The following is a 57,671-nucleotide window of genomic DNA, read 5'->3' as shown; positions in this document are numbered from 1 at the left end:
AACGCCATCGTCAGCATCACGCGCTACGAACCCTACGGCATGACCTGGGCCGGCAATGCGCCGACCATCGGCTTCACTGGCCACGTCAACGACGCGGATACGGGCTTGACCTATATGCAGCAGCGGTACTACGATCCGCTAGCGGGGAGGTTATTGAGCATTGATCCGGTGACCACGGATGCGAATACAGGTGGCAGTTTTAACCGCTATGCGTATGCGGCAAACAACCCGTACAAATACATTGATCCGGATGGCCGGCAGGAAAGAGCGGCTGAGGGATTCAGCGCTGCAATGGCAAAAGACCCGAGGTCAATGGAGGCTTTCGGACCTGCGGCGGCAGTAGTCACAGCAGTAATGGCAGCGCCATTGGCTTATGAATTGGGTATGGTGGCGTTAACTAATCCTGTTGCGGTGAATTCCGCGGTAGTCACACTTGGTGAAGGTGTGGTGTTACTGGGGCTGCAGGCAGGTGCAACAGCAGTTGCTGGAAAAGAGGCAGTAGCGGTTGCGGGAAGATAACCGGCTACACCAAACACGGCCTTAACCAAGCTATCTCACGAGATGGTGGTAGAGGCGTATCTCCCACGGCAATTCTATCGGCAGTCAAAGATCCAGTTAAAGTTACCGACAAGCAGGCGGAAAAGTTGCATACACTGGCAAGGACGCCAAGGTCGTTTTGAACGGTGACGGAAAAGTAGTCACCGTTATCCCAAGGAATAGTGGCGCTTTGCGCGATCCGAATGTGAAATGAAAATGAGAAAAATAGCACCGCATCTTCGTATACTTCTCAACGAGATCGTTGAAAAGAATAAACTTGATCTGCCGCTAGAAGCGGCGTTGACCGGAGAGCGAGGGCTTGATGAAAGCGAGCGCGAATTATTGATCGACGCGCTTGTTTTAGAGCTCTCTGAGACTGGTCTTCTCGCAGACGATGAGCCTAATGAGCGAGGCGGGGAAATCGAAGCGCTAATAGATTTTTTTGGTGCATCGCGACGCCCATAGGTCATGAGGGGCAAGCGCTAGCCAAGAACATTCAACGATTCACAAGTAAACTTCCTGCGAATGCAAAAGATAGCGTCACCGTTAAGCCTCTTCCAAACGGAGGTGTAGCGGCTCAGGGTGTATCGCCAGGAAAGGTTCCAGGCTCGTCTGCGCTATACGAAAAACAGATTGATTCAGCGGGAAAAACCATTCAATACACGAGGACAACCACTGCTCCAGACGGGGCAATTGTCCACGTGAAGGACAAAATTACAGGCAATGTGGTGACCCCATGAGCAATGACCGATCAACCGTTATCGAAACCGTACTCAATTTTTTGAGACCGCTAAACGAGTTGCAACGACAGCTCAGGGGTTTCGATTGGGATTTCGAAGGAGTCCCGATTGTGTTGCATCCCGATCACATCGTACGCGTACTTCGACGATATCTGAGCGGTGAACTGACTGCTTCTATTGTGGAGCAGTGGGCGAATTTGATTGAAGGGCGGGAGGATCTTCGCTTTGACAGTAAGCACGAAAAATGGATAACGGACACTGTTTACGAGCTCGCCAATCCCGTCCTAACTGCACCGCTTGAAATAACAAGGGCACGTGAATTAATTGCAGAGGGCGAGGGAGCCTGAATGGCGGAAGCGCTGGTGCACCGCCCAGCAGAGGTCCCAGTGCAGAAGCCACGGCAGCACCCACGGTAGAACCCACTGCGGAACCCACTCCTGACCTAGGAAAGCGCAGGTCAGGATGAGAAACGTACTGCCACGACGGGTGGTGGCAATACGGCGCGGCCCGGCGTTTGGTGGCGCAGCCCCCATCACGCCGCGCAGCTTTTCTTGAACTCAGGGCGAAGCCCCGAGACCCGCGCGCCGCCAAGGGCTGACATCAGTACCAGACAAGGCCGGTCCGAATCTGTCTTCTTTTAAAACAAAAAAGCCACTCCCTCCGGCGCCCCGGATACGAGTGGCTTCTTTTAGCAGCTGGTGGTTGGCGGCTAGGCGCGCTGTCGTTTGGTGCGTTGGCTGCCCGCAGCCCGGGTTCCTTCCTTCTCCTTCTCCACCGGCGGATTGGCCCGCGCCGGCGTGCCGGCAATGGCGCCGCTGACCTGGTTCTTGACGATCATCGCCTCGAGCACCGCCTTAGCCACTTGTTTCTCTTCCGGCGACATCGCCGCCAGTGCCTCGAACTGCAAGCGCAGATCCTCGTCCGGCCCGCGCTCGCCTTCGCCGAACACCAGGTCATCGAGGCTGACGCGCAGCACCTTGGCTAGCCGGATCAGGGCGGCTAAGGTCGGTTGCGCCGTCCCAGCCTCGTAGCGCCGGATCTGGTTGACGTGCAGCTCCGCGGCGTCGGGCAGCCTTGCTGGGTCAAGCCGGGGTTTCAAACACTCTTCGATACTGGCAAGAGCAACACCAAGTCTGCGATGCAATTGGCTCAGTATTTTCACCGCCTAACGCTGAGCAATTGATTACCGTTTCGGAGGGAGTTTTTGAGGGCGATGATGCGCAGGGCGTCCGTTATCGATCGCCGTCGCACATGTCCGAATGGTGGATTACCGCTGTCCGATACAACGGGGCGCTGTCGTCTTTAAAGAATGTCCATGCATACCAGTCGGCTACAGGTTCTATTCAGACAATGGTGAAGTCAAATTCGATCCGAAGACCATTGACGATGCTGGGATCTGAATGGCGGCTGGCTTACCCCAAAAGCGAGCCGGAGTCGGACCAAAAGGAATACTGGACTCACTGAAAAATCCCTTGAAGACCACTGAAACTAAAACTGATGAAATAGGGCGAGCGTCCCAGCGATTTGTTGGAAAAGATGCCACGACCGCGGTAAATCCCGAGACCGGTAAGATCGTGTCGGTCAACCCCACGTCAACAAAAACCCCTGAAAAACTAATAAGGGCAGTCGAGCAATAGGTGGAGGTTCAAAAATGTTAATTAAATTGACACCGGACGAGTGGCAAGTGCTCCAGGAAGTTTTAGCCAAAGCTGATTCCGGGCCTTGTCCAGCTTCGTCCGGAAATCAACCTGTTCCTGAGCTAACTGATGAGATTGCGGACGAGTATAGAAATTTGCTGCAAGACGAGTTCGAGGTCAGGGGCCTAGACGAAAGATATGAACCAACTGTGAGAGGACGAATTTTAGAGTCTCTGATCGATAAGTTTTTCACAGCGTGAGCGCAAAGTCGATCGAGCGGTGCCGTGACTCGTCCACTACAACGCCCACTGCAACGTACACGGCAACGTACATGTGTGCGCTGATTTACGTGCGGAATGTCATCGTCTAAATGGCGAAGTGGACAACTTGATCCCGCCCCCCATGGTGGCCGGGCAAGCCTAAACCTTTGCTGCCAAACCGTCACGTCCGCCACGGCCAGGCCAGCTGTCCTAAGTACGACATCGGCGCTGTCTCGTCGCGCAGGCCGACCTCGCCTGCGCGCACGCCCTGCCGGTCATGATGGAACGTCCCGAACAGATGATCCCAGATCAGCCAGAATTCGCCGAAATTGACCTGCGCATCTTCGTAGTCCCGTTTATGGTGCCAGCGATGAATTTCGGCCACGCACAATACCTGCCTGAATATCCCGACGCTGTAGTCCACGTTGGCATGCTGAAACGCCAGATGCACCGCAACGATCGCCAGCCAGCATCCGATAATCTCGGGCGGCGCGCCCGCGAAGACGGCGACGGCTATTCCTGGCGCACCGAGCACAAGGGCACTGAGCGGATGCCTGCGCTCGCCATTGAGCCAGTACAGCCGTTCGGCGCTGTGGTGTATGGCGTGCAGCTTCCAAAGCCTTACATTGCTGTGGCTGGCCCGATGCATGCTCCACAGGCCGAAATCGATGATCGCGCCGGCCAGCAGCACCTGCGCCCAAGTCGGCCAATGGGCCGGCCAAAGGCTGGCCACCGGCAAGAATTGAACAAGGAAACTGGCGCTTTCTGCCGTCAGGAAAATCAGCGTGAGGCTGACCAGGGCATGCAGGATATCGACACCCGTGTCACCGTGGTCGGACAACCAGGCAGGTTCATATGGCTGCACGTGCTCCAGCAGCGCGACACACGCCATCCCCAAGCCGGAAATAAGTGGAACCAATTGCCAGTACGGAAGATTGTTCGACGTCGCGGCAAGCAGGGCAATGGCACAGCCGCCAAAAATGATCGGATAGGCGCCCCAGCGCACAATGTATTTGATGACAGGTTTCAAGATGAACTCCAGGCAGTGAACGAGGCATCCATGCTGCCCCAGTTCTCTGCGCCGGAATTGAATGAAAGAGCTATCTGTACCGTGGCATCTTGCCCAGCTGCGCCAGTGCGCTTGAAGGGCTCAGGCCAAACATCTCCACGAACGTCCGCGTGAAGTGGGCTTGGTCGGAGAACCCCGCACCGTGCGCCGCATCCGTCAGCCGCTCGCCCGCAAGCACCTGTTCGATCCCACGTACCAGCCGCAACCACTTCTTGTAGCTGCGCACCGGCATGCCGGTCGCTTCGCGGAACCAGTGCGAAAACCGGCTGCCGGACATGCCCAAGGCGGCAGCCATGGCGGCACGGTCTGGGGAGTTCTCGTGGTCGAGGGACGAATGCAGGATCTGCAGCACCGCGTCGAGCCTGGCATTGCGGGCCGGCAGTGCACCGAGCTGCAAGCGTGCGCGCAAGGTATCAAAGCTGCGCTCGTGCGGCAAGTCGTCCCCGAACGACGCCAAGACGATCGCTGCCAGTCCTGCCGGAGCTTCGGCAACCCGGTCCGATGCTGGCATCATCGACACGACGGCGCGTGCCTCATCCGTCGTGGGGTCCATATACAGCGACATCATATGGCCTGGCATGAGCTGGTGCGCAGTATTTGCGGGGATAAACAGGGCACGGGCTTGCATCGTGCCGCAGTCCGCTGTCAGTTGCACCGGTGCGCCGATGCCAATGCTTAACTGGTGGGCCCAATGCTTGTGCCGGTGATTGTCGCCGGCCTTGCCGCGAAACAGGCCTATGCCCGGGCGTATCGCCATCTTCCCTATCCATTCCGTTTCCATCGCCGATACGGTTCCGGCGTCCGGCATGGCCGCTGCATTTTTCTTCATCGTGGAGCCGCTGTCTTCAACTTTCAGGATAATGTCATGGATTGGATAGGAGAAATTAAGTCAATGCGATTACCATAAGTTTTTAAATGAAGGATGGCATTCCCCCGATTCAACGGACACTTCGCTTAGGCGCATTTAAGTGTTTGGGCTTCGAATTGTACCGGGCTGACGTAGCCCAGTGTTGAGTGTCTGCGTCGAGAAAAAACTCTCCATCGCGGCATTGTCCCAACAATTTCCCCTTCGGCTCATGCTGCATACGATGCCGTGGGTTTCGAGCAGGTTCTGAAAATCCTCGCTCGTTGCTTCGTGGCTGATACGAATTGAGCGCAGTAGCCCTTGGTTTTCCACTTCACGTTTGCCAGGGTCACCTTCTCTGTTCCTGCGGCCTTGGAGCTGCCAATGCCTTCGGCGCCGCGGCACCATTGACCAAGCAAATTGGGGCCGACCAAGATCACGGGCGATACCTGTCTTGGTAGCACCGGGCTGGCTGACCAACCTGACCGCTTCTCGTTTAAACTCTTCTGTGAAATTCCTGCGTTCCCGCTTCATACAAAACCTCCGTAGGTGACATCACACCTTTCGGAAGTGTCCTTCTAAACGGGAATGCTAGTGTGTGGGGCAAGACGCGGTGCAGAAAGAGGGTCGAGCTGACAGCGCCAGCGGCCGGCAGGCGGGTTACGGGCTGCGCCCTAACCCGCCCTACGCATATCACGCATATCACGCATATCACGGGTATCACGGGTATCACGGATATCACGCGTATCACACGTAGGGCGGGTTAGCGAAGCGTAACCCGCCATGCCCGCGTCCCCGCAACTCAACGGAACGGCCGGCTCAGGAAGCGCGAGCCGGCCTCGCCGAAGCGCCACGGCAGCTCCACCGCCTTTGAGATGCCGATGCGCGGGCCCACGGCCAACGCCGGCGGCGCCGGGCGCGCCACCAGTTCGAACGGCGGCGCCGTCAACGTCAGTCCGTTGTGTGCGCGCGTGACCGCCATGGCCTGGCACAGCTTGCCCGGCCCGGAGCACAGCATGCGCACGTCCTCGCCGCCGCGCCGCACCCGCATCGCGTCCAGTCCCGCCAGCGGCTCGATGGCGCGGATCAGCACCCCGGCGCCATGTCCCGGCTCACGACACACGAAGTTCAAACACCAGTGTATGCCGTGCGAGAGGTACACATACGCATGCCCCGGCGGCCCGAACATCGACGCGTTGCGCGCGCTCGGCCCGCTGAAGGTGTGGGAGGCCGGCTCCGTCATGTCATAGGCCTCGGTTTCGACGATGCGCCCGCCTACCCCGTTCACCAGCACCGTCACCCCGATGAGCTGCGGCGCCACCTCGTGCGAAGGTGCGCTAAAATCTATCCCGGCGATGAAAGTAGTCATAAGCACAATAGTAGCGCGCCCGGGCCGCGTTTGCCCGGTGCACAACTGCCAATGTTTCGTTCCGCCCACGCCCCATTTACACTTTTTTCTCGGAATTTTGCGCTATAGCAATGCTTAACAAGCGATAATCAGCACTTCGTGCGGACCCGCCCCCAACCAATCATGAACTCAGTCGCTGCCCCAGCCCCGGTAATCGCTTCCACGGTAGAAGACGCCCTGCTGCGCTCGATCCGCATACCGCCGCGCCCCAGCCTGCTGGTCGACCTGCAAAGGGAGTTGGCCGAGTCCGACCCGTCGCCGCGCCGCATTGCCCGCATCATCGGCAACGACGTGGGCATGTCGGGCGCCCTGCTGAAGCTGGCCAATTCGCCCTTCTTCGGCGCCGCGCGCAAGGCCAAGTCGGTGGAACAAGCCATCAATTTCCTGGGTATCAACCAGTGCGCCGCGCTGCTGACCGGGCTGCTGGCGCGCCAGGCCATCGACGGCAAGGACGGCAACCTGGACAGCTTTTGGGAAACCTCGGCCCGCCGCGCCCAGGCGCTGGTGTTCACCTCGCGCCGGCTGCGCATCGCGCCGCCCGACATCGCCCACACTTTCGGCCTGTTCTGCGACATCGGCGTGCCGCTGCTGATGAGCCGTTTCCCCGACTATAAAGACACCTTCGCCATCGCCAGCCGCGACGCCGAGCACAAGTTCACATTAGTGGAAGACGCCCGCCACAGCACCAACCACGCCGCCATCGGCTGCCTGCTGGCGCGCAACTGGGGCTTGTCGCCGGACGTGTCGTGGGCCATCCTGCATCATCACGACTACGCCGTCATGGACGACGACGCCACCGACGACGCGGTGCGTTCGCTGGTAGCGCTCTCGGTGCTGGCCGACAAGGCCATCCAGCGCTTCCACGGCTACGGCCCCTCGCTGGAGTGGGAAAAAGGCGGCGAAACCGCCTGCGCCCACCTCGGCCTGTCCGAGGACGAAACCGCCGACCTGCTCGACGAACTGCACGAAACTTTCCATACCGAACACTAAATACGCCCTCTGCGCACACATGCCTAAAAATAAGCGCCCCGCTCCCCGCAAGAACAGCACCCCACCCGAAGAAAAAGAAGAATTCCTGGCCGAGGCGCTGTGCGCCGCCGCGCTAGAACTGGCCGAACAGGAAGACGGCGAACAGCTGAGCGCCGAGCTGCGCCAGAAAGCCGCCGAGTTCCCGCGCCAGGTGCGCAAATACGTGCAGCAGAAGAAGGACGAGCTGCTCTACAGCGCCATCGAACTGGCCCGCTTCGAGGACGTGGACGCCTACCGCCTGCTGCGCGAAACCGTGGAGGAGGCGGCCGGCACGGTGCTGATCCGCCGCGAAGGCCAGCCCGACATCGAGATCAATGCTTTCGCCATCCCCGTGTTCGTGCACAGCACGGGCGGCTTGGTGCAGGCGCAGGAATTCCAGGACGAGGCGGCCTTCGAAGCACTGCTGCACAGCTTCACCAAGGACGGCCTGGAAAGCCCCAAGGCCAAGGTGGTGCTGGTGCAGCACGCCTACGACCTGGACGAGATCGACCGCGTCAGCTACAGCCAGCTCAACGCCATGGTGCGCGAAGCGGCCACCTCCATGACGGAAAAGAAAATGCATGCCGCGCCGGCGCTGGAGCGCAGCATGGGCGGCTGGGCGCCGACCGCCTTCGGCGCGGACGACACGGCGGTGGAGCTGCGCTTCCTGCTGGGCTTCGCGCTCAAGCGCGCGGACGATGCCTTCTACCAGGCGCCGGAAGGCGAGCAAGAGCAGGACGATTACTACGCCGCGCGCATGGAGCGCTACCGCCAGTGGACGCTGAACGCCGCGCCGCTGGTGCAGCGCTGCCTGGCCGGCGCGCGCCCGCTGGAGCTGAACTTCCTGTACCAGGACTTGTTCTACGGCGCCAAGGAACAGGCGCAGGCCGAGTACGCCATGCTGGACATGATGGCCAAGCTGGGCCAGGCGCTGCAGGCACATCCGGGCGCCAGCGCCGTGATCGCCCCGGCCGACGTGCGCGGCGACATGGTGCTGCGCGTGAACCTGTACGGCGCCGGCAACAGCGTGCTGCTGTCCTGCGACAAGCCGATCGACCTCGGCTGCGACCTGCAGCTGGAAGTGGACGACATCGCCGACGCGCTGGCCACCATCGGCCTGCACGCGGTGTCCGTGGCGCAGCGCTTCGATGCCGCCGGCCAAGCGGTGGAGGCCAAGCCGCTGGCCTGACACGGCGGGTTACGGCCTGCGGCCTAACCCGCCCTACGGCCCCAGTCCGGGTTGAGATTCGTAGGGCGGGTTAGCACGCAGTGCGTAACCCGCCGTGCGGCAGCGCCGCATAATTGCCGTTTGACAGTGGCAAAGCAGCCGAGGATACTTGTTTCATGGAGGTGTACCATGAAACGCTTTGCTGCCCTGCTCTTTTCCCTGCTGGCATCCCAGCTGCTCGCCGGCTGCGCCTCCGTCGCCCCTCCTCCGCCACCGCCGCAGCTGTTCCAGGACCAGCTGTTCGGCCAGCCCGACGCCGACATCAACGCCGGCCAGATTTTCGCCCTCACGGACGAGATGAAAAAGTATGCGCACACGCTGAAGTACTCGCGCGCCCGGCGCGAGCCCCAGCTGATCCTGTTCGATGCGCTGTACAAGCGCGACCAGCTCCAGCTTGAATACGACGCCAGCATGACGCGCAACGCGGCCCAGACTTTCGAGGCGCGGCGCGGCAACTGCCTCTCGCTGGTGGTGATGACGGCAGCCATGGCGCGTGAAATGGATATGTCGGTGCAATATCAATCCATCACCACCGAGGAAACCTGGAGCCGCAGCGGCAATCTGTACTTCGCCAGCGGCCACGTGAACCTGGTGCTGGGCAAGCCGCGCATGAAGGACGTGCACAGCGTGGAGCCCAACCAGTACATGGTGGTGGACTTCGAACCGCCGGCCGAAACCAGCCGCATGGTGGCCACGGTCATCCCCGAAGAGCGCATCGTGGCCATGTTCATGAACAACCGCGCCGCCGAGTCGCTGGCGCGCAAGGAACTGAACCGCGCCTACTGGTGGGCGCGCAAAGCCACCCTGGCCGACCCCACCTTCTTCAGTTCCTACAACACGCTGGCCATCGTCTACCAGCACCACGGACAACTGCCGCAGGCCGAAGCGGCGCTGCGCTACGCCCAGCAGCTGCAGCCCAATAACACCATCGCCATGTTCAACCTGGTGCAGGTGCTGGACAACCTGGGCCGCACGCAGGAAGCCACGGCGCTGCGCGAGCATCTGGCGCGGCTGGAGCCGAATCCGCCCTTCCATTACTTCAGCCTGGGCCAGAAAGCCATGCAGGAAGGCGACTACCGCAAAGCGCGCAACCTGTTTGCGCGCGAAGTGGACCGCGCCCCCTACTACCACGAGTTCCACTTCTGGCTGGCGGTGGCGTCCTACTACCTGAACGACCTCAAGACCGCGGACAAGCACATGAAGCTGGCCATGGACAACAGCACCACGCGCAAAGACCACGACCTGTACGCGGCCAAGCTGGACCGGCTCAAGTTCCAGGAGCGCCAGCGCAACGCGTATTCAAACTAAGCAAACCAAGCGAACCAAGCAAATCGGCAAGATGCGCGCGGGGCGGGTTACACTGCCGGGCTCAGCCCCGACTTTGTGACCGCCCATGACTGCACTGCGCTCCCCTCTTTCCGCCCTGGCCATTGCCCTGCTGCTGGCCTTCCAGACCGCCCACGCCGCCGAGGCTGCGGCCCGTGCCACGCGCGAGGACGCTCCCGCTCCCGCCGCCGATACCTACTCGGTGCGCGAGCACTACACCAAGTACGAATACCGCATCCCCATGCGCGATGGCGTGCGCCTGTTCACCACGGTCTACGTGCCCAAGGATACGTCCAGACGCTATCCCTTCCTGATGCAGCGCACGCCCTACAGCGCGGGCGTGACGGTGGACGAGAAGCTGCGCTATGGCGTGGACTTCTACCCCAAGCACATCGGCCCCTCGCGCGAGTTTGAAACCAGCGGCTACATCTTCGTCAAGCAGGACGTGCGCGGACGCTTCATGTCGGAAGGCAAGTGGCAGGAAATGACGCCGCACGTCAACAGCCGGCGCCAGCCGGGCGAAGGCAACGAGAGCCAGGACATGTACGACACGGTGGAATGGCTGCTCAAGAACGTGCCCAACAATAACGGCAAGGTCGGCATCCACGGCATCTCCTATCCCGGCTTCTACACCTCGGCCAGCATCATCGATTCGCACCCGGCCATCAGGGCCGCCTCGCCGCAGGCGCCGGTCACCGACCTGTACATGGGAGACGATTCCTACCACGGCGGCGCCTTCATGCTGGCGGCGAACTTCGACTTCTATGCCGCCTTCACGGAAGAACAGAACCCCACGCCGCTGCCGGCCACCTGGAACGATTTCGACTACGGCGTAAGCGACGGCTATGACTTCTTCCTGAAGCACCGCACGCTGGAGAACATCGGCGCCACCATGACGGACAAGCAGCGCGCGCTGTTCTGGCCCAACGTGGCGCACAGCACCTACGACGCGTTCTGGCAGAGCCGCAACATCGCGCCGCACCTGAAGAACATCAAGGCTGCGGTGCTGACCGTGGGCGGCTGGTACGACGCGGAAGACCTGCAAGGCCCGTTCACCACCTACCAGTCCATCAAGCGCAACAACCCCGCCATCTACAACGGCCTGGTGATCGGCCCGTGGGTGCACGGCGGCTGGGCGGCCGACGAGGGCAAGCGCCTGGGCCACGTGCGCTTCGACGCGAAGACCTCGGACTACTTCCGCCAGCACATCCTGCTGCCCTTCTTCGAGCAGCACCTGAAGGATGCCAAGGATGCCAAGGCCGCGCCCAACGTGCGCGCCTTCGAGACCGGCAGCAACGTCTGGCGCAGCTACAGCACCTGGCCGCCGCAGCAGGCGAAGGCACGCACGCTGTACTTCGGCCCCAACGGCACCCTGAGCTGGCAGCAGCCGGCCGCCGCCGCGGCAAGCATCACCGGCGCGGGCTACGACGAATACGTGAGCGACCCGGCCAGGCCGGTGCCCTACATCGGCTACCCGGCCACCGGCGTGCCCAAGGAGTACATGGTGTCCGACCAGCGCTTCGCCGCCACGCGGCCGGACGTGCTGGTCTACCGCAGCGCGGTGCTGGAAGAGGACGTGACAGTGGCGGGCACCGTGTCGCCCCGGCTGTTCGTCTCCACCAGCGGCACCGACGCCGACTGGGTGGTCAAGCTGATCGACGTCTATCCGGACGACTATCCGAAACCGGAAGCCGCCAAGGACGAAGAACACGACGTCGGCGCGCCGCAGGTGAACATGGCGGGCTACCAGCAGCTGGTGCGCGGCAATCCCCTGCGCGGCAAATTCCGCCACAGCTTCGAGCAGGCCGAGCCTTTCGTGCCGGGCAAGGTGGAAGCGCTGAACTACAGCATCGGCGATGTCAACCACACCTTCCGGCGCGGCCACCGCATCATGGTGCAGGTGCAGAGCTCATGGTTCCCGCTGGTGGACCTGAACCCGCAGACGTTCATGGATATCCCGCGCGCCAAGCCGGAGGACTTCAAAAAAGCAACACAGCGGGTGTATCACGCGCCGGGCATGGCTTCCGGCATCGCGCTGCAAGTGCTACCCTGAACCACCGGCTGAACCACGGGCTGAACCACGCTGAGGAGGCAATGTGACCAGACTACTGAACAGCATGAAATTGTGGCAGCGCTTCGCACTGCTCGGCATGATGGGCATATTGCTGGTTCTCCCGCCTCTGGTTCTCTTCCTCGACAGCAGCAACAAAAACATCGACTACTCGGCCACCGAGCGCAGCGGGGTGGCGCCCAGCGAAGCCGCCATGCGCCTGCTGCAGCGGGTACAGCAGCACCGCGGCTTGTCGGCCGCGTTTGTCACCAGCGGCCAGCTGGCCGACCAGCGCAGCGCCAAGGCCGGCGAGGTGGACCGCACGCTGGCCGAAGTGGAAACCCTGCTCAAAGGCGACAGCCGCGCCACCGGCAAGCTGCTGGCGCAAGTGCGCAGCGACTGGCAGTCGCTGCAGGCGCGGGTGGCGTCACGCTCGCTGAGCACGGCGGACAGCTACCAGGCCCACACTGCGCTGTGCGAAGTGCTGCTGCTGTTGCTGGAGGGCGTGGCGGACCGCTACGGCCTGGCGCTGGACCCGGACGCCGACAGCTACTACCTGATGCGCGGCGTGCTGTTCGACCTGCCGCAGCTGGCCGAAAGCACCGGCCAGCTGCGCGCCAGGGGCGCCGGCATCCTGGCGGCGAAACAGATCGACATCGACGGCCGCGCCGCCATGTATGGCCTGCTGGCGCAGGAAAGGCTGGCCATCGACAGCGCCACCCGCTCCTTCCAGAAAAGCTACGACGCCAATGGCGCCGTCGAGCGCAAGCTGGGCGCCATGGTGGGCAAGGCCATGCAGATGGCGCAGGAAGCGTCGCAGCTGGCGCGCGAAAAAGTGGTGGCAGCCGCCGCCATCGAGTACCCGCCGCCCGACTACATCGCCTTCACCACGCGCGCCATCGATACCCAGTTCGAAGCGGTGTACGCCGGCCTGGGCCAGCTCGGTGCGCTGATCGACGACCGCATTGCGCAGCAGCGCCGGACCCGCAACCTGATGGGCGCCAGCGTGGCGGCCATTGCCCTGCTGGCCGGCCTGGTCGGCTGGGCCATCAGCCGCCACCTGATCCGCCAGCTGGGCGGCGAACCGGCCTACGTGAACGCGGTACTGCTGAAAGTGGCCGAGGGCGACCTGCAGCAGCGCATCGCGCTGGCGCCGCGCGATGCCGGCAGCATGGCGCGCTCGCTCAAGCTGATGGTGGAGCGCCTGGCCGACACGGTGAGCCGGGTACGCGAGGCGGCCGACGGCATCAGCGAGGCCGCCAACCAGACCAGCGCCACCGCCCAGTCGCTCAGCCAAAGCTCCAGCGAGCAGGCGGCCGGCGTGGAGCAGACCAGCGCCTCGGTGGAGCAGATGACGGCTTCGGTGCAGCAGAATTCGGCCAACGCCAGGGTGACGGCGGAGCTCGCGGGGGACGCCGCCAGCAAGGCACAGGCCGGCGGCGGCGCGGTGGCGGAAACGGCGGCGGCGATGCAGCAGATCGCCAAGCGCATCGCCATCATCGACGATATCGCCTACCAGACCAACCTGCTGGCGCTGAACGCAGCCATCGAGGCGGCGCGCGCGGGCGAGCATGGCAAGGGATTCGCGGTGGTGGCGGCGGAGGTGCGCAAGCTGGCCGAGCGCAGCCAGGTGGCGGCGCAGGAAATCGGCGAGACGGCGCACGCCAGCGTTGGCATGGCGGTGCAGGCGGGGGGATTGCTGGAGGAGATTGTGCCGGCCATCGGCAAGACGTCCAGCCTGGTGCAGGAAATCAGCGCCGCGTCGGACGAGCAGAGCACGGGCATCGGCCAGATCAACCAGGCCATGAGCCAGCTCGCCCAGTCGACGCAAACCAATGCCGCCTCGTCCGAGCAACTGGCGGCCACCGCCGAAGAGCTCAGCGCGCAGGCTGAAACGCTGCAGGAGCTGGTGGCCTTCTTCAAGGTGTGAAGCCGGGCGCGGCCTGAGGCCGGCCCGCAGGGCCGCCTAGCGGCGGCGCGGGAAGCCTTGCGCAGGCGCTGGGCCGCGTTTTTCGATGTGGCGGAAAATGATACGGCCCTTGCTCAGGTCGTACGGCGACAATTCCAGCGTCACCTTGTCACCCGCCAGGATGCGGATGTGGTTCTTCTGCATTTTGCCCGAGGTATAGGCGATCAGCTTGTGGCCGTTGTCCAGGTCTACGCGGAAACGCAGTTCCGGCAACGCTTCGGACACGACGCCACTCATTTCAATCAGTTCTTCTTTAGCCATGCATTTACTCCTGTGTGGGCGCTGCTGCGCCAATTCGGGGACCAACGGGGAGGACGGGAGGTGGGAAAAAAAAAGCCCGCTTGCTGCGGGCTTCGTTTCAATGTATTGCCAATAATGCTACAATCGCTGCTTGGCCCGTGCTATCTGCGCGGTGCCGGAGCTTCGGACGCCCATGCTATCTGCGTGGTGCCTCCAATGTGTAAACCGACTATCGTATCTTGAACTACAATCCCCATCCGACTTGAGTGCTTCGCAGCTTTACACACGCGGCATTGCTCGTCTCCCAGGGCTCGGCGGGGTTCAGAACTCCACCGAAGACGCAAGTGTAACACACATTTGTGCGCCGCACAAAACTATTTCGCAGAAAGAATTATGAGTACGAGCAGCGCAACGCCAGACCTGCCTTTCCGGGCCACCACCGCCGAAGCCTGCGCCTGGCTGGAACAGCAGACCGCCACGCCCTGGACACTGGCGCGGCTGATCGAGCAAGGGCTCACGCCCTATGTGTGGCTGGACTACGACGCGGCCTATCCCGAGCTGTTCGGCGACGCCAACGGCGGCTACGCGGCGCCCATCTTCTACGAGGGCGACACGCAGCGCCTGGCGGCCGGCAGCGAGGACGTGCTGATCACCATCACCAAGGACGCCTATAAGATCGTCACGCGCCTGCCAGAGCCGGGCTTCCGGCGCGCGCTGCACGAACTGCGCTTCCTGAAGAAGGAAGTGGAAAAGCTGGCCGGGCGCATCAAGCACGAAGCCGAAGAAGCGGCCAGGCCGCCCAAGGTGGACACTGCGCGCGAATCGCAGTCCGGCATCCCCAAGGCCGAGGTGCTGGCCGCGTTCGGGCGGCTGGCCAGGCTGGACCTGGACAAGGCGCTGGACGACGCCATCGGCATCTTCGGCGACGACGGCGCGCGCGTGAAAGCCAGCGCCAGGAAGTCCAAGCGCAACGCAGTGTGGAACCCGGTGACCCTGGCGCTCGGCCTGCACGACGTGTACGGCGTGCCGATCGGCTCCCTGAAACGCGCCTTCAAGTCGCACGATTTCCTGTACGACTGGAACGGCGACTGGGAGCGGTCGCTGGCCTTGCTGGGCAAATAGCAGGCGGGTCAGCGCGCCAGCAGGCGGCGCAGCTGGGCGGCCTGGTAGGCGCCGAAAGTGTCGCTGAACAGGCAGCGGATCAAGGGGTCGTCAACTACGTCGGCCTCGGCCAAATCACCTTCGGTGGCGGGGTCGAACACCGCGTCGTTGATGCGCATGTACATCGACGTCAGCGACTCGCCCAGCGCCAGCGCGCCGTACAGCTTGGCGGCGGGGATTTCCGTGGTCCAGCCCAGCGGCGCGTCGCTGCCGTCCGCAAGCGCGGCCGCGCCGCCCTCAAGCCGGTAGCGGAACTGCGTGCCCTGCCCCGCATGGTCATAGACCGTGAGCTGCCAGTAGCGCGGCTGATCGAAGTAGCCGGAGGACGCTTCCACATCGCCATACTTTGCCGGCAGGCCCGCGCGGCAGTAATCCAGCACGCGCGCGGTCTGTTCGGGCGTGAGCGGCGCGAAATGGCGCGCGATGTCGGCGGTGCGCGGCGGCGCGGCGTTGCCTTCATACTGGTAGTCCACCTCCTGCTCGCCCACCGGCACAATCCAGGGCAGCGGCGGCGCGGCGTGCAGGCCGTCCGCGTCCAGCCGCACCGACACCGAAGGATTTAGCCGCACCACCTGCGCCTGGGGCAGCGCCTCGCTTACCTCCCGCGTGAACTGGCTGTAGCTGATCGGGAAGAAGGCGCGGTTGTACCAGGACCAGGGCTCCTGCAGGAACTGGCAGGAACTCGGCACCACGTAGCGCGGATTGAGCACCTTGAGCTGCGCGACCCACTCCTCCGGCAGCGCCGGCGGCGCGGCGGCGGAGCGCGAAGGCTGCAGCACTTCGATCTCGCGCATGGTCTGGAAAGGCCACAGCACCATGTCCCACGGGCCTGCCTGCGCAAGCTGGGCCAGCGTGCCGTCGTCGATCCAGGAGTCGACCACGTTGAGCACATTCATGCCGGCCGCCTTCACCTGGAACATGGAATCCACATCCGCATCCATGGCCTCGCGCGGGATCACCTCGAACGGCCCCACCTGCACCGGCACGTTCAGCTGCAGCTGCCGCACATTGCTGAAGCCGAGCTGGCGCACCATGTCGAACAGCTCCTCGAAAATGCAGTAGATGTACAGCGGCGTGGCGCGGTCCAGCAGGTCCAGGCTCTCCAGCGAGCAGTGGTCGTCGTGGAAGTGCGAGATGAAGACGGCCGCGAACCGCTGGCGGCGGATCTGTTCGTGGTCGAAGCGCACGTCCGGGAAGGCGTGGCAATTGCGGCTGAAGGGATTCTCGAAGATCGTGTCGAAAGCGATCTGCGTCCCCTCGCACTCAAACACATAGCCCGCGTGCAGTATTCTCGAAATAGTCAGCATGCCCGCATTCTACAGCCCCACGCCAGGGCCGGCGCGGCGCTTGTCCTTGAAGAAGGACCAGGCCTCTTCCGCCCAGTCCACGTCGCGGTTGCTGTCGCCGAGCACCTTGCGCAGCAGCCACGGCAGCGGCTCCGCCCTGGAAGGCGGCGCGTGCCCGCCGCCGTCTATCCTGAGCAGTTCGACCTGCACACCCTGGGGGTCATTTCCCCACACGATGCGGGTGGCCGAAGTCGGATCGGACTGCTGCAGGTGCGGGAACTGGTAGCGCGACGGCGCGTCCGGCAGTTGCGCCAGCGCGCGCCATAGCTCGACCGAGGCGTCGACGCTGACGCCGGAGCCCCGCCCTTTCAAGCCCCAGCCGCCCACCTGGCCTCCGGCATACGGCGCGATCTGGTCTTGCGTGCCGTGCATGAGCAGGACCGGCAAGGGGTGCGCCGGCTGGCGGCAGCGGCTTTGCGCCGGCATCAAGGCGCTTTGCACGCCGATGGCGGCCAGCCTGGCGCCGCTTTCGATAGCCAGCCGGTAAGCCATGCCGCCGCCGTTGGAGCTGCCGAATACGTAGATGCGCTGCGGGTCCGCGCCCAGCTCCTTGACTGCCGCGTCCATCAGCGCCGAGATGAATCCCACGTCGTCCGATGTGGCATTGCTGGGGGCGTCGCCGCGGCAATCGTTCCACGCGTTCTTGCCGTCGCTGCCTTTCAGCCCGGCGGGCGCCAGCAGCAGGATATGCTCGCGTTCCGCCAACGCCATCCAGGACCGCGAGCGGTATCCCGCAAACATGTCGCGCCCCAGCATCCAGGCCGCAGAGGAGCCGTGCCCGTGCAGCAGGATGACCGTCGGCCGCAATTCCCTGCCCGCGCCGCCCGGCTGCGCGACGAGATACTGCCGTGGTCCTTCGGGACGCTCCAGCGTGCGGTCTTCCACCGTGGGGCCGCACACGGCGTCCCTGGCGAAAAGAGCGGGCAGGATCAATGCGATAGCACGTCGGAGCGTCATGGCGGTCTGCTGGTCTTATTGGAGCGCAAAGAATACCAGCAAAGCCGCTTCGCTAGCGGGGCGACGGCGCTTCGTCAAAGAGCCGCAATGCGAGCAGGCCGTGGCCGACAGCCGCGCCGGCGCGCAGGGCGGAGGCGATGAATACCACTTCGGCGATTTCCTCGCGCGTCGCCCCTGCCCTGGCGGCATTCTTCGCGTGCGCATCGATGCAGTAGGAGCACTGCGTGGTCAGCGCCACCGCGATGGAAATCAATTCGCGGTATTTCTCGGGGATGGCGCCATCGGCACGTTCGGCGGCCGCCTTCAGCCCGAGAAACGCCTTCGCCTCCACCGGCGCCAGGTGGATGAGCTCTTTCGCCATGGACAAGTCTTCTGGGCTCTGGTATCCGGACATATCTTTTCCTTTCGTTGACAGGGTCTGCCAACAAGAGGGCCCGGAGGCACGAAAGGATTCGCGCGTTTGAAAATATTTTTTTAAGCGGGATGTCTGCTATCCCTTGAGTACCAGAGACAAGTCCGGATACCTGGCGCACATGAAATCGACAAAGGCGCGCACCTTGGGCGCGGCAAGGCGCCTCGACGTGTGCAAGACCCAGAGCTCAGCCTCCGCATCCGATGCCGTGCCCCATTGGACCAGCTCACCGCGCGAGAGCTGGCTCCACGCAATGGACTGCGGGATGAGCGCTGCGCCGCCGCCGGCGATAGCGGCATCCCGTATCATCAGGAATGACGAGAACCACAGCCGGGGCACAGGTTCCAGGACCAGCTGCCCGCCGTCGAGGTTCCACTGGGTGGGCTGAAAAGCCGGCGACACGATGGCCGGAACCTGCCGGGTTGCGCCCGGCAATGGCTTGGGAATGCCGGGCGCCGCCACCACCACCAGCCGGTCCTTGGCGAAGCAGCGGCCGACCAGGCTGCTGTCCGGACTCGGGTTGATGCGGATGGCGGCATCGAACTGCTCCTCCGCGAGGTCCACCACCCTATCCTCCGCGACCACTTCGATGACGACTTCCGGGTAGGCCGCGCAGAATTCCGCGCCGATGCGCCCCATGGCCAGCTGCGAGAACAGGACGGGAGCCGCTACACGCAAGCGCCCGCGCGGCGTCGAGACGCCATCGCGGGCAGCCGTCATCGCCTCGGCCACCTCGCCCAGCGGCCCTTCGGTCCGCGCCAGCAGCATGCGGCCGGCCTCGGTGAGTACCAGGCCGCGCGCGCTGCGCTCGACCAGCCTCACGCCCATTTGCTCCTCCAGTTCGGAAACGTGGCGCGACAAGGTGGCTTTGGAGATGCCGCTCGCACGGCTTGCCTTTCCGAGCCCCTGGCTGGAGGCGACGAGTGTGAAGTCGAGCAAGGCGTTCAGGTTCATGGTGTTCCAGTTTTGAAACGAAGTGTCCGGATTCTGGCATCTTCCGCCAAACCCTGCAACAGCATATCTTGTCTTCATCGAAACCCAATACGGAGAAATGACATGAACACCACGCAACGCGCAGTACTGATCCGGGCATACGGCGGCGCCGCCGCGGCAGAATTGGCCGGGATCCATAAGCCGGAGCCAGGCCAGGGCCAGGTGCTGGTCCGGGTTCAAGCCGCCGGCGTGAACGGCATCGACTGGAAAGTGCGGGAAGGCATGGTGCGGGACGCCTTCCCGCTGCCGCTGCCCATCGTGCTGGGCGCCGAACTGGCCGGCGTGGTCGAAGCGGTCGGCCCCGGGGTTTCCCGCTTCCGCGCCGGCGACCGGGTGATGGGCACGGTGGGAGGCCTGGGCGCCTACGCTGACTTCGTGCTGGTCAGCGCCGCCATCCTGGCCCGCACGCCGGAAGGCCTGGACCATGTCCAGGCAGCGGCAATGCCCGTGGCGGCGGTGGCAGCCTGGAAAAGCCTGCACCATGCGGGACCGGTGCGTGCCGGCCAGCGCATCCTGATCCACGGCGCGGCGGGCGGCCTGGGAGGCTATGCAGTGCAGTATGCCAAGCGGGCAGGCGCCGAGGTCTACGCCACCGCAGCCACGGCGGACCTCGACTACGTGCGCAGCCTCGGCGCCGACCATGTCATCGACTATCAATCCCAGCGTTTTGAAGACCTGGTGCGGGACATCGACCTGGTGCTCGACTACGTGGGCGGGGAAGTACTGGACCGCTCGTGGCAAGTACTGGCGCGGGACGGCGCCATCGTCGGCACATCGTCGCCCGACATCCTGGCGCGCACGCCGGCGAATCGCCGTGGCCTCTGGTTTATCAACCAGCCCGACCCCGAACTGCTGGAAACGCTGGCAGCGGAAGTCGCCGCCGGCACGCTCCAGTCCAGGGTTAGCGAGGTAGTCGGTTTCCTCGATATCCCAGGGGCGATCGAACGCAATCGCACCGTGCCCCGGGCCGGAAAAGTGGTTGCGGATTTCGCCCGCTGATCACGCTGTTTTATCCGACGTTCTATCAACTTCAGGAGATTCAAATGAGCATACTCGTCACCGGCGCCACCGGCACCATTGGTTCACTCATCACCCAGCGCCTTGCCGACGCGGGCGCCGACGTTCAAGCCCTGGTGCGCCAGCGCGGCAAGCGGGACTTTCCGGCCGGCGTCACCGAAGTGGTCGCCGACCTCACCGATGTGCCGTCGATGCGCGCCGCGCTGGCGCCGGTGCGCACCCTGTTCCTGCTCAACGCCGTCACGCCCGACGAGGTGACCCAGGCCCTCGTCACGCTGAACCTTGCGCGCGAGGCCGGCATCGAGCGCATCGTCTACCTGTCGGTGATCCACGCCGACAAGTTCACCAATGTTCCGCACTTCACCGGCAAGCATACGGTGGAGCGCATGATCGACAGCCTGGACATGCCGGCGACCATCCTGCGCCCCGCCTACTTCATGCAAAACGACCTGATGGTCCAGCAGGCGATCGAAGGCTACGGGCTGTACCCGATGCCGATTGGATCGGCGGGCACCGCGATGATCGATGCGCGCGACATCGCCGATATCGCCGTCGCAGAACTGCTGCGGCGCGACCGGGCACCTTCGCCGCTGGCGCGCGTCACGCTGGACCTGGCCGGTCCGGAAGCGCTGACCGGCGCCGCCGTCGCAAAAATCTGGAGCGCCGCCCTGGACCGCGAGATTGCCTACGGCGGCGACGACGTAGCGGCGTTCGAGAAGAACCTGAGCACCTACGGCCCGGCCTGGCTGGCGTACGACATGCGCCTCATGATGACCGGCATCCAGCAATTCGGCATGCAGGCGGCTGCAGGAACGGTGGCGCGGCTGGAAGCCATCGCCGGGCACCCGCTGCGCACCTATGAAGCCTTCGTGCGCGAGGCGGTGGCCAGGCCCTGAACGGCGCCGATGCAGCGCACCGCCTCGGCCACACCGTTTTCCCGGCGCATGGCGGCGCCGGCTGTGCGCGCGCGCTCCGTCATGGCGGGATGGGCGAGCAGTTGCCGGATTCGCTGCGCGATGGCCTCCGAGGTGGCGCTGCGCCGCTTGACCGGCTTGCCGGCCAGGCCCATGCGCCGCAACTCGCTGCCCCAGTGCTCCTGCTCACTGATGTTGGCTACCACAATCGATGGCTTGCCAGCCAGCGTGGCCGATTGCGTCGTTCCCGCGCCGCCATGGTGCAGCACGGCGAAGCAATGCGGGAACACCAGATGATGCGGCGATGCGCCGATATACAGGATCTGGTCATTCGAGGCGAAGCCGCAGGCTTCCCAGGCATCGCACTGGATGATGGCGCGGCAGTTGGCCAGCTTGGCCGCCTCGGTAAGCAGGCGCAGTGCCGCCGCCTGGGCGGGCAAGTCCTTGGGCATCCAGCTGCCAAAGGTCATGAAAACGGGGGCTTCGCCGGCGGCCAGGAATGCCGGCAGCGCGGCGGGCAGCACGCCCTCGGATGCGCAGTTGGGGCGGTCGAGAAAGCCGCAGACCTGGATGGTATCCGGCCAGTCCGGCTGCCGCTCGCAGATCTGCGGACTCACGGCCACCAGGCTGAGACAGCGCGACAGCCACACCTCCGAGACCATGTCGCGCATGGGCTGCATGCCGAGTTGGCGCCGCAAGCGGTCGGGATAATGCCTGAGCGTGCGGTTCATCATGGCCCGCGTCAGCCACCAGAGGAAGCGGTTGCCCGGCTTGCCAAGCAGGGCCAGGCCGAGCGGATGCTGGTGCGCGCTGGGAATGGCGGCATGCGTCAGCAGCACGCTCACATAGGGCAGGCCAGCATGCTCGGCGGCGATCTGCAGCGGGTGCACGAAGTAGTGCCCTATCAGCAGGTCGGACTCGGCGCATAGGCGCTGGGCGGCTTCGAACATGGCGTCCTCGCAGGGGGCGAATGCCAGCCGGACCAGGGCAGCCATCTGCTTCATCGGATCGCGGATGCGGTAAGCGGTCTGCGCCACTTGCTCGGCTTGTGCGGCGCTGAAGTCCAGGGGACTGATCACGGTGATCTTCGCGCCCTGCGCGGAGCGCACGCCGGCAAAGGCATCCCTTTGTATACTGGTGATCACCAGATGCACCGCGTGCCCGGCTGCCTGCAAGCCATCGGCCAGGGCCAGAAACGGCCGGATGTCGCCGTGCGAGCCCCAAGTCAGCATGCCTATCTTCATGACGGCCTTTCCCCAAGATGTCAAAAGAGCAAGCGGATCATATCAGAACCCGCGCAGCGCCAGCCATAGCCGCGATTTTTCGGCATATGGCATGGTGTGCGCCGGACTGCTCGACGGTAGCTGGACGATGCGATAGCGGGCTGCGTGCGGGCCCAGCACTTTCAGGCCCAGCCTGGCTGCCGTGCCGCCATTGAAGGCAATGGTCGTCAGGTCCGGCAAGTTGGCGATCAGGGCGAGCAGATCGTTGTCGTTGCGGTCGCGGATGCTGCTGTCCAGGCTGCCAGGGCGATGCGCTTCGGCAACCACGTCCCACAACCCGACCCGCAGCGCCAGCAAGGCGTCAAGGCGCGCAGCGTAGTCGAGCGGCACCAGGTCGACACTTGTCACATCGGACATCAAGTACCAGAAGCGGTTTTGCCGGTTGCCGTAATACTCCTGCAGCGCCAGCGATTTTTCTCCCGGCAAGCTCCCAAGCACGAGCAAGCGCGTGCGCGCGTCCACCACCGGGTCGAAACAGCGCTTTCTCGCCAGGCGCATCTGCGCGCCGGCCGGGGCCAAGCCGGGCGGTGCCGGGGTTTCTTGTTTGTTCGTCATGGCTTCATGGCATGGCTGGCTTCCAGTGTAGAATCGGACGGTCGTACTGAACAATATCTATGCTGGAGATGCTAAGCATGAGTGAACCCCGTCCCATCGATGTGCTGCTGGCAAAGTATAGCGAAAGCCACTTGAACCACACCAACGAGATCATCCATTTCGTGTGCGTGCCCGCCATCGTGTTCTCCCTGCTGGGCCTGATCTGGAGCCTGCAGCCCATGGCGGCGCTGGGCGTGGTGCTGCTGTCGCTGGCCTATTACGTGCGCCTGTCGATCCCGTTCGCGGCCGGCATGCTGGTGATGTCGCTGCTGATGCTGGGCGTGCTGTCGGTGCTGCCGCCGCCGGTCATCCTGCCGCTGTCCATCGGCGTCTTCGTGCTGGCCTGGATCGGCCAGTTCATCGGCCATAAGATCGAGGGCAAGAAGCCGTCCTTCTTCGACGACGTGCGTTTTCTGCTGATCGGCCCCCTGTTCGTGCTCAGTTTCCTGTACCGCAAGCTCAAGCTGGCCTACTGACATAGCTCCCGAATAGCTCTCAAGCAAGCGGCGGGGAAAGTCCGTATACTGCCCGGATGTCCCCGCCTACCCTGTCCTCGCCCATCCTGTTCGCCATCGCCTGCCTGATCTGGGGCTCCACCTTCTGGGCGATCACCTTGCAGCTAGGCGATGTCGCCCCGGCCGTGTCCATCGTGTACCGTTTCGGCCTGGCCTCGGCCACCCTGTTCACCTGGTGCCTGCTGCGCGGCGACCGCCTGCGCATGCCGTGGAAGGTGCAGCGCTGGATGATGCTGCAGGGCGTGGCCACGTTCGCCATCAGCTACGTCTGCACCTACACGTCGGAACAGTACCTGGTGTCCGCGCTGGTGGCGGTGCTGTTCGTGCTGATGGTGTTCTGGACCCCGATCTGCAACCGCTTCATGTTCGGCACGCCGCTCACCTGGCGCATGTGGAGCGCGGCGGCGGTGTCGATCTGCGGCGTGATCCTGCTGTTCTACGAGCCCATCCACCACGCGTGGAAGGACATCCTGTCCGGCGGCAGCGGCCACTTCCTGTTTGGCCTGGGGCTCGCGCTGTGTGCCACCGTGGCCAGCACCATCGGCAACGTGGTGGTGGTGAAGGTGCGCGAGGAATCGTCCAATGTGTTCCTGACGATGGCCTGGGCCATGTTCTGGGGCACGCTCGCGGTGGCCTGCTGGGCCCTGCTCAACGGCCAGGAGTTCCGTCTGCCGTCACGCCCGAGCTACTGGGCCGGCCTGATCTACCTGTCCCTGTTCGGTTCCGTGATCGCCTTCGGCGCCTATTTCACCCTGATCCACCGCATCGGTTCGCAGAAGGCCGTGTACATCGGCGTGGTGACGCCGGTGATCTCGGTACTGCTGTCGATCCAGCTGGAACACTACCGGCCAGGTGCCATGGAGTGGCTGGGCATGGTATTGTGCCTGTCCAGCGTGGCCTGGGCGCTGAAGGCGCCGTCGCCCGCGAAGAACACCAACCCCATCCCGTTAGAAAGCAAACTCGAAGCGCCATGAATTCAAATAGCCTGTCCATCCGTCCCGCCCTTCCCGAAGACGTCAACGCCATTTTCGGCATGATTTTCGAACTGGCGGTGTTTGAAAAACTGGAGCACATGGTGGTGGCCAACGAGGCCAGACTGCACGAAAGCCTGTTCGGCGACCATCCGGCGGCCGAGGCCATCGTGGGCGTGGAAAACGGCGAGGTGGTGACGTTTGCGCTGTTCTTCCATAACTTCTCCACCTTCCTGTGCCAGAAGGGCTTGTACCTGGAAGACCTGTACGTGAAGCAGAACTGCCGTGGCAAGGGCTATGGCAAGCAGATGCTGGTGGCGCTGGCGCAGCTGGCGGTGGAGCGCAAGTGCGGCCGTTTCGAGTGGTCGGTGCTGGACTGGAACGAGAACGCGATCAATTTCTACAAGGGCATGGGCGCCACCGTGATGCCGGACTGGCGCATCTGCCGCGTGACGGGCGACGCCCTGTCGCAGCTGGCTACCGACTGACCCTTTCCCCCCGAGCCGCCAGGCGCTCCAGCAGCTCGAACAGGCCTTGCGTGAGCAGGGCCAGCGCGGCGGCAGGCAAAGCGCCTGCCAGCAGCATGTCGTTGTCGTTCAGGGCCAGGCCTATGGTGATGCGTTCGCCGTAGCCGCCGGCGCCGATGAAGGCCGCTATCGTGGCCGTACCCACGCTCATGACCGCAGCGGTCTTCACACCGGCCAGGATCACCGGCATGGCCAGCGGCAGCTCCACGTGCACCAGCGTGTGCCATCCCCTCAGTCCCAGCGCTTGCGCGGCCAGTTTCAGGCCGGGCTGCACCTGGCCGATGCCGGTGCAGGTGTTGCGCACGATGGGCAGCAGCGCGTACACGAACAGGGCCACCAGGGCGGGGCCGGTGCCGATGCTGCCCAGCAGCGGGATCATCATCGCCAGCAGGGCCAGCGAAGGGATGGTTTGCAGCACCCCGGTGAGAGCCAGCACGGTCTGCCGCAGGCGCGGGACGTAGGCGGCCAGCACGCCCAGCGGCACGCCCACCGCGCAGGCCAGCGCCACCGCCAGCAGCACCAGCGTGACGTGCTGGCGCGTGAGCGTCCACAGGCTGGCGTCGAAGATCTTGGCCAGCAGGCCGGGGCGCGCGGCTGCCGGCGTGGCGGCGGGCCCCGCAGCGGCGGCGGACGGCGTAGCCGGGGAGGCCGGTGGCGCAGCGGCGTTGATGGGCGGCGTAGCCGGAGGAGCTGATGGCCCGGCGCCGGCGGCGTGGGCGGCAAGCCAGGCGGCGGCGACCGATGCGAAGCTCTTGCCGTCCACTTCGGCGGCGGCGTTCATGGCGATCATGTCGGCGGCGGCGATGCGGCCTTCGAGGCGCTGGATGGCGCGCCAGGCGGCCGGGAAGCGCCGGGGGGCGTCCAGGCGGTAGAGCAGCACGGCGTCGTAGCGCGGGAAGTAGCCTTTGTCGTCCTCCAGCACGCGCAGGCCGTACTGGCTGATCTTGGCGTCGGTGGAGTAGATGTCGATCACGTCCACCTGCTTCTGCGCCAGCGCCTCGTAGGCGATGCCGTGGTCCAGGCCGACCGGCTTTTGCGGCAGGCCGTAGCGCTGCGCAAGGCCGGGCCAGCCGTCGGCGCGGCCGATGAATTCGTGCGACAGGCCGAACTTGTAGCCGCCCTGCCCTGCCAACCCGCTCAGCGTACGCGCGGCGCCGCTGCCGCCGTCGCCGCGCGTGGCCAGCGCATAGGTGTTGTTGAAGCCCAGCGGCACCGCCACGCCGAGGCCCAGCGGCGCCAGGTCGCGCCGCAGCTGCTCCAGCGGCGCGGACGCGCCGCGCTTGAGGATTTCCAGGGCGATGGTGCCGGTGTATTCGGGATAGACGTCGATCTTGCCGGCCTGCAGGGCGGCCAGCACGATGGCCGTATTGCCCAGCCCTTGCTTGTGCTCCGTCCTGGCGTGCGGCGCGGCGGTCTGCGCCAGCAGCTCGCCCAGGATGTAGGATTCGGTGAAACGCTTGGAGCCGATGCGCAGCACGCCGTCGCCGGCCGCAGAGGCCGAGGCCGATGCCGATGCCAAGACTGCAAGCAGGATGGCGCAAAGACCGGCGCCGGCCGCGCGCGCCACCGCGCTAAGGACAGCGCGCCAGGCCGGCGCGCTGTCCCAGGGTGGACGGCCTGCGCCGTGTCCGCCGCCGCTCAGGCGCCGCAAATCAGGCGCCCGTGCGCAGCATCGGCGCCTTCAGCGCCTGGCTCAGCGTTTCATAACTTTCCGCCAGGTGGGCCCGCGCCTCGTTGCTGATGGCGCCCGACATGGCACCGCGGATGTCGCGCTGCAGGACCAGCGCCTGCTGCCGCTGCAGGCTGCGCGCATCGGCACGCGCACCGGGCGCGGAGCGCAGCAGCGAGGTGGCCACGCGCTTCAGGTGCTCGCGCTGCAGGTTGCGCCGCATGCTGTTGATGTCCTTGCCGGTTTTCAGCTCGCTCCACACGGCCGACTGCACCGTGGTGTACAGCTCATCCAGCGCCAGCGCTTTTTTGGACTGGTCCACCTTCTCCTGCGAGTCGAGCAGGCGGCCCGCCACCGGGTCGGACATGAGCTGGTCAAGCGCCGCCGCCTGCAGCGCCAGCACGTGGCTGCCGATGGAAACGTCGGGCCGCAGGCGGTTCACCAGCTGGTCGCCGCCTAGGCGGCTCACCATGTCCGGCGTGAACTTGAAGCTGTCGGCGCGGAACAGGTTATTGGTCAGCAGCTTGAGCGCGGCGCGCTGGCGCTCCACCGGCACCGGCGTGAACGTGGCGCGGCCGGTGCCGGCGTGGTCGCGCAGGTGCGTCACGCCGCCGACGTACTTCACCACCACCGGCATTACCCGCGCGAACTGCGAGAAGCCGTATTCGAAACTGCGGCGCAGCGACTCGTAGCTCTCGCCCGGCTTCAGGCGGCGCGTCTGCACGCGGTCCCACAGCTCGCGCGACATGGTCAGGCGCTTCTGGAAATAGGCCAGCGGATCGTCGCCCAGGTCGAAGATGTTTACGCCGGGATCGGACACACCGCCGTATGCTTCCTGGTCGGTGCCGAAGGCCAGCAGCGGCTCATTGGAGCGGCTGGCGATGCGCGCCAGCTCGTCCTTTTCCTGCTCCGGCGCGATGGGCTTGTAGGCGTATTCGATGGCCCAATAGTCGTAGGGGCCGAGCGCGGAGGCCACGTATTCGCCCTGCTGCTCGCCTTTCACCGCCAGGTTGAACGGCGTGTAGTCCATGACCGAGCCGCTCATGCCGTTCTTGGTGGTGAACGCCGGGTCCTGCAGCTGTTTCAGGCTGTAGATGGTGGACGAGCGGAAGTTGTGGCGCAGGCCCAGCGTGTGCCCCACCTCGTGCATGATGACCGCGCGCACATAGGCTTGCGCCACCGCCTCGGCCTGCGGGCTGTCCATCTCCACGTCGCCGCGCACTTCCAGCAGGTCCAGCGCGAAGCCCATCTCCTGGGCCGATTCCATGCCGTAGTCGCAGCGGTTTTCCGCATGCCCGGCGTGCCCCGGATAGTAGGCCTGGGCCATGGCTTCCGGACTGAAGCGCGTGTCCTCGCTGGCCATGCGGCGCGCACCGCGCGCGAACACGTCGGACATGCCGATGTCCGCGTCGAGGATCTCGCCGCTGCGCGGGTCCACCTGGCGCGGGCCGATGGCAAAGCCGGCGTCCACGCCCACGTACCAGCGCACCGAGGCGTGGCGCGCGTCCATGGTGTCGAAGTTGTCCCTGGCTTCCTGCTGCCTGACCACGATGGCGTCCTTGAAGCCGATGCGCTCGAAAGCGGCGTTCCACGCCAGCACGCCCTGCTTCACCGACTCGCGGTACTTCTCCGGGATGTTCTTGTCCAGCCAGTACACGATGGGCTGCTTCGGCTCGGAGAGCGCCAGCGCCGGGTCCTTTTTCTCCAGGCGCCAGCGGTTCACCGCGTGGGTGGCCAGGCTGGGCTTGAGGTCGTCGCTGAAATCGAGGCTGGTGGTGACGAAGTGGCCGATGCGGTCGTCCGCCGCGCGCGCCGGCATGGGCTGCTCGGGCAGCGGCATGAAGCTGTAGTAGAAGCCGAGGAACATGCTGCGCGGGTCCGGCAGGGTGAACGGCGGCGGCATGTAGGGCATGGGCGTGGCCACCAGCGGGGCGGCGGCGATGCGCGGCACGAAGAAGTGCGCGTTCACATGCAGGCCGGTCATGCTGTCGTCGCTGCGGATGTTGCTGAAGCTGCTGTTGCGCGGGTCCAGCGCGTAGGGCAGGCGGAAGGCGTAATCCAGCCGCGTGGCGTAGCCGGGGATGTCGGAGAACAGCAGCGCGTTGGCCTCCACCAGGATGCCCTTGCCCTGCGGATTGGGCGCGCTTGCCACCGGCGCGGCGCTGAGCAGGCTGTCGGAGAAGCCCTGCGACACCGCCAACGCCTGGGGTGTACCCAGCTTGGCCCGGAAATCGGTGTTCAGCGCGATCAGCTGCACCAGGTTGCCGATCTTGCGGAAGATGACCACTTCGCTGCGCGTCATCTGGCCGCCGTACACGCCGCGCTCGCCGATGCCGTTGGGCGTGTTCACGGACATGAACATGGGCTTGTCGAACTGCTCAGGTTTCAGCTCCAGCCACACCTTCTCGTCCTTCTGGTACAGCGCGAAGAATCCCGGCAGGCGCTGCGCGCCCTTGATGACTTCATTGAAAGGCTTGGGCGCGGCGGCATTGACGGCAGGTGCCGCTGCGGGCGCGCCCGGCGCGGCCGGCTGGGCCGGCGTGGTGGCCACCAGCGGCACGTCCGGTGTTGGCGCGGGCGGCACCGGCGCGGGGGGAACCTGGGCAAAGGCCTGCGAGCCAAAGGCCAGCAATACAGCGAGACTGATAGGACGCATGGTGATCTGCAATAAAGGGCACGGTTGATCGTATTAATGTACACGATCGCCAGCGCCCCGGGCGGGAAAATCAGCGCCGGCGCAGCACCCCGCCGTAGACCACGCCCCGGCACGGATTAAACCCGATGGCATACGACAGCTCCGCCGGCCGGGCGATATCCCACAGCGCGAAGTCGGCGCGCTTGCCCACTTCCAGCGTGCCGATCTCGCCCTGCCGGCCGAGGGCGCGGGCGGCGTGCACGGTGCAGCCGGCCAGCGCTTCGAGCGGCGTCAGGCGCCACAGGGTGCACACCATATTCATCGCCAGCAGCAGCGACGTCATGGGCGAGGTGCCGGGGTTGTTGTCGGTGGAGACGGCCATCGGCACGCCGGCCTCGCGCAACGCGGCCACCGGCGGCGGCGTGGTGTCGCGCAGGAAGTAGTAGGCGCCCGGGAGCAGCACGGCCACCGTGCCCGCCTGCCGCATGGCGGCGATGCCGTCCGCGCCCAGGCGCTCCAGGTGGTCGGCGGACAAGCCCCGGTAGCGCGCCACCAGTTCGGCGCCGCGCTGGTCCGACAGCTGCTCCGCGTGCAGCTTGACCGGCAGCCCGAGCGCGGCGGCGGCCTGGAACACGCGCTCGGTCTGCGCGTAGCTGAACCCGATGCTTTCGCAGAAGGCGTCCACCGCATCGACCAGGCCCTGCCCGGCCAGCAGCGGCATCATGGCGCACACCTCGGCCACGTAGTCGTCCGCGCGGCCGGCGAATTCCGGCGGTACGGCGTGCGCGCCGAGGAAGGTGGTGGCCACGCTGACCGGCAGCCGCTCGCCCACCAGGCGCGCCACGCGCAGCATCCTGGCTTCGGACTCCAGGGTGAGCCCGTAGCCGGACTTGATCTCCAGCGTGGTGACGCCTTCGGCCAGCAGGCTGGCGATGCGCGGCAGGCTTTGCGCATACAGTTCCTCGTCCGATGCGGCGCGGGTGGCGCGCACGGTCGACATGATGCCGCCGCCGGCCCTGGCGATCTCCTCGTAGGTCGCGCCGTTCAGGCGCGCCTCGAATTCGCCGCTGCGGTTGCCGGCGTGGACGATGTGCGTGTGGCAGTCGACCAGGCCGGGGGTGAGCCAGCAGCCGGCGCCGTCGTGCACGGCGGCGGCCTGGTCCGGGCTGGCCCCGGACGCCTTGCCCAGCCAGGCAATGCGCCCGTCCTTCACGGCGATGGCGCCGTCCCGCAGTTCGCCATACCCGTCCACCATGGTGGCCAGGTGCACATTGGTATACAACACGTCCCACATCATTGTTCGTCTTCTTCCTCGTTGGGGATGATATCGACGATGAACACCGTGGCGCTGGCCGCCTCCAGGGTCCACACGTCCCCGGTGTAGAGCACCAGCGCGTCGTAGCGCACCATGGCCACGCGCTCGCTGGCGCTGATCATGGTCAGGCTTTCGCCTTCGGCCAGGAACACGACGGTGGTGGGGCTGCGCCGCTCCAGCGTGGAAAAGTCGCGCACCGTGCGCCGCTCCAGCTGGTGGGTGCAGCGCGAGCGCCGCGTCATCACGTTGAAATCGGTGGTGGGGCCGTCGCCCACGGTGGCCGATACAGCGATTTCGCCCGGGAAGGCGACCACCGGTTCGCGCTCGCTGAGCGCCACCTGGCGCTCGTTGCCCACGTCCAGCACCACGCACGGCCCGTTCACCAGCGTCAGCGTGCGGTCGATGCCGGGGAACAGCGAAAACGGCCCGCTCTGCGCGATCGTCGCCAGGCTGATGCGCCAGTCGAAATTGTCGAAGGTGGCGCCGGTGGGCGCGATGGCGATCTCGGTGGTGCTGCCGCCGCCGTTCTTCCACGGCGTGGCGTGCAGGCTTGCGTACTGTATCAGCTTGCTCATTACCGGAACTCCCGCAGTTCGGCCAGCGTCTGTTTGAAGCGCGCGGCGATGGCCTGTTGCGCCGCGTGCTTCTGCTCGCGCACCACCCACTGGCCGCCAGCCAATACATGCTTCACCAGATTATCGTTACCGCTGAATACCAGGGTGCCGAGGACTTCGTCCGCCGCCAGCCCGTACAGATTAGGATGGTCGTCATCGAGCACGATGAGGTCCGCCCGCTTGCCCGTCTCCAGCGCGCCCACCGCGCGTCCCGCAGCCTGCGCCCCGCCCTGCAGGGCGCCCTGCCACAAAAAGTCGCCCACGTTGCGCTGCGCGGGCGACACCGCGATGTTGCGGCGCTGGTGCATCAGCCGCTGGCCGTATTCAAGCCAGCGCAGTTCCTCGACCGCGCTTTGCGAGATGTGGCTGTCGCTGCCGATCCCGAAACGCCCCCCGTGCGCCAAAAAGGGCTCCAGCGGGAACAGGCCGTCGCCCAGGTTGGCTTCGGTGGTCGGGCACAGGCCCGCCACGGCGCCGCTCTGCGCGATGGACTGCACTTCGCCGTCCACCAGGTGGGTGGCGTGCACCAGGCACCAGCGGCTGTCCACCTGCACCTCATCATACAGGTATTGCACCGGACGCCGTGCGCTGAAATCGAGCGACTGGCGCACTTCGCCCTGCTGCTCGGCGATATGGATGTGCACCGGGCGATTGTGCGGCAGGCTGGCCAGCACCTCCTTGATCTGCGACACGGACGCGGCACGCAGCGAGTGCGGCGCCACCCCCACTTCCGTTTGCGCGTCGCGCAGCGCTTCGAGTTCACCGATAATCTTCAGCACGTCCTGCGCGTCGGTCCTGAAGCGCTGCTGCTCCGGCTTGAGGGGTTCCGCGCCGAAACCGGCGTAGCTGTACAGGACAGGCAGCATGGTCACGCCGATGCCGGCCAGTTTCGCGCCGGCGATCACGCGCTGCGCCGTTTCGGCGGCGTTGGCGTAGAAGGCGCCATCCGGCGCCCGCTGCACATAGTGGAATTCGCACACCGAGGTGTAGCCGTGGCGCAGGCATTCGCTGAACAGCTGCGCCGCGATGGCTTCCATGTGCGCCGGCGTGATGTTGCGGGCAAAGCGGTACATCAGGTCGCGCCAGGTCCAGAACGAATCGACCACGTTGCCGGCCACGTTGCCGGCCGCGTCGCCGGCCTTCTCGGTCAGCCCGCCCAGGGCGCGCTGGAAGCTGTGCGAATGCAGGTTCACCATGCCGGGGATGGCATATTCGGCCTGCTCCACGCCGGCCGGGTGCAAGGCGCCGGACGTAACGCCGGTCAGGTCGCCGGCCGCGTCCCACTGCAGCAGCACGTCCCTGGCCCAGCCGGCGGGCAGCAGCGCGTTCTTCGCGTACAGCGCGCTCACGCCGGCTCCCCCTTGGCGGCCCAGTCGGCGGCGGCCTGCGTCAGCTGGCGCAGCAGCGGCTGCACCTGCGCGGCCAGGTCGGCACGGTAGCCATAGGGCGCCGTTTCGTCCATATAGGTGGACTGGCACATCTCCAGCTGGATCGCGTGCACGTTCTGCGCCGGCTTGCCGTAATGGCGCGTGATGTGGCCGCCCTTGAAGCGGCCGTTCACGGCCACCGTGTAGCCGCCGTGCGCCCACGCCAGCGAGGCGATGGCGTCCGTCATGCCGGGCGCGCAGGAGGCGCCGTCGGCGGTGCCGAAGTTCAGGTCCGGCAGCTTGCCCTCGAAGAAGCGCGGCACCACGGACGCGATGGAGTGCGCGTCCCACAGCACCACGCGGCCGTGGATGGCCAGCAGGCGGTCCAGCTCGGCGCGCAGCTGCGCGTGGTAGGGCTGCCAATACAGGCGCAGGCGGCGCTGCACCTCGGCCTCGTCCGGCGCGCCGCCGGGCAGGTACAGCGGCTCGCGGCCAAAGGTGTCGAGCGGGCACAGGCCGGTGGTGTCCTGGCCGGGATACAGGTTGGTGTTCTCGGGCGGCCGGTTCAGGTCGATCACGTAGCGCGACCAGCGCGCCGCCAGCGTGGAGGCGCCCATCTCCTTCAGAAAACCGTACAGCTGCGCCAGGTGCCAGTCGGTATCGGTCTTGACCGCGGCGGCCGGCGCGAAGGCGGCCGCGATATCGTCCGGGATGTCGGTGCCCACGTGGGGCATCGACACCAGCAAGGGCAGGCGGCCTGCCGTGAATTGAAAGTCCATCTGATCGTCCCCCGGAACGGCTGGTTGCAAGTTACGGATGCAGCGGCGTGAACAGGTTCTTGCAAGTAGCGCTCAGCTCACCCTTCAGCACCATCTGCTTGGCGGCCTCGATATCCGGCGCGAAGAAGCGGTCGGCGTCGAAGAACGGCACTTGCGCGCGCAGCTGCGCGTGCACGTGCTCCAGCTGCGGCGACGTCTTCAGCGGGCGGTGGAAATCGATGCCCTGCGCCGCCGCCAGCAGCTCGATGCCGAGGATGACAGCCGTATTGTGCGCCATGTCGTCCAGGCGGCGCGCCGCGTAGGTGGCCATGGAGACGTGGTCTTCCTGGTTGGCCGAGGTGGGGATGGTGTCCACGCTGCCCGGATGGGCCAGCGACTTGTTCTCGGACGCCAGCGCGGCAGCCGTGACGTGGGCGATCATGAAGCCGGAGTTCACGCCGGGATCGCGCACCAGGAAGGGCGGCAGGCCGGACAGGGTGGCGTCGATCAGCAGCGCGATGCGGCGCTCGGCGATGCTGCCGATTTCCGCGATGGCCAGCGCCAGCGTGTCGGCCGCGAAGGCCACCGGCTCGGCGTGGAAATTGCCGCCCGAGACCACCACGGCGCTGTCGCCTTCCTGGAACAGCAGCGGATTGTCGGTGACGGCGTTCGCTTCGATCAGCAAGGTGCGGCTGACGTTGCCGATGATGTCCATGCACGCGCCCATCACCTGCGGCTGGCAGCGCAGGCAGTACGGGTCCTGCACGCGCTCGTCGCCCACCAGGTGCGAGGCGCGGATGGCGCTGTTGCTCACCAGTTCGCGGTAGATGGCGGCGGCGGCGATCTGGCCCGGCTGGCCGCGCACTTCGTGCACGCGCGCGTCGAACGGCGAATCGCTGCCCTTGGCCGCGTCCAGCGACAGCGAACCGGTGACCATGCCCGCCTCCAGCAGGCGCTCGGCCATGAACAGGCCGTGCAGCGCCAGCGCGTTGGACACCTGGGTGCCGTTGATCAGCGCCAGGCCTTCCTTCGCGGCAAGCACCACCGGCGCGATGCCGGCGGCCTTGAGCGCGTCCATGGCCTGCACCCGTTCGCCCTTGAAGCGCACCTCGCCCACGCCCATGATGGCCAGGGTCATGTGCGACAGCGGCGCCAGGTCGCCGGAGGCGCCGACCGAGCCCTTGGCCGGGATGGCGGGCACGATGCCGGCGTTGTACAGCGCCAGCAGGGTGTCGATGATGAGCGGACGCACGCCGGAATAGCCGCGCGCTAGGCTGCCGATCTTCATCAGCATGACCAGGCGCACCACCGCGTCCGACAGCAGCTCGCCCGTGCCCACCGAGTGCGACAGGATCAGGTTGCGCTGCAGCTGTTCCAGCTTCTCGTCCGGGATGCGGGTCTTGGCCAGCAGGCCGAAACCGGTGTTGATGCCGTAGGCTGCGTCGCCCTTGGCCACGATGGCGCGCACGGCGGCGGCCGAGGCTTCAATCACCGGGTAGGCTTCGGCGGCCAGCGTCACGGGCGCGTAGTCGTTCCAGGCGGCGCGCAGTTCGCACAGGGTCATCTTGCCCGGGTTCAGGGTCCAGGCTTTGCTTTGGGATTGCGTCATATTCGTTCCTTGCTTGACTTACTTGATCATGGGCAGATTGAGGCCGTTGCGCTTGGCGCAGGCCACTGCGGTTTCATAGCCGGCGTCGGCGTGGCGCATCACGCCCGAGCCGCTGTCGTTCACCAGCACGCGCGCCAGGCGCCTGGCGGCGGCGTCGGTGCCGTCGGCCACGATCACCACGCCGGAATGCTGCGAATAGCCCATGCCCACGCCGCCGCCATGGTGCAGCGAGACCCAGGTGGCGCCGCCGGCGGTGTTGAGCAGCGCGTTCAGCAGCGGCCAGTCGGAGACCGCGTCGGTGCCGTCCTTCATGCTTTCGGTTTCGCGGTTCGGGCTGGCCACCGAGCCGGTGTCCAGGTGGTCGCGGCCGATCACGATGGGCGCTTTCAGCTCGCCGTTGCGCACCATCTCGTTGAACGCCAGGCCGGCGATGTGGCGCTCGCCCAGGCCCAGCCAGCAGATGCGCGCCGGCAGGCCCTGGAAGGCGATGCGCTCGCGCGCCATGTCCAGCCAGCGGTGCACCTGCGCGTGGTGCGGGAACAGCTCCTTGATCTTGGCGTCGGTCTTGTAGATGTCCTCCGGATCGCCCGACAGCGCCACCCAGCGGAACGGGCCGCGCCCTTCGCAGAACTGCGGGCGGATGTAGGCCGGCACGAAGCCGGGGAAGTCGAAAGCGTTTTCCACGCCCTGGTCGAAGGCCACCTGGCGGATGTTGTTGCCGTAGTCGACCACCTTCGCGCCCAGCTGCTGGAACTCCAGCATGGCCTGCACGTGGGCGGCGCAGGAATCGGCGGCGGCGGCCACCAGGCGCGCGTGGCGCTCGGGATCCTGCTGGGCGGCCTTCCAGTCCGCCACGCTCCAGCCGCGCGGCAGGTAGCCATTCACCAGGTCGTGGGCCGAGGTCTGGTCGGTGACCAGGTCCGGCACCAAGCCGCCTTCCCTGGCGCGCTTGACCAGCTCCGGCAGGATCTCGGCGGCATTGCCCAGCAGGCCGATGGAAACGGCCTCCCTGCGTTCAGTATGGTGTTTGACCAGCGCCAGCGCCTCGTCGATGGACGCGGCCTGCTTGTCCAGGTACTTGGTGCGCAGGCGGAAATCGATGCTGCTCTGCTGGCATTCGATGTTCAGGGAGACGGCGCCGGCGAAGGTGGCCGCCAGCGGCTGCGCGCCGCCCATGCCGCCCAGGCCGGCGGTGAGGATCCAGCGGCCGGCCATGTCGCCGCCGAAGTGCTGGCGGCCGGCTTCGGCGAAGGTCTCGTAGGTGCCCTGCACGATGCCCTGGGTGCCGATGTAGATCCAGGAGCCGGCCGTCATCTGGCCGTACATGAACAGGCCGGCGCGGTCCAGTTCATTGAAGTGTTCCCAGTTGGCCCACTTCGGCACCAGGTTGGAGTTCGCCAGCAGCACGCGCGGCGCGTCCTCGTGGGTCTGGAACACGCCGACCGGCTTGCCGGACTGGATCAGCAGGGTCTGGTCGGCTTCCAGCTCCTTCAACGAGGCCAGGATCTGGTCATAGCATGCCCAGTTGCGGGCGGCGCGGCCGATGCCGCCGTACACCACCAGGTGCTGCGGATTCTCGGCCACTTCATTGTCGAGGTTGTTCTGCAGCATGCGATAGGCCGCTTCCGCGCCCCAGGTCTTGCAGACACGCTCGGGGCCGCGCGGGGCGCGGATGTTGCGGGTGGCGTCGAAACGTGGATCGTTGGCGAGGGAAGTGCTCATGTCGTCTCCTTGGTAGCAGGTGATACGGACGGGCATGGGATCGCCACGCGCCCTCCGCGCATCTTCCCAGCATAAGTTGTCTATACAACCAAGTCAACCCATTTCTGCTGCCAAGGGGTCCGGGACTTAACGTTTGTACACCTGCTTGCCTGCGACCCAGGTTTGCAGCACGGTGATCTTGCCGATGCTGGCGGCGGGAACCTTGAACAGGTCGGCGTCGGTGACGATGAAGTCGGCCCACTTGCCCGCTTCCAGCGAGCCGATGTCTTTTTCCTGGCGCGCGGCGTAGGCGGCGTCCAGGGTGAAGCAGCGGAAGGCCTGGAGCAGGTTCATGGCTTCGTTCTTGTACCAGCCGCCGGCCGGCATGCCGCTGCCGTCCTGGCGCGTGACGGCGGCGTGGATGCCGGCCAGCGGGTTGGGCGACTCGATCGGGAAGTCCGAGCCGCAGGCGATCTTCGAGCCTTGCTTGAGGAAGGTCTGCCAGGCGTACGCGCCCTTGATGCGCTGCGGGCCCACGCGCTGCTCGGCCATGTTCTGGTCGGAGGTGGCGTGGGTCGGCTGCATGGACGGGATGATGCCCAGCGTCTTGAAGCGCGGGATGTCGGCCGGCGCCACCACCTGGGCGTGCTCGATGCGGTGGCGCTGCGCGGCCGCCTCCGGGTATTTCTTCAGCAGCTCGGCGTAGGCGTCCAGGATCTGGTGGTTGCCAGCGTCGCCGATGGCGTGCACGTTGACCTGGTAGCCGGCCTTCATGGCCTTGTCCATCTTGGCCAGCATTTCCTCGTTCTTGTAGAACAGCAGGCCTTTGGTGTTCGGCGCGTCGCTGTAGGGCGCGATCAGGGCGGCGCCGCGGCTGCCCAGCGCGCCGTCCGAGTACAGCTTCACCGCCGACAGCGCGTACAGGCCGTTGGCGTAGCTTTGCAGCGGGCCGTCCTTGGACAGCTGGTCGAAGTCGGCGGTGGTGTCGCCTATCATGGCGTAGATGCGGGCGGTGAGCTTGCCGTTGTCGGCGTAAGCGCGGAACAGGCGGTCCTCGCCCACGCCGATGCCGGCGTCGTGCGCGCTGGTCAGGCCCACCTTGGCCAGGTGCGCCAGCGCGCCGTCCAGCGCGGCGCGCGATTCGGCTTCGGTTGGCGCGGGCACCACCTTGTTCACCAGGTCCATGGCGGCGTCGACCAGGATGCCGGTCGGGCGGCCGATTTCATCGCGCTCTATCTTGCCGCCGGCCGGGTCGGGCGTCTCGTGGGTGATGCCGGCCAGCGCCAGCGCCTTGCTGTTGACCCATACCGCGTGGCCGTCCACCCGGTGCATCAGGGCAGGACGGTCGGCCACCGCACCGTCCAGTTCCAGCGCCGTGGGGAAGCGGCCCAGCTTCCAGATCTCCTGGTTCCAGCCGTTGCCCGCCACCCAGGCACGCTGCGGGTTGGCCCTGGCGAAGTCGCCCACGGCTTGCAGCGCGCCGGGCAGCGAAGTGGCGCTGTACAGCTCCGCGCCGGTGGCGATGGCGCCCAGGCCGAACACATGGCCGTGCGCGTCGATCAGGCCGGGCAGCACGGTCTTGCCTTGCATGTCCACGCGGGTGGCGCCGGCCGGCGCCTTGGCGGCCACCGCCTTGCTGCTGCCCACCGCAATGATGCGGCCCGCGTCGTCGACCGCCAGTGCGGCGAACTTCACCAGCTTGCCGGCCGCGTTGAGCGTGTAGCCGTTGGCGTTGTCGACGATGGTGGCGGCGTGGGCTGCGGCGGGCAGCGCGGCGGCGAGGGCGAGCATCAGGGTGGTCAGGCGCATCAGAACAATCTCCAGAGTGAATTCAATAGCAAGAAGGAGAGTGTAGCGAAGTTTGCACGCTGGTCCAATACGGTTTTGCCGTGTGCCATAGGAGAAAACCATGCTGACCCTGTTCGATTACCTGCCTTCCCAGAATGCCTGGAAGGTGCGCCTGCTGCTCAAGCACCTGCAGCTGCCCTACCGCTCCGAGTACATCAGTATTTTCGAGGGCGAGGGCCAGCGTCCGGCGTTCCTAGCGGTGAACCCCACCGGGGCGGTGCCGGCCCTGCGGCTGGAGGACGGCCGGGTGCTGGCGGAGTCGAACGCCATCCTGTCCTATCTTGCACAAGGCACGCGCTACCTGCCGCAGGATGCGTTCGGGCAAGCCAGGGTGATGCAATGGATGTCGTTCGAGCAGGACTATGTAGGCGCCATCGCCACCCTGCGCCACTGGACCATGACGGGCAAGCTGGAACGCCGCCCCGCCGAGCTGGTGGCGATGAAGCGCTCAGGCTCGCTCAGGGCGCTGCGCATGCTGGACCGGGAACTGGCCACGCGGGCCTTCATTGCGGGCGATGCGTACACCATCGCGGACATGTCGGTGTACGCGTACACGCACCGCGCCGAGGAGGCCAACCTGCCGCTGGCGGAGTTCGTGCACGTGACGGCCTGGCTGGAGCGGGTGGCGGCGCAGGAAGGCTTCCTGCATGAATGCCACCCCTACTCCATCGACCCGTTCTCCGGCGGCGAGCTGCCCTGACGAAGCCATCGGGTACAAGGCTGGGAGCGATACCCCATGCCACCCCCCTTCCGTCCAGGGCCGGCGCTCAAGCCGCGTCGTGGAAGATGATGCCGAGGGTGTGGCGCGCGCCGCTGCGCAGGCGGGACACGCCGTGCCGCATGTTGACGCGGTAGACGCCGCGCGTGCCGCCCACGGGGCGGTGGAACACGGGGAAGATGACCATGCCGCCCTGCTCCAGCGGCACCACTTCGGCGCGCGACTGCATGCGCGGACGCTGCTCGGTGAGCACGAACTCGCCGCCGTCGAAGTCGGCGCCGGGCCGGGACAGCAGCACCGCCGCCTGCAGCGGGAAGACGTGCTCGCCGTACAGGTCCTGGTGCAGGCAGTTGTAGTCGCCGGCGCGGTACTGCAGCAGCAGGGGCGTGGGGCGGACCTGGCCGGCGGCGTGGCAGCGGGCAATGAATGCGTCATGCTCTGCCGGGAAGCGCGGTTCGAGCTGCATGGCCGCGTACCAGCGGTTGGCGATGTGCGCCAGCGGCCCGTACAAGGCCGTGCGCAGATCGGCGATGGGGCCCGGCAGCGGGTAGGCGAAGTATTGGTATTCGCCTTTGCCGAAGCCGTGCCGCTCCATCACCACGCGGCTGCGGAACAGCTCGGGCTTGGCGTAGGCACCGGCCAGGCGGATGCACTCCTCGGGCGTCAGCAGGCCGGGAACGATGGCGCAGCCGTGGGCATCCAGGTCGGCCGCGATGCGCGGCCAGTCGAGCGCCCCGCAGCGCCCGGGCAGGCCGGCGAAGGCGCGCGGGTCCGGCCCGCCGGCATGGCGGGGCAGCGGGCCCGCCATGCGGGAGCCAGGCGGCGCCTCGGCGGCAAGGGACGGCACGGCGGACTGCGGCTGGCCGGCGCTCATTTCGACCCCTCGCGTTCCAGCAGGGCGGCCTTGCGCTCAACGCCCCAGCGGTAGCCGGAAATCGAACCGTCGTTGCGCACCACGCGGTGGCAGGGGATGGCCACCGCGATGGCGTTGGCGGCGCATGCCCCGGCCACGGCGCGCGCGCCGCTGGGCAGCCCTACCCGCTCGGCCAGCTCGGCATAGCTGACAGTCTGCCCGGCGGGAATCTCGCGCAAGGCCTGCCATACGCGCTGCTGGAAGGCGGTGCCGCGCACGTCCAGCGGCAGCGCCAGGCCGATCTCGGGCGCTTCCACCAGCCCGATCACGGCGGCCACCACCTGCTCGTAGTCCTGCTCGGCGCCGATCAGCTCCGCTTTCGGGAAGCGGTCCTGCAGGTCGCGCGCCAGCTCGTCCGGGTCGTCGCCGATCAGGATGGCGCAAATGCCCTTGTCCGTGCTGGCCACCAGGATGGCGCCCAGCGAGCATTCGGCCACGGCAAAGCGGATCGCCGCGCCGCTGCCGCCGGCCTGGTAGGCTTTCGGCGTCATGCCCAGCGCGCCGGACGACTGGGCGTAGAAGCGCCCGCTGGAGTTGAAGCCGGCCGCATAGATGGCGTCCGTGACGCTGGCCTGCTTGCCGGGACCGGCCAGGCCGGCCTGCATGCGGCGCTGCTTCACGCCGGCAGCGTAAGCCTTGGGCGTGAGCCCGGTCTGGGCCTTGAAGATGCGGTGGAAGTGAAAGCGGCTCATGCCGCTGGCCTCGGCCAGGCTGGCCAGGTCCGGCTCGCTCTCGGCCGCGTCGATCAGGCGGCACATCTGCGCCACCATGGCGGCGTGGCGCTCGGCCAGCGGCGGCTGGTCCGGCTTGCAGCGCAGGCAAGGGCGGAAGCCGGCCGCCTCGGCCTCGGCCGTGCTGGCGTGGAAGCCCACGTTGCGGCGCAGCGCCGGGCGCGCCCCGCAGGACGGGCGGCAGTACACGCCGGTGGTGCGCACGGAATAGTAAAACTGGCCGTCGGCCTCGCCGTCGCGCCGCTGCACGGCGGCCCAGCGTTCGTCGTCGTTCTTGAAGGTGGTGTTCATGGCCTGCTCCGAAGTGGTTTCATTATGGGGCCATGGTAGCCAGCCGCCAAGATCGCCACACCCCGGCTCTTGCTTTTGAATTAAAATCTGGACATGAACCAAGCACAGGCAGCCGACCCCACCCCCATTTTCCAGCGCATCAAGGACCATTTGCTGGCGCAGATCGCCGCCGGCGTGTGGAAGGAAGGCGATGTGATCCCGTCCGAGCAGGCGCTGGTCAAGCAGTTCGGCGTCTCGCGCATGACGGTCAACCGCGCCGTGCGCGAGCTCACCGCCGAGCAGGTGCTGACGCGCCGCCAGGGCTCCGGCACCTATGTGGCGCAGCAAAAATACCAGGCCACGCTGCTGGAAATCAAGAGCATCGCCGACGAGGTGCGCGCGCGCGGCCACGCCCACCGCAGCAGCCTGCAGCTGCTGGAGCAAAGCAAGGCCGGCGACCTGCTGGCCAAGCAGTTCGAGCTGGCGCCGGCCTCGGTGCTGTTCCATTCCGTGATCGTGCACTTCGAGAACGGCGTGCCGATCCAGGTGGAGGACCGCTGGGTCAACCCGGCCTGCGCGCCGCTCTACATGAGCCAGGACTTCGCCGCCATCACGCCCAACGAGTACCTGATGGCCGCCGCGCCCCTGCAAGGGGCGACCTACAGCATCGAAGCGCTCAGCCCGCCGCGCGACATCGCCGACATGCTGGCCATCGACACCCGCCAGCCCTGCCTGGTGCTCAAACGCCAGACCCGCTCGGCCGGCCAGGTGGCCTCCATCGCCACCATGTGGCACCCCGGCCACCGCTACCAGTTCGCCGGCAGCTTCGCCTAGGCCGGGGCGGCCATGGCCGCACGGTGGCGGCCGGCGAAAAACCGATGCCCAGCGGCCACAAAGTAAACCCTACAGGCAAATTTTCGATGCTATAGTTGACTGGAAAAGAAGGGGCAGCGCCCCGTTAGCATTTGCGAAAGGGAAGCTCTTGCTGCATCGCCGTCCTCAGTCCAGATTGCCCCCCGGCCAGCCCAGCCTGCCCGGCCTGCGCCGGGCCGCCGCACTGGCCTGCGCACTGGCGTGCAGTCTGCTGGCTGCGCGCGCCGGCGCGGCCGAACCCATCACGGTGCAGCTGAAATGGCTGCACCAGTTCCAGTTCGCCGGCTATTACGCGGCGCAGGACAAGGGCTATTACCGCGAAGCGGGGCTGGACGTGACCCTGCGCGAGGCCCAGCCCGGCGCCGACCCGGCGCAGGCTGTGCTGGAAGGCAAGGCGCAGTACGGCGTGGGCAACAGCGCCCTGCTGCTCAAGCGCGCCGCCGGCGAGCCGGTGGTGGTATTGGCGTCCGTGTTCCAGCATTCGGCCTCGGCCCTGTTCCTGCGGCGCACCGAGAGCGGCCAGGCGCCGGACTGGCGCGGCAAGCGCGTCATGCTGGCCCCCGGCAATGAAGAACTGCTGGCCTACCTCAAGCACCAAGGCGTGGACCTGGACCGGCTGCACAGCCTGCCGCACAGCTACAACCTGGACGACCTGGTCAACGGCAGGGTGGACGCCATGTCGGCCTACACCTCGGAGGCGTCCTATGTGCTCGACCGCAGCAATGTGCGCTACGAGGTGCTGTCCCCGCGCGCGGCCGGCATCGATTTCTACGGCGACAACCTGTACACCACGGAAAGCGAACTGCGCGAACATCCCAGACGCGCCGCCGCCATGCGCGCGGCCACCCTGCGCGGCTGGCAATACGCCATGGCCCACCCGGGCGAGATCGCCGACCTGATCCGCGCGCGCTACCCCAACAGCCACAGCCGCGAGCACCTGATGTCCGAGGCGCAGCAGACCATCCCGCTGCTGGAGCAGCGCCTGATCGAGCTGGGCTACAGCAACCCGGCGCGCTGGCGCGCCATCGCCGACACCTACGCCGGCCTGGGCATGATGCCGGCCAACTTCCCGCTGGACGGTTTCCTGTACCAGCCGCCCACCGACAGCATGGCCTGGCAGTACGGCGCCGGCGCAGCCATCCTGGCGCTGCTGCTGGCGGCGGCCGGCGCGCTGCGCGTGCGCCGCCTGAAGGCCGGCCTGGCGGCGGCCGAGGACCGCGCCCGCAAGGCCGAGCGCCTGACCAGCTTCGCGCTGGAAGGCACCGGCGACGGCGTGTGGGACTGGCTGCCGCAGGAGGACGCGCTGACCCTGTCGCCGCGCTACTGCGACATCCTGGGCTACGACCCGGCCCAGTTCAAGCCCACCGCGCAGGAAGTGATGGCGCTGGTGCATCCGGACGACCAGGCCCGCGTCAGCGACGAATTCATGGCGCCGGCGGCACCGGGCGCCGGCCCGTCCCCGGCCGCGAGCGCACCCGGCGCCGCCGAGCGCACCGCGCTATCCTGCGAATTCCGCATCCGCTGCCGCGACGGCAGCTGGAAATGGGTGCTGGGACGCGGCATGGTGGTGGCGCGCGACAGCACCGGGCGCGCGCTGCGCATGACCGGCACCCTGGGCGACATCAGCGAGCGCACCGCCGCCGAGGAGGCGCGCGTGGCGGCCATCCTGGAAGCGACGCCGGCGGCCATGATGCTGGCCGACCGCCACGGCCACGTGCGCCAGGCCAACGCCGCCTGCGCCCAGTGCTTCGGCTACGCCGCGCCGGAGCAGATGGCCGGCCTGTCGATGGAGCTGCTGGTGCCCGACACCATGCGCAGCACGCCGGGCCGCCCGCGCGAACTGTTCACCCGCCCCGGCCTGCCCGGGCGGGTGCTCACCGCGCGCCGCCAGGACGGCAGCCACTTCCCGGCCATGGTGCACCTGGCGCCGATCCAGATGGCCGGCCAGGGCCTGTCGGTGCTGTCGCTGCGCGACATGACGCAGCGACAGCGCGCCGAGGAAGCGCTGCAGGCCAATTCGGAGCGCTACCGCCTGATCGTGCAGACCGCCGCCGAAGGCATCTGGATGACCGGCGCCGACGACAAGACCACCTACGTCAACCCCACCATGGCGCGCATGCTGGGCTATGAGACGGAAGAGATGCTGGGCCGGCCGATGAGCGAATTCATGGACGAGGAAGGCCAGGCGCTGCTGCTGCGCCACCAGCGCCGGCGCAGCTCCGGCCAGGCCGAGCAGGGCGACGTGCGCTTCTTCCGCAAGGACCACACGCCGATGTGGGGACTGCTCTCGACCACCCTGGTCAACGCCGACAGCGGCGCCTACGCCGGCACCCTGGCCATGATCACCGACATCAACGACCGCCGCCTGGCCGACCAGGCGCTGCGCAACTCCAGCCGCCGCATGGCCTCGGTGTTCAACGCGGTCACCAACGGCCTGGTGGTGCTCAACGGCGACGGCCTTATCCTGGAGAGCAACGCGGCCGCCGCGCGCATGCTGGGCGCGGCGGCCCACCCCGGCGCCGGCCTGTGGCCCGGCGTGCACGAGGACGGCCTGCCGTTCGCGCGCGACGAGCACCCGGTCTACCTGGCCCTGGTGTCCGGCCAGTCGGTGCGCGGGGTGGTGATGGGGGTGCGCCAGGCCGACGGCAGCCAGTGCTGGCTGTCAGTGAACGCCGAACCCATGCGCGACGAGCTGGGCGCCACGCCGATGGCGGTGGCCAGCCTGACCGACATCAGCTACCGCAAGCGCAGCGAGGACGCGCTGCGCCAGGGCGAGCAGCGCCTGCAGGAGATCATCAAGATGATGCCCACCGGCCTGTTCATCAAGGCGCCGGACGGCCGCTTCCTGCTGATGAACCCGGCCTGCGAGGCGCAGTTCGGCTACCGCTTCGACGAGCTGATGGGCGGCGACGACAGCGCCTTCCACTCGCCCGACGAGCTGGCCGCCTTCCGCGCGCGCGACGCGGCCGCCTTCGCCGGCGGCGTCATGCTGGACTACGAAGAAACCGTGTGGAACCCCACGCTGCGCGACCTGCGCCACCTGCGCACGTTCAAGAACCCGGTGTTCGACGAGCGCGGCAAGCCGGCCTACCTGATCTGCATGTCGATCGACATCACCGACAGCAAGCACGCCGAGCAGGCGCTGCGCGAACTGAACGAGCACCTGGAGGAGCGCGTGGCCCAGCGCACCGAGCAGCTCGACCAGGCCAAGCAGGTGGCCGAGGAAGCCAGCCTGGCCAAGGGCCAGTTCCTGGCCAATATGAGCCACGAGATCCGCACCCCGATGAACGGCGTGATCGGCATGGCCTACCTGGCCCTGAAGACCGACCTCGACCCGCGCCAGCGCGACTACCTGGAGAAGATCCGCTTCGCCGGCGAGCACCTGCTGGGCATCATCGACGACATCCTCGACATCTCCAAGATCGAGGCCGGCAAGCTGGAGATCGAGCAGGTCGATTTCGCGCTCGACCATGTGATCCAGACCCTGACCACGGTGGTGGCGCCCAAGGCGGCCGGCAAGGGCTTGAACCTGATGTTCGAGATCGACCCCAGCCTGCCGCCGGTGCTGCGCGGCGACCCGCTGCGCCTGGGCCAGGTGCTGATCAACTACACCAACAACGCCATCAAGTTCAGCGAGCAGGGCCACATCGTGGTGAAGGTGGTCAACGCCGTCAGCGACGCCTCGCACTGCCTGGTGCGCTTCGAGGTGCGCGACCACGGCATCGGCCTGTCGGACGAGGAAATGGGCAAGCTGTTCCAGTCCTTCCAGCAGGCCGACACCTCCACCACGCGCGAATACGGCGGCACCGGCCTGGGCCTGGCGATCTGCAAGCAGCTGGCCCAGCTCATGGGCGGCGAGGTGGGCGTGCGCAGCACGCCCGGCCAGGGCAGCACCTTCTGGTTCACGGCGCGCCTGGGCGTGTCGCCGCGCGCGGTGCCGGAGCTGATCAGCAGCGTGAGCGACGCGGCCGCCGAGCTGCTGGCCAGCGCGCGCACCGCCGCCGTCATGGCCTCGCTCAAGGATGCCCGCATCCTGCTGGTGGAGGACAACACCTTCAACCAGCAGATCGCGCTGGAAATGCTGGAGGAAGCCGGCAGCTCGGTATGCCTGGCCAACAACGGCCAGGAGGCGCTGGCCCTGCTGCACCAGGCCAGCTTCGACTGCGTGCTGATGGACGTGCAGATGCCGCTGATGGACGGCCTGGAGGCGACCCGCCGCATCCGCGCCGACCCCGAACTGGCCGCGCTGCGGGTGCTGGCCATGACCGCCACCGCCACCAGCGAAGACCGGGTGCGCTGCCTGGACGCCGGCATGGACGATTTCATCTCCAAGCCGATCCAGCCGGCGCTGATGTACCAGACCATCGCCAACTGGCTGCCGGCCCAGCGCGCCGGGCATGGCGGCCCGCAGCCGCCGCCCGGCACCGTGGCGCCGCCGCCGCGCCCGCGCGTGCCGGCCTTCAAGCCCACCCTGGCGGGCGACCCGGCGGTGATCGATTTGTCCATCCTGGCGCAGCTGCTCGGCTACAATCCGCAGAAGATCCGCAAGTTCGCCTTCAAGTTCCTGCAGACCACGCAGGACGGGTTCGACGAGATCGACAGCGCGCTGGCGCGCGGCGACGTGGCCCGGGTGCGCGAGCTGGGGCACCGCATCAAGTCCTCGGCGCGCACCGTGGGCGCGCTCGGCCTGGCCGAGATCTGCCTGGCGCTGGAGCAGCTGCCGCAGGACGGGCTGGCGCCGGAACAGCAGCTGGCGCAGGCGCGCGCGCTCGCGGCCGGCCTGTGGCCGCTGCTGGAGCGGGTCACCGAAGTCATCATGAACAACACCACTTTCGCCAACGATAATTAACTATGAGTACTCAAGAACCAGGCGCTGCGGCCGCATCGCCGCTGCGCGTGCTGCTGCTGGACGACGACCCCTTCATGCTGGCCTTGCTGGAAGACATGCTGGACGACCTGAGCGAGCGGCTCGGCAGCGTCGACGTGGCCAGCGCCACCTCGGCCAAGGCGGCGCTGGCCCTGGTGGGCCAGGCGCCGCGCGACCTGCTGGTGTGCGACCTGTCCATGCCGGACATGGACGGCATCGAATTCCTGCGCCTGGTGGCCGAGGGCCACTACCAGGGCGCCGTGGTGCTGCTGTCGGGCATGGACGCCGGCGTGCTGCGCGCGGCCGAGCGCCTGGCCATGGCGCAGGGCCTGGCCATCCTGGGCGCCTGCCGGAAGCCGGTGGCGCCGGCCGCGCTGGGCGAACTGGTGGCGCAGGCCCTGGCGCGCCGCGGCCCGTGACGGCGCCGCTGAGTGTTGCCTGCGAGCCACAACAGCATTTTCCGCACAGGCGGCAAAAATGCGTTATTATTTGATTCATCTCCCGCCTGTTATCCTCTTGCCATCATTTAGGGCATCTGTTGAATTCATGGAAAGCGTCTCCATCTGCGGCCTGTAACCCGGCAGCGTCAAGACGATATCCATCTACAGTGGCATAATCATCCAGGCGTAACTAACCCATACCCCCACCGAGGGAAAAACATGAGCGAAAATATCAAACACATCTCCGACGCATCCTTCGAAGCCGAAGTGCTGAAATCCGACCGTCCCGTGCTGGTCGACTTCTGGGCTGAGTGGTGCGGTCCCTGCAAGAGCATCGCCCCCATCCTGGAAGAAGTGGCCAAGGAATACGACGGCAAGCTGACCATCGCCAAGCTGGACGTGGACGCCAACCAGGCGGTGCCGGCCAAGTTCGGCATCCGCGGCATCCCGACCCTGATCCTGTTCAAGAACGGCGTGCCGGCAGCACAAAAAGTCGGCGCGATGGCAAAAGGCCAGCTGACCTCTTTCATCGACAGCAATATTTAAGTAAGATAGGCGGCGCTGCGCCCGCAGCACCGCCTGCTTGGCCGGTAACGGACCCATCGCGGGCCATGCCGTTACCGTTTTGATCAACCCCACGCAGTTCCCTCCCCTACCTTTTTCTTCCCGTCACGGGACACTCACACATATGCATCTATCTGAACTGAAGGCCTTACACGTCTCCGCCCTGCTGGAGATGGCAATCGGCCTGGACATCGACAACGCGGCCCGCCTGCGCAAGCAGGAACTGATGTTCGCCATCCTGAAGAAGCGCGCCAAGTCCGGCGAGCAGATCTTCGGCGACGGCGCACTGGAAGTGCTGCCGGACGGCTTCGGCTTCCTGCGCTCCCCGGACGCGTCCTACATGGCGTCGACCGACGACATCTATATCTCGCCTTCGCAAATCCGCCGCTTCAATCTGCACACCGGCGACTCCATCGAAGGCGAAGTGCGCACGCCGAAAGACGGCGAGCGCTATTTCGCGCTGGTCAAGGTAGACAAGGTGAACGGCGAATCGCCGGAAGCCTCGAAGCACCGCATACTGTTTGAGAACCTGACGCCGCTGCACCCGAACGAGCCGCTGCGCCTGGAGCGCGAGATGAACGGCGCCGAGAACATCACCGGCCGCATCGTCGACCTGATCTCGCCGATCGGCAAGGGCCAGCGCGGCCTGCTGGTGGCCTCGCCGAAGTCCGGCAAATCGGTCATGCTGCAGCACATCGCGCACGCCATCACCGCCAACCACCCGGACGTGACCCTGATCGTGCTGCTGATCGACGAGCGTCCGGAGGAAGTAACGGAGATGCAGCGCTCGGTGCGCGGCGAAGTGGTGGCTTCCACCTTCGACGAACCGGCCACCCGCCACGTGCAGGTCGCCGAGATGGTGCTGGAAAAAGCCAAGCGCCTGGTCGAGATGAAAAAAGACGTGGTGATCCTGCTGGACTCCATCACCCGCCTGGCGCGCGCCTACAACACCGTGATCCCTGCCTCCGGCAAGGTGCTGACCGGCGGTGTGGACGCCAACGCGCTGCAGCGTCCGAAGCGTTTCTTCGGTGCCGCGCGCAACATCGAAGAAGGCGGCTCGCTGACCATCATCGCCACCGCGCTGATCGAAACCGGCTCGCGCATGGACGACGTGATCTACGAGGAATTCAAGGGCACCGGCAATATGGAGGTGCACCTGGAGCGCCGCCTGGCCGAAAAGCGCGTCTACCCGGCCATCAACCTGAACAAGTCCGGCACCCGCCGCGAGGAACTGCTGATCAAGGCCGACCAGCTGCAGAAGATCTGGATCCTGCGCAAGCTGCTGTACTCGATGGACGAGATCGAGGCGATGGAGTTCATCCTCGACAAGATGAAGGCCACGAAGACCAATATGGAATTCTTCGACATGATGCGGCGCGGGGGATAAATCCCCTGGCCCGCGCAAGGAGCTTGGCCCTGCAGGGCCAAGCCGTTCCGCAGGCGCGCGGCTGTGCCACGCGAAACCCCTGCTTCACCGCGGCGGCTAAGCATCGGCCACATGCACGTTCGCGGCACCGTAGGGCGGGTTAGGCGCATAGCGCCGTAACCCGCCAACGCGCACATGCCAAAGCGGCAAGCCCCTCCGGCTTGCCGCTTTTTTTTATCCGCTGTATAATCGACGGTTGTTTTTAACCACTGGCAAGTGAGCGGCAATCGGGTCAAGAAGCTGGACGACCGACGAAGTGCTGTTTGGCTACCTACCCATTCGAAAGAAGCACATGAAACCAGAAATCCATCCAGACTACCGCGAAGTAGTGTTCCACGACCTGTCGTGCGACTTCAAGTTCATCACCCGTTCGACCATCCAGACCCGCGAAAAGATCGAGCACGAAGGTAAAGAATACCCTCTGGTCAAGATCGAGGTGTCGGCTGAATCGCACCCGTTCTTCACCGGCAAGCACAAGATCGTCGACACCGCTGGCCGCGTTGAGAAATTCCGCCAGAAATTCGGTACCGTCGGTTCCAAGACTTCCGTCGCTGCAGGCTAATCTGCCCCAGTGCACGAAAAAAGGCAGCTACGGCTGCCTTTTTTTCATTCATACTCACTCCTTTTTGCGCCACTGCCGATGAAGCCTGTCCGTCTGCCCGCCGCCGCCACGCTCGCCCTGCCCCGCTGGGCCATCTACGCCCTGGGCCTGCTGTACATCCTGCCGGGCCTGATCGGCCGGGAGCCCTGGAAGGCCGACGACGCCGCCAGCTTCGGCATCATGTGGACCATGGCGCAAGGCAGCATGCAGGACTGGCTGTGGCCCAATATCGCCGGCCTGCCCATGCCCGACGAGGGCCCGCTGGCGTTCTGGCTGGGCGCGGCCTGCATCAAGCTGTTCGGCTGGCTGCTGGGCGACGTGCTGGCCGCGCGCGTGTCCACCGTGATCGTGTTCCTGCTGGGCGTACTCTCGCTGTGGTACGTCACCTTTGCGCTGGGCCGCCGCCAGGACGCCCAGCCCCTGAAACTGGCCTTCGGCGGCCAGCCCGAACCGGACGACTTCGGCCGCACCCTGGCCGACGCGGCCAGCCTGATCTACCTCGGCTGCCTGGGCCTGCTGGTGCACAGCCACGTCACCACCGCCGAGCCGCTGCAGGTGGCGCTGCTGTCGCTGCTGCTGTACCGCTCGGTGCGCTACATGGAACTGCCCTCGGTGCGCAACGCCGCCCTGATCGGCCTGGCGCTCGGCCTGATGGTGCTGGCCCGCGGCTGGCTGGCGCCGGCATTCCTGGTGCTGGCCCTGTTCCTGTGCTCGCAATTCCTGGCCATGCCGGCCGGCCGCACCCTGGGCCACCTGGCCGTGTCGGCCGGCGTGGGCGCGCTGGCCACCATGCCGTGGCTGCTGCCGGCCGTGCTGACCCACGGCGACGCCCAGCTGTCGGCCTGGATGCAGTGGAACTACGCGCAGATCGCCCTGCCCACGCCGCAGTCGCTGGGCTACTTCCTGCGCGTGGGCGTGTGGTTCTTCTGGCCGGCCTGGCCCTTTGCCGCCTGGGCCGTGTACGCCTGGCGCCGCCAGCGCCGCGTGCTGCACATCGTGGTGCCGGTCACCTTCACCGGCATGGCCACCCTGCTGGCCCTGTGCCATCCGGCGCCCGAGCAGGGCCAGCTGTTGCTGCTGCTGCCGCCGCTGGCCATCATGGCGGCCTTCGGCCTCTTGACCATGAAGCGCGGCGCCATCAACGCCATCGACTGGTTCTCGGTCATGGTGCTGACCCTGTGCGCGGCCACCCTGTGGCTGTTCTGGAGCGCCATGCTGACCGGCTGGCCCGCCAAGGCGGCGCACAACGCGCTCAAGCTGGTGCCCGGCTTCCATCCCGAATTCCGCGCCCCGGCCGTGCTGGTGGCCTTCTGCGCCACCGTGGGCTGGTTCATGCTGGTGCACTGGCGTTTGTCGCGCCAGCCGGCGGTGCTGTGGCGCGCCGTGGTGCTGTCGTCCGGCGGCCTGATCCTGGTGTGGATCCTGGCCATGACCCTGTTCCTGCCGGCCGCCAACTACAGCAAGAGCTACGCCACCGTGGCGCGCCAGGCCGCCGCCGCGCTGCCGGCCGGGGCGGGCTGCGTGGAAACCAATGTGGCGCCGGCGCAACGTGCTTCCTTTGTCTATTTCGGCAAGCTGCCCTTCGGCAAATCGGATCAGCGCTGCGCCGTGCTGCTGCTGCAAGATAACATCCGCGTCGAGGACAGCGTGGAACTGGCGCCGCAATACCGGGCGCCGCACTGGGAGCAGCTGTGGGAAGGCCGCCGCGCCTCGGACCGCCAGGAACGCTTCAGGCTGTACCGCCGCCTGCCCTAGCCCCATCCGCCGTGCTATGCTAGCTCCATCAAGAGAGTAGCTATGGCAACAGGACTTACCTTCTCGGCAATATTTATAGCCTGCGCGCTGGCGCCCGCGCCCGCGCTGGCCGGTCCCGCCGCCGCCCCGCCCGGCGCGCTGTTCATTGCCGGCGAGCACGTGCCGCCGGCCAGCTGGAAGGAAGGCAGCGAAGTGACGGGGCGCGAAACGGAGAAGATCCGCGACATGCTGGCGCGCGCCGGCATCCCCTACCGCATCGACATCCTGCCGTGGAAGCGCGGCTACATGCTGGCGCAGCGCCAGCCCGACACCTGCATCTATTCCACCTCGCGCACGCCGGAGCGCGAGCGCGAATTCAAATGGGTCGGCCCCACCGACGAGGCGGAGTGGGTGTTTATCGGCCGCCCCGGCCACACCTTCCCGCTGCGCACCCTGGAAGACGCGCGCCCGCTGCGCATCGGCACCTACCATGGCGATGCGCGCGATGAATTCCTGCGCGCCCGGGGCTTCAAGGTCGAGCCGGTGCAGAACGACGCGTCCAATCCCAAGAAGCTGCTGCTGAACCGCATCGACGTGTGGGCCATCGGCATGCGCGTGGGCAGCCAGGCGCCGTCGCGCTTTCCGGAAATCGAGAGCGGGGAACTGGTGCCGCTGCTGGCTTTCCACAAGGTGAAGGTCTACCTGGCCTGCAATCCTGCCGTGCCGGACGCGCTGGTGGAGAAGATGAACGCCGCCCTCGACAGCATGCGCCGCGACGGCACCTTCGCCCGCCTGGAACGCAAGTATGCACTATTGGAAAAACGAAAATAGTCATTGTAATCAAGGTATTATCAAGCTGGCCACGCTGTGGCTGAGGCCGATTTTTTTGCTGCAGACTGCACACAAAACAGGCAGAGCACGCTATAGTACTCGGTAACCCTTGCCGTAAGGCATGCTTTAAAGCAACGCTGGCTACCGCCCCGCCCTGCGCTCCAGCCCCTGTACGACATCTTCTGGCCACAGCCCGCCAGCAGTCTGCCGAGTCCAAAAAACATGTTCAACATCTACAAGCTTCAGCTCGCGCTCAAGAACACTTGGGTCCGTATCGCCCTGCTGGCCGCCATCGCGCTGGCCATCGGCGTCACCACCTGGCGCAGCAATGTTGCGCAAGACACCAGCCCGGTGGTGCGCTCCCAGAATATCGCCGAAATCACTGCGCTGGCCGGCCAGCGCGAGCGCCTGGCCTTCCTGCTGGTGGCCAAGCCGCTGTCGGAAGCGCCGCGCTACATCTACAAATTCAAGGACGCGCCCGAGCTGTTCGTGGTGAAAGTGCCCAGCACCTCCCACTTGAGCCTGGAGCGTGAAGTACTGCTGCGCAACGCCATCCCCTACGGCATCGCGCAGGAAGACTGGCTGGCCAGCCACAAGGCCGTGCTGCAGGACGACGGCGGCGCGCTGGCGCCCACGCGCGACTTCCTGCAGCGCCACGCCTTCGACATCACCGTGGTGCTGCTGCTGCTGCTGGGCCTGAAATTCGGCATTCCCGGCATGGGCATGAGCGCCAGCGTGATTTCGCCCGACCAGCTGAAGGGCAGCCTGGACGACCTGATCGGCATGGACGACATCAAGCAGGAAGTGCTGCACCTGGAAGACATGATACGCAACCGCCGCGTCTACCAGTCGCACAACATCGACAAGCCCTTCAACGTGATGCTGACCGGCCCGGCGGGCACCGGCAAGACCAAGCTGGCCGGCTACCTGGCCAAGCGCCTCAACATTCCCCTGATCCAGGCCTCCGGCTCGGCGCTGGAATCGGGCTATATCGGCGGCGGCTCCAAGGCGCTTAACGCGCTGTACAAGAAGGCCTGCGCGCGCGGCTCCTGCATCATTTTCCTGGACGAGGCGCAAGCCCTGTTCATGCCGCGCGGCCGCGGCGAGAAGAAATGGGAAGACGACACCGCCAACACCCTGCTGGGCCTGCTGGACGGCGTGAAGAAGGACGACGGCGCGGGCGTGATCTGGGTGGTGGCCTCCAACTTCGACGACAGCAGCTCGCAGATGGACGAAGCCATGCTGCGCCGCTTCTCCGTGAAAATCAATTTCCGCCTGCCCAACAAGAGCGAGCGTGCGCAGCTGGTGGAATCCTTCCTCAAGCGCAAGAAGGACGGCTGCGTGGACTGGAACAGGCTGGACCTGAACCAGGTGGCGGAAATCACCGCCAACCTCAGCCCGGCGGTGCTGGAAACGGTGGTCGAGCGCGCCAGCATGATCGCCATCCAGGAAGACAAGATCATCGACACCGACCTGATGTTCCGCGCCTTCGAGCGCGCCACCATCGGCCTGACCGACCGCGCCACCACGGCTGAAAAGAGCCGCCAGCGCGAGCGCATCGCGCTGCACGAGCTGGGCCACTTCTTCATGCAGATCGATCCCTATCTGCGCGAAGGCATGCCGCTGGCCGAGGTGAAGGAAAAGTCGCACCTGCTGAAGATCAGCACCGAGTCGGTGTCCAAGCTGGGCGCGCTGGGCTATGTGCTGTCGGCCGGCGACGACATGGCGCTGCGCACCCTGGAAGAGCTGGAGCGCGACGTGATCCAGCTGTACGGCGGCGTGGCGGCGGAAGAACTGTTCTACGGCGCGCGCGGCATTTCCGTGGGCAGCCAGAACGACATCCAGAAAGCCACGCGCATGCTGGACACCATGGTCAACCAGCTGTCGATGTACTCGCGCTCCAAGCTGGACTACAGCCAGTTCAAGCACGACAGCAACGAGCACACCCTGGTGCAGGTGGAAGCCAAGGCCGACGAGCTGTACAGCTACACGCTGGGCGCCATCGGTGACTACCGCACCGTGATGGAATCGGTGAAGGACGAACTGCTGGAACGCTACGTGCTCTCGAAGGACGAGATTTTCGCGCTGCTGGAAGAGCGGCTGGACACGGCGCCGCTGCAGCGCCCAGAGCGCCGCATGGCGGACCGCCGCAGCGCGCTGCCGGCCTGAGCCCTGGCCTGAACGCTGCCCTAGCGCACCGCCATCATCACGCTGCCGGCCGGCAGGCCGGCGCCCAGCGCCAGCCGTTCGACGTTGCGTATGGTGAGTTCTTCGCCCTTGGCGCTGAACTCCATGCGCACCCCGGCCGCCGTGACGAACACGCCGGGCGCGCGCGGCTGCAGCTCCATCCAGGTTTCGCCTGGCAGCTGCGCAAAGTAGCGCTGGCCGCGCTGGAAGAAGGCGATGCGCCTGCCGTTGCTCAAGCTGTAGGATGCGGCGTAATCGTCAAACTCGCCCGGCGCCAGGCGCATGGTTTTCGGCGCCTGCTGCGGCGCCTTGATCTGCACGCTGCCCTCCTGCGGCTCCGCCGTCGCGCAGAACGCGCTCAAGCCCAAGGCCGCGCACAGCGCGGCGCCCACATAAGTATTCATCACGCGCTCCAATCAGCGGATCAGCCGCTGCCGCAGCTTTCATACTAGCAGCCGGGCGCGGCAGCGTAACGGCCTTCTTCACTGATTGTTCCTATCCCCCGGCCATTCCCAATAGCCCAGGGAACCGGGGCGCGCTTCAGCGCCGCGCCAGCACGGTGACGCCGCTGGCGGCCATGGCCTGCGCCATGGGCAGGCGTTCCAGCTGGTCGATCGCCACCACTTCGCCCTCCTGGCGGAACTCGAAGCGGGTGCCGGCGGCGGTCTTGAACACACCGGGCGCTTGCGGATACATCTCGGTGCGGCCCTCGCCCGGCAGTTCGGCGTAGTAGCGGTTCACGCTGTTGGTGAACTTGATCTTGGCGCCGTTGCTCAGCACGAACAGGTGCGCGTAGTCGCTGAACTCGGACGGGGACAGCTTGTAGCTGGCGCGCTTGATCTGCACGCTGTCGGACTTGTCGCCGGCCGCTTGCGGGGCGGCGCTGGCGCCCATGGCCATGAAGGATAGCGCGGCAGCGGCCGCCATTGCGACGCAGGTTTTTTTCATGATGCTTCTCCGTATGCTGGTTGACCTGATGGCCACCGCTGTTATCGTTGTAGCGGGGACAGGATCACGATAGCAAAGCCCACGCGGCGCCGCACCGCTCGCGCGACAAACGGCGGAATGGCGGGGCCGGACTGCATTTCGCGGGGACAGACCGCAAAGCGGCGGAGTAAGATAGACGGATGCAGATCCGACCTTACCGGCGCGGCGAAGAAGCCCTGCTGCGCGCCATTTTCCATTCGTCCGTGCATGGGCTGGCCAGCCGCGACTACACGGGCGAGCAGTTGCGCGCATGGGCGCCGGAGGAGTATGACGCGGCATTGTGGGCGCAGCGCATGCGCGCCAACCAGAGCTGGGTGGCCGAGCTGGACGGGCAGCTGGCCGCCTTCACCGACCTTCAGCCCTCGGGCTACATCGACATGTTTTTCGTGGCCGCGCCGTATGCCGGACGCGGCATCGGCCAGGCCCTGCTGCAGCACCTGTTCGGGCTGGCGTCCGAGCGCCGCATCGCCGTGCTGCGTTCGGACGTGAGCCTGACCGCCGAGCCCTTCTTCACACGCCACGGCTTCAGCGTGGAAACCCGCAACCAGGTCGCCGTGCGCGGCGAGCTGCTGGCCAACGCCACCATGCGCAAGCTGCTTACCTGACTACACCTTCATCGGCAGGATCACCATCTGCAAGCCTTCCAGGTGCAGACGGCGCTGGATGGCGAGGGAGGCCTGGTTGTGCAGGGAGCGCGTGAACCAGTTGTCGGCGGAGAAAATGAGTTTGCTGGTGAAGAAGATCGCGTTGGGGAACTCGTTGCTGAGCTCCTCGCACATACGCGTCACTTCGTCCACCGCGTCGGTGCCGAAGCCCAGGTAGGACGACGACGCCATGCCGTGGCTATGGCAGAAGTCCACGAAGTATTCCAGCGTGGTTTCGGCGTCGCTGCGCATCTGCTCCAGCGCGCCTTCGCCGCCGTAGGCGTGCGAGTCCACCGTGCGCGCGTTGATGAACAGGAAGTTCTTGAAGTGGCCGGGGAACATGCGCTGCACCCATAGCAAGGCGTGCAGCCCGCCGCCGCGCGAATTGCCGACAATGAAGACCGCCGTCTGGTCATGCGGGTCCGGTTCCACCGGTTCGCGGTTGCTGCCGAAGGGCTGGCTGGCGAACACTTCGTCCACCGAGTGGATGGCGCGCTTGGTTTCGCGGTAATGGTTGCGCACCACCACGCACAGCGCCGCGATGGCGCCGATGATCAGCGCCGTGGCCCAGCCGCCCTCGGCAAAGCGCTCGAACAGCAGGATCAGCAGGATGCCCGCGCAGATCGTGAAGCCCACCAGCGACAGCAGGAAGCGCCCCAGCCAGCGCGGGTTTTTCCTGCGGTTGCGCACCCAGTACAGGCACAGGCCGAACAGCGAAATGGCAAAGGTCAGGAACACGGAAATCGAGTACAGCACCACCAGCAGGGTGACGCTGCCGCCGGTCCACCACAGGATGGCCAGCGCCGCCAGGCCCATCACCAGGATGCCGTTCTGCGTCACCAGCCGGGTCGACAGGTAGCGGAACTTGTGCGGCACCCAGGAGTCGGCCGCCATATTGGCCAGCACCGACGGGCCGCCCAGGAAGCCGGTGTTGGCGGCCACGAACAGCAGCCCGGCCTCGAACGCCAGCACCACCGCCAGCAGCACCTGGTTCACCACAGGCCCGCCCAGGTCCATGTGGTTGATGATGCTTTTGAAGGTGGACGCGTTCAGCGTTTCGCCCGGCACGTGGCGCGCGTCCCACAGCAGGTAGAGCATGATGATGCCGCCCGCCGTCACCGCCAGCGACAAGGCCATGTACAGCATGGTCATCTTGCCGGTGCGCACGCGCGGCTCGGCCAGCAGGTTGACGTTGTTGGACACCGCTTCCAGGCCGGTGTAGGTGCCGCCGCCCTGCGAATAGGCCAGCAACAGCATGCCGGCCACGCCGGTCCAGCCTATGCCCTGCGCCAGGCTCACCGTTTCGTTGATGGTGCTGGGCACCAGGCCGGGCAGGTTTTCCGCGTGCGCGACGATGCCGTAC

Annotated in this window: 50 protein-coding genes and 2 pseudogenes (2 of these 52 cut by a window edge); 25 read left to right on the top strand and 27 right to left on the bottom strand. The window is 66.1% G+C overall.

Going from position 1 to position 57,671, the window contains the following annotated elements; genetic code table 11:
- The 3 genes from ASC94_RS32075 to ASC94_RS32765 form a co-directional block, all read left to right on the top strand.
- On the top strand, positions 1–519 hold the 3' portion of the coding sequence (locus ASC94_RS32075; RefSeq protein ID WP_200955815.1) for an RHS repeat-associated core domain-containing protein. 21 nt of this gene lie to the left of the window's left edge; 519 of the gene's 540 nt are visible here — the last part of the coding sequence; the start codon falls outside the window, past its left edge; the stop codon is at positions 517–519.
- A 228-nt stretch (positions 520–747) separates the two neighbouring features.
- The gene (locus tag ASC94_RS32770; protein ID WP_157201572.1) at positions 748–1,002 is read left to right on the top strand and encodes a hypothetical protein; all 255 of its coding nucleotides are present in this window, start codon (positions 748–750) and stop codon (positions 1,000–1,002) included.
- Positions 1,003–1,273: 271 nt separating this feature from the next.
- On the top strand, positions 1,274–1,624 hold the full coding sequence (locus ASC94_RS32765) for a hypothetical protein (protein WP_157201571.1): 351 nt from the start codon (positions 1,274–1,276) through the stop codon (positions 1,622–1,624).
- 362 nt (positions 1,625–1,986) lie between these two features.
- Here ASC94_RS32765 and ASC94_RS34380 read toward each other — a convergent pair whose 3' ends face one another.
- From ASC94_RS34380 to ASC94_RS24685, 6 genes and pseudogenes are all read right to left on the bottom strand, one after another.
- Positions 1,987–2,439, bottom strand: a complete 453-nt coding sequence (locus ASC94_RS34380) for a helix-turn-helix transcriptional regulator (protein ID WP_229417394.1) — start codon at positions 2,437–2,439, stop codon at positions 1,987–1,989.
- Between the two features lie 916 nt (positions 2,440–3,355).
- The gene (locus ASC94_RS24695; protein ID WP_056402197.1) at positions 3,356–4,204 is read right to left on the bottom strand and encodes a sterol desaturase family protein; all 849 of its coding nucleotides are present in this window, start codon (positions 4,202–4,204) and stop codon (positions 3,356–3,358) included.
- A gap of 70 nt (positions 4,205–4,274) precedes the next feature.
- Positions 4,275–5,072 carry an AraC family transcriptional regulator gene (locus ASC94_RS24690; protein WP_082616816.1) on the bottom strand — a complete coding sequence of 266 codons (798 nt, stop codon included), beginning with the start codon at positions 5,070–5,072 and terminating at the stop codon, positions 4,275–4,277.
- A gap of 125 nt (positions 5,073–5,197) precedes the next feature.
- Positions 5,198–5,372, bottom strand: a pseudogene (locus ASC94_RS32060) (IS3 family transposase); the annotation flags it as partial.
- A gap of 153 nt (positions 5,373–5,525) precedes the next feature.
- A pseudogene (locus ASC94_RS34375) lies at positions 5,526–5,621 on the bottom strand (transposase); the annotation flags it as partial.
- Between the two features lie 268 nt (positions 5,622–5,889).
- Positions 5,890–6,456 (bottom strand): DNA-3-methyladenine glycosylase, encoded by a 567-nt coding sequence (locus ASC94_RS24685; RefSeq protein ID WP_056402189.1) that lies wholly within the window; start codon positions 6,454–6,456, stop codon positions 5,890–5,892.
- A 162-nt stretch (positions 6,457–6,618) separates the two neighbouring features.
- Between ASC94_RS24685 and ASC94_RS24680 the strand changes: the two genes are divergently transcribed.
- The 5 genes from ASC94_RS24680 (at position 6,619) to ASC94_RS33035 (ending at position 14,037) form a co-directional block, all read left to right on the top strand.
- Positions 6,619–7,485 (top strand): HDOD domain-containing protein, encoded by an 867-nt coding sequence (locus ASC94_RS24680; protein WP_056402187.1) that lies wholly within the window; start codon positions 6,619–6,621, stop codon positions 7,483–7,485.
- A gap of 19 nt (positions 7,486–7,504) precedes the next feature.
- Positions 7,505–8,692 carry a DUF2863 family protein gene (locus tag ASC94_RS24675; RefSeq protein WP_056402184.1) on the top strand — a complete coding sequence of 396 codons (1,188 nt, stop codon included), beginning with the start codon at positions 7,505–7,507 and terminating at the stop codon, positions 8,690–8,692.
- A gap of 168 nt (positions 8,693–8,860) precedes the next feature.
- Positions 8,861–10,039 (top strand): tetratricopeptide repeat protein, encoded by a 1,179-nt coding sequence (locus ASC94_RS24670; RefSeq protein ID WP_056402181.1) that lies wholly within the window; start codon positions 8,861–8,863, stop codon positions 10,037–10,039.
- 85 nt (positions 10,040–10,124) lie between these two features.
- Positions 10,125–12,110 (top strand): CocE/NonD family hydrolase, encoded by a 1,986-nt coding sequence (locus tag ASC94_RS24665; RefSeq protein ID WP_056402178.1) that lies wholly within the window; start codon positions 10,125–10,127, stop codon positions 12,108–12,110.
- A gap of 43 nt (positions 12,111–12,153) precedes the next feature.
- Positions 12,154–14,037 carry a methyl-accepting chemotaxis protein gene (locus tag ASC94_RS33035; RefSeq protein ID WP_162251450.1) on the top strand — a complete coding sequence of 628 codons (1,884 nt, stop codon included), beginning with the start codon at positions 12,154–12,156 and terminating at the stop codon, positions 14,035–14,037.
- A 36-nt stretch (positions 14,038–14,073) separates the two neighbouring features.
- Here ASC94_RS33035 and infA read toward each other — a convergent pair whose 3' ends face one another.
- A complete protein-coding gene (gene infA / locus ASC94_RS24655) occupies positions 14,074–14,337 on the bottom strand; it encodes a translation initiation factor IF-1 (protein WP_056402172.1) in 264 nt (87 codons plus the stop codon).
- Positions 14,338–14,709: 372 nt separating this feature from the next.
- On the opposite strand from infA, the gene ASC94_RS24650 reads away from it, so the two are divergent.
- Positions 14,710–15,438, top strand: coding sequence for a hypothetical protein (locus ASC94_RS24650; RefSeq protein WP_056402169.1), 729 nt, complete (start codon positions 14,710–14,712; stop codon positions 15,436–15,438).
- A gap of 8 nt (positions 15,439–15,446) precedes the next feature.
- Here ASC94_RS24650 and ASC94_RS24645 read toward each other — a convergent pair whose 3' ends face one another.
- From ASC94_RS24645 to ASC94_RS24630, 4 genes are all read right to left on the bottom strand, one after another.
- Positions 15,447–16,784 (bottom strand): MBL fold metallo-hydrolase, encoded by a 1,338-nt coding sequence (locus tag ASC94_RS24645; RefSeq protein WP_056402166.1) that lies wholly within the window; start codon positions 16,782–16,784, stop codon positions 15,447–15,449.
- A gap of 9 nt (positions 16,785–16,793) precedes the next feature.
- Complete coding sequence (locus ASC94_RS24640) at positions 16,794–17,780, bottom strand: PHB depolymerase family esterase (protein WP_082616815.1); 987 nt, start codon at positions 17,778–17,780, stop codon at positions 16,794–16,796.
- Between the two features lie 52 nt (positions 17,781–17,832).
- A complete protein-coding gene (locus ASC94_RS24635) occupies positions 17,833–18,141 on the bottom strand; it encodes a carboxymuconolactone decarboxylase family protein (protein WP_229417393.1) in 309 nt (102 codons plus the stop codon).
- A gap of 129 nt (positions 18,142–18,270) precedes the next feature.
- Positions 18,271–19,146, bottom strand: coding sequence for a LysR family transcriptional regulator (locus ASC94_RS24630; protein ID WP_056402161.1), 876 nt, complete (start codon positions 19,144–19,146; stop codon positions 18,271–18,273).
- Between the two features lie 102 nt (positions 19,147–19,248).
- Between ASC94_RS24630 and ASC94_RS24625 the strand changes: the two genes are divergently transcribed.
- Complete coding sequence (locus ASC94_RS24625; protein WP_056402160.1) at positions 19,249–20,184, top strand: NADP-dependent oxidoreductase; 936 nt, start codon at positions 19,249–19,251, stop codon at positions 20,182–20,184.
- Positions 20,185–20,228: 44 nt separating this feature from the next.
- Positions 20,229–21,098, top strand: a complete 870-nt coding sequence (locus ASC94_RS24620) for an NmrA family NAD(P)-binding protein (RefSeq protein ID WP_056402156.1) — start codon at positions 20,229–20,231, stop codon at positions 21,096–21,098.
- Here the strand turns inward: ASC94_RS24620 and ASC94_RS24615 are convergent.
- Positions 21,059–22,348 (bottom strand): glycosyltransferase, encoded by a 1,290-nt coding sequence (locus ASC94_RS24615; RefSeq protein WP_056402153.1) that lies wholly within the window; start codon positions 22,346–22,348, stop codon positions 21,059–21,061. The genes ASC94_RS24620 and ASC94_RS24615 overlap by 40 nt on opposite strands.
- 54 nt (positions 22,349–22,402) lie before the next feature.
- Positions 22,403–22,897, bottom strand: a complete 495-nt coding sequence (locus ASC94_RS24610) for a DNA-deoxyinosine glycosylase (RefSeq protein WP_056402513.1) — start codon at positions 22,895–22,897, stop codon at positions 22,403–22,405.
- A 134-nt stretch (positions 22,898–23,031) separates the two neighbouring features.
- Here ASC94_RS24610 and ASC94_RS24605 point away from each other — a divergent pair, with 134 nt between their 5' ends.
- The 3 genes from ASC94_RS24605 (at position 23,032) to ASC94_RS24595 (ending at position 24,967) form a co-directional block, all read left to right on the top strand.
- Positions 23,032–23,469 carry a DUF962 domain-containing protein gene (locus tag ASC94_RS24605; protein ID WP_056402150.1) on the top strand — a complete coding sequence of 146 codons (438 nt, stop codon included), beginning with the start codon at positions 23,032–23,034 and terminating at the stop codon, positions 23,467–23,469.
- 71 nt (positions 23,470–23,540) lie between these two features.
- Positions 23,541–24,482, top strand: a complete 942-nt coding sequence (locus ASC94_RS24600; protein ID WP_056402512.1) for a DMT family transporter — start codon at positions 23,541–23,543, stop codon at positions 24,480–24,482.
- Positions 24,479–24,967, top strand: a complete 489-nt coding sequence (locus tag ASC94_RS24595) for a GNAT family N-acetyltransferase (protein ID WP_056402145.1) — start codon at positions 24,479–24,481, stop codon at positions 24,965–24,967. Before ASC94_RS24600 ends, ASC94_RS24595 begins: the two co-directional genes overlap by 4 nt.
- Here the strand turns inward: ASC94_RS24595 and ASC94_RS24590 are convergent.
- The 9 genes from ASC94_RS24590 to ASC94_RS24550 form a co-directional block, all read right to left on the bottom strand.
- Positions 24,957–26,537 (bottom strand): glycine betaine ABC transporter substrate-binding protein, encoded by a 1,581-nt coding sequence (locus ASC94_RS24590; protein ID WP_373888138.1) that lies wholly within the window; start codon positions 26,535–26,537, stop codon positions 24,957–24,959. The genes ASC94_RS24595 and ASC94_RS24590 overlap by 11 nt on opposite strands.
- Positions 26,538–26,658: 121 nt before the next feature.
- Positions 26,659–29,331, bottom strand: a complete 2,673-nt coding sequence (locus tag ASC94_RS24585) for a zinc-dependent metalloprotease (protein WP_056402506.1) — start codon at positions 29,329–29,331, stop codon at positions 26,659–26,661.
- Positions 29,332–29,401: 70 nt separating this feature from the next.
- Positions 29,402–30,604 carry an imidazolonepropionase gene (gene hutI, locus ASC94_RS24580; RefSeq protein ID WP_082616831.1) on the bottom strand — a complete coding sequence of 401 codons (1,203 nt, stop codon included), beginning with the start codon at positions 30,602–30,604 and terminating at the stop codon, positions 29,402–29,404.
- Positions 30,604–31,200 (bottom strand): HutD family protein, encoded by a 597-nt coding sequence (locus tag ASC94_RS24575; protein ID WP_056402140.1) that lies wholly within the window; start codon positions 31,198–31,200, stop codon positions 30,604–30,606. Before ASC94_RS24575 ends, hutI begins: the two co-directional genes overlap by 1 nt.
- Complete coding sequence (locus ASC94_RS24570) at positions 31,200–32,588, bottom strand: formimidoylglutamate deiminase (protein WP_056402136.1); 1,389 nt, start codon at positions 32,586–32,588, stop codon at positions 31,200–31,202. Before ASC94_RS24570 ends, ASC94_RS24575 begins: the two co-directional genes overlap by 1 nt.
- Complete coding sequence (gene hutG, locus ASC94_RS24565; protein ID WP_056402133.1) at positions 32,585–33,385, bottom strand: N-formylglutamate deformylase; 801 nt, start codon at positions 33,383–33,385, stop codon at positions 32,585–32,587. Before hutG ends, ASC94_RS24570 begins: the two co-directional genes overlap by 4 nt.
- 31 nt (positions 33,386–33,416) lie before the next feature.
- Positions 33,417–34,973, bottom strand: coding sequence for a histidine ammonia-lyase (hutH, locus tag ASC94_RS24560; protein WP_056402130.1), 1,557 nt, complete (start codon positions 34,971–34,973; stop codon positions 33,417–33,419).
- 18 nt (positions 34,974–34,991) lie between these two features.
- The gene (gene hutU / locus ASC94_RS24555) at positions 34,992–36,695 is read right to left on the bottom strand and encodes a urocanate hydratase (protein ID WP_056402127.1); all 1,704 of its coding nucleotides are present in this window, start codon (positions 36,693–36,695) and stop codon (positions 34,992–34,994) included.
- A gap of 126 nt (positions 36,696–36,821) precedes the next feature.
- Positions 36,822–38,483, bottom strand: coding sequence for an amidohydrolase (locus tag ASC94_RS24550; RefSeq protein ID WP_056402124.1), 1,662 nt, complete (start codon positions 38,481–38,483; stop codon positions 36,822–36,824).
- Between the two features lie 100 nt (positions 38,484–38,583).
- Here ASC94_RS24550 and ASC94_RS24545 point away from each other — a divergent pair, with 100 nt between their 5' ends.
- Positions 38,584–39,222, top strand: a complete 639-nt coding sequence (locus ASC94_RS24545; RefSeq protein ID WP_056402120.1) for a glutathione S-transferase family protein — start codon at positions 38,584–38,586, stop codon at positions 39,220–39,222.
- 67 nt (positions 39,223–39,289) lie between these two features.
- On the opposite strand, the gene ASC94_RS24540 is transcribed toward ASC94_RS24545, so the two are convergent.
- Both ASC94_RS24540 and ada read right to left on the bottom strand, forming a co-directional pair.
- Entirely contained in the window at positions 39,290–40,048 is a 759-nt protein-coding gene (locus ASC94_RS24540) for a 2OG-Fe(II) oxygenase (protein WP_082616830.1), read from the bottom strand.
- 62 nt (positions 40,049–40,110) lie between these two features.
- Entirely contained in the window at positions 40,111–41,175 is a 1,065-nt protein-coding gene (gene ada / locus ASC94_RS24535; protein ID WP_056402117.1) for a bifunctional DNA-binding transcriptional regulator/O6-methylguanine-DNA methyltransferase Ada, read from the bottom strand.
- Positions 41,176–41,268: 93 nt separating this feature from the next.
- Between ada and hutC the strand changes: the two genes are divergently transcribed.
- From hutC to ASC94_RS24490, 9 genes are all read left to right on the top strand, one after another.
- Positions 41,269–41,988: a histidine utilization repressor gene (gene hutC, locus ASC94_RS24530; protein WP_056402114.1), complete on the top strand. Its 720-nt coding sequence runs from the start codon at positions 41,269–41,271 to the stop codon at positions 41,986–41,988.
- Between the two features lie 148 nt (positions 41,989–42,136).
- Complete coding sequence (locus ASC94_RS24525; RefSeq protein WP_157201570.1) at positions 42,137–46,876, top strand: PAS domain S-box protein; 4,740 nt, start codon at positions 42,137–42,139, stop codon at positions 46,874–46,876.
- A gap of 2 nt (positions 46,877–46,878) precedes the next feature.
- Positions 46,879–47,313 (top strand): response regulator, encoded by a 435-nt coding sequence (locus ASC94_RS24520; protein WP_056402108.1) that lies wholly within the window; start codon positions 46,879–46,881, stop codon positions 47,311–47,313.
- A gap of 240 nt (positions 47,314–47,553) precedes the next feature.
- Positions 47,554–47,880 carry a thioredoxin TrxA gene (gene trxA / locus ASC94_RS24515; RefSeq protein ID WP_056402105.1) on the top strand — a complete coding sequence of 109 codons (327 nt, stop codon included), beginning with the start codon at positions 47,554–47,556 and terminating at the stop codon, positions 47,878–47,880.
- A 142-nt stretch (positions 47,881–48,022) separates the two neighbouring features.
- On the top strand, positions 48,023–49,285 hold the full coding sequence (rho, locus tag ASC94_RS24510) for a transcription termination factor Rho (RefSeq protein WP_056402102.1): 1,263 nt from the start codon (positions 48,023–48,025) through the stop codon (positions 49,283–49,285).
- 331 nt (positions 49,286–49,616) lie between these two features.
- Positions 49,617–49,886: a type B 50S ribosomal protein L31 gene (locus ASC94_RS24505; RefSeq protein ID WP_056402099.1), complete on the top strand. Its 270-nt coding sequence runs from the start codon at positions 49,617–49,619 to the stop codon at positions 49,884–49,886.
- A 78-nt stretch (positions 49,887–49,964) separates the two neighbouring features.
- Positions 49,965–51,680 carry a glycosyltransferase family 39 protein gene (locus ASC94_RS24500; RefSeq protein ID WP_056402096.1) on the top strand — a complete coding sequence of 572 codons (1,716 nt, stop codon included), beginning with the start codon at positions 49,965–49,967 and terminating at the stop codon, positions 51,678–51,680.
- 42 nt (positions 51,681–51,722) lie between these two features.
- Complete coding sequence (locus tag ASC94_RS24495; protein WP_082616814.1) at positions 51,723–52,490, top strand: ABC transporter substrate-binding protein; 768 nt, start codon at positions 51,723–51,725, stop codon at positions 52,488–52,490.
- Between the two features lie 222 nt (positions 52,491–52,712).
- Positions 52,713–54,659, top strand: a complete 1,947-nt coding sequence (locus ASC94_RS24490) for an AAA family ATPase (RefSeq protein WP_056402093.1) — start codon at positions 52,713–52,715, stop codon at positions 54,657–54,659.
- Between the two features lie 20 nt (positions 54,660–54,679).
- Here the strand turns inward: ASC94_RS24490 and ASC94_RS24485 are convergent, their stop codons facing one another.
- Both ASC94_RS24485 and ASC94_RS24480 read right to left on the bottom strand, forming a co-directional pair.
- Positions 54,680–55,081 (bottom strand): hypothetical protein, encoded by a 402-nt coding sequence (locus ASC94_RS24485; protein WP_157201569.1) that lies wholly within the window; start codon positions 55,079–55,081, stop codon positions 54,680–54,682.
- Positions 55,082–55,217: 136 nt separating this feature from the next.
- Entirely contained in the window at positions 55,218–55,625 is a 408-nt protein-coding gene (locus ASC94_RS24480; protein ID WP_157201568.1) for a hypothetical protein, read from the bottom strand.
- A gap of 179 nt (positions 55,626–55,804) precedes the next feature.
- Between ASC94_RS24480 and ASC94_RS24475 the strand changes: the two genes are divergently transcribed.
- Entirely contained in the window at positions 55,805–56,269 is a 465-nt protein-coding gene (locus ASC94_RS24475; RefSeq protein WP_056402083.1) for a GNAT family N-acetyltransferase, read from the top strand.
- Here the strand turns inward: ASC94_RS24475 and ASC94_RS24470 are convergent, their stop codons facing one another.
- Positions 56,270–57,671, bottom strand: partial view of an APC family permease gene (locus tag ASC94_RS24470; RefSeq protein ID WP_056402080.1) — the 3' portion only. 560 nt of this gene lie beyond the right edge of the window; only the last 1,402 of its 1,962 coding nucleotides appear in the window; its start codon lies beyond the right edge, outside the window; it ends in the stop codon at positions 56,270–56,272.

Origin of the sequence: Massilia sp. Root418, assembly GCF_001425265.1 — a bacterium.
Taxonomy (GTDB): Bacteria; Pseudomonadota; Gammaproteobacteria; order Burkholderiales; family Burkholderiaceae_D; genus Rugamonas.
This window is presented reverse-complemented; position numbering and strand designations above follow the sequence as displayed.

Coding starts and splice junctions, on each gene's coding strand:
- ASC94_RS24520 (WP_056402108.1), top strand. CDS start 46,879: ATGAGTACTCAAGAACCAGGCGCTGCGGCCGCATCGCCGCTGCGCGTG.
- ASC94_RS24500 (WP_056402096.1), top strand. CDS start 49,965: ATGAAGCCTGTCCGTCTGCCCGCCGCCGCCACGCTCGCCCTGCCCCGC.
- ASC94_RS24585 (WP_056402506.1), bottom strand. CDS start 29,331: ATGCGTCCTATCAGTCTCGCTGTATTGCTGGCCTTTGGCTCGCAGGCC.
- ASC94_RS24475 (WP_056402083.1), top strand. CDS start 55,805: ATGCAGATCCGACCTTACCGGCGCGGCGAAGAAGCCCTGCTGCGCGCC.
- ASC94_RS24630 (WP_056402161.1), bottom strand. CDS start 19,146: ATGAACCTGAACGCCTTGCTCGACTTCACACTCGTCGCCTCCAGCCAG.
- ASC94_RS24625 (WP_056402160.1), top strand. CDS start 19,249: ATGAACACCACGCAACGCGCAGTACTGATCCGGGCATACGGCGGCGCC.
- ASC94_RS24610 (WP_056402513.1), bottom strand. CDS start 22,897: ATGCGCCTGGCGAGAAAGCGCTGTTTCGACCCGGTGGTGGACGCGCGC.
- ASC94_RS24675 (WP_056402184.1), top strand. CDS start 7,505: ATGCCTAAAAATAAGCGCCCCGCTCCCCGCAAGAACAGCACCCCACCC.
- rho (WP_056402102.1), top strand. CDS start 48,023: ATGCATCTATCTGAACTGAAGGCCTTACACGTCTCCGCCCTGCTGGAG.
- ada (WP_056402117.1), bottom strand. CDS start 41,175: ATGAACACCACCTTCAAGAACGACGACGAACGCTGGGCCGCCGTGCAG.
- ASC94_RS24545 (WP_056402120.1), top strand. CDS start 38,584: ATGCTGACCCTGTTCGATTACCTGCCTTCCCAGAATGCCTGGAAGGTG.
- infA (WP_056402172.1), bottom strand. CDS start 14,337: ATGGCTAAAGAAGAACTGATTGAAATGAGTGGCGTCGTGTCCGAAGCG.
- ASC94_RS24615 (WP_056402153.1), bottom strand. CDS start 22,348: ATGCTGACTTGGGGCTCGCACGGCGACATCCGGCCGTTTCTGGCCCTG.
- ASC94_RS24635 (WP_229417393.1), bottom strand. CDS start 18,141: ATGGCGAAAGAGCTCATCCACCTGGCGCCGGTGGAGGCGAAGGCGTTT.
- ASC94_RS24645 (WP_056402166.1), bottom strand. CDS start 16,784: ATGCTGACTATTTCGAGAATACTGCACGCGGGCTATGTGTTTGAGTGC.
- hutH (WP_056402130.1), bottom strand. CDS start 34,973: ATGACGCAATCCCAAAGCAAAGCCTGGACCCTGAACCCGGGCAAGATG.
- trxA (WP_056402105.1), top strand. CDS start 47,554: ATGAGCGAAAATATCAAACACATCTCCGACGCATCCTTCGAAGCCGAA.
- ASC94_RS24540 (WP_082616830.1), bottom strand. CDS start 40,048: ATGGCGGGCCCGCTGCCCCGCCATGCCGGCGGGCCGGACCCGCGCGCC.
- ASC94_RS24495 (WP_082616814.1), top strand. CDS start 51,723: ATGGCAACAGGACTTACCTTCTCGGCAATATTTATAGCCTGCGCGCTG.
- ASC94_RS24620 (WP_056402156.1), top strand. CDS start 20,229: ATGAGCATACTCGTCACCGGCGCCACCGGCACCATTGGTTCACTCATC.
- ASC94_RS24685 (WP_056402189.1), bottom strand. CDS start 6,456: ATGACTACTTTCATCGCCGGGATAGATTTTAGCGCACCTTCGCACGAG.
- ASC94_RS24480 (WP_157201568.1), bottom strand. CDS start 55,625: ATGAAAAAAACCTGCGTCGCAATGGCGGCCGCTGCCGCGCTATCCTTC.
- ASC94_RS24680 (WP_056402187.1), top strand. CDS start 6,619: ATGAACTCAGTCGCTGCCCCAGCCCCGGTAATCGCTTCCACGGTAGAA.
- ASC94_RS24650 (WP_056402169.1), top strand. CDS start 14,710: ATGAGTACGAGCAGCGCAACGCCAGACCTGCCTTTCCGGGCCACCACC.
- hutI (WP_082616831.1), bottom strand. CDS start 30,604: ATGTGGGACGTGTTGTATACCAATGTGCACCTGGCCACCATGGTGGAC.
- ASC94_RS24485 (WP_157201569.1), bottom strand. CDS start 55,081: ATGAATACTTATGTGGGCGCCGCGCTGTGCGCGGCCTTGGGCTTGAGC.
- hutU (WP_056402127.1), bottom strand. CDS start 36,695: ATGAGCACTTCCCTCGCCAACGATCCACGTTTCGACGCCACCCGCAAC.
- ASC94_RS32765 (WP_157201571.1), top strand. CDS start 1,274: ATGAGCAATGACCGATCAACCGTTATCGAAACCGTACTCAATTTTTTG.
- ASC94_RS24690 (WP_082616816.1), bottom strand. CDS start 5,072: ATGAAGAAAAATGCAGCGGCCATGCCGGACGCCGGAACCGTATCGGCG.
- ASC94_RS24665 (WP_056402178.1), top strand. CDS start 10,125: ATGACTGCACTGCGCTCCCCTCTTTCCGCCCTGGCCATTGCCCTGCTG.
- hutC (WP_056402114.1), top strand. CDS start 41,269: ATGAACCAAGCACAGGCAGCCGACCCCACCCCCATTTTCCAGCGCATC.
- ASC94_RS24575 (WP_056402140.1), bottom strand. CDS start 31,200: ATGAGCAAGCTGATACAGTACGCAAGCCTGCACGCCACGCCGTGGAAG.
- hutG (WP_056402133.1), bottom strand. CDS start 33,385: ATGGACTTTCAATTCACGGCAGGCCGCCTGCCCTTGCTGGTGTCGATG.
- ASC94_RS24640 (WP_082616815.1), bottom strand. CDS start 17,780: ATGACGCTCCGACGTGCTATCGCATTGATCCTGCCCGCTCTTTTCGCC.
- ASC94_RS32770 (WP_157201572.1), top strand. CDS start 748: ATGAAAATGAGAAAAATAGCACCGCATCTTCGTATACTTCTCAACGAG.
- ASC94_RS24550 (WP_056402124.1), bottom strand. CDS start 38,483: ATGCGCCTGACCACCCTGATGCTCGCCCTCGCCGCCGCGCTGCCCGCC.
- ASC94_RS24505 (WP_056402099.1), top strand. CDS start 49,617: ATGAAACCAGAAATCCATCCAGACTACCGCGAAGTAGTGTTCCACGAC.
- ASC94_RS24670 (WP_056402181.1), top strand. CDS start 8,861: ATGAAACGCTTTGCTGCCCTGCTCTTTTCCCTGCTGGCATCCCAGCTG.
- ASC94_RS24605 (WP_056402150.1), top strand. CDS start 23,032: ATGAGTGAACCCCGTCCCATCGATGTGCTGCTGGCAAAGTATAGCGAA.
- ASC94_RS24490 (WP_056402093.1), top strand. CDS start 52,713: ATGTTCAACATCTACAAGCTTCAGCTCGCGCTCAAGAACACTTGGGTC.
- ASC94_RS24595 (WP_056402145.1), top strand. CDS start 24,479: ATGAATTCAAATAGCCTGTCCATCCGTCCCGCCCTTCCCGAAGACGTC.